This window comes from Streptococcus pseudopneumoniae (genome assembly GCF_001074975.1).
Classification (GTDB): Bacteria; Bacillota; Bacilli; order Lactobacillales; family Streptococcaceae; genus Streptococcus; species Streptococcus pseudopneumoniae_D.
This window is the reverse complement of sequence record NZ_JUUO01000115.1, coordinates 1-41,401: the sequence shown is the minus strand read 5'-3', so window position 1 is coordinate 41,401 and position 41,401 is coordinate 1. Positions and strand designations below refer to the sequence as shown.

Below are 41,401 nucleotides of genomic sequence, written 5' to 3'. Positions count from 1 at the left end.
AGGCTGTACTTGAGTACGGCAAGGCGACGCTGACGTGGTTTGAATTTGATTTTCGAAGAGTATTATTTTGCCAATCCTTCAGCAATTTTATCAAGGTTGTATTTCATCATGTTGTAGTAGCTGTCGCCTTCTTTACCTTGTTCTGCGATAGAGTCAGTAAAGATTTGTGCGTAGATTGGGATATTTGTATCTTGTGAGACAGTCTTCATTGGACGGTCATCTACACTTGATTCTACAAAGAGTGATGGAACTTTTGTTTGGCGAAGTTTTTCAACCAAGGTCTTGATTTGTTCAGGTGTTCCTTCTTCTTCAGTATTGATTTCCCAGATGTAGGCACTTGGGACACCATAGGCTTTAGAGAAGTATTTGAATGCTCCTTCGCTGGTTACAATGAGTTTCTTTTCAGCAGGGATGTTATTAAATTTATCCTTACTTTCTTTATCAAGTTTGTCTAACTTATCAGTATATTCTTTGAGATTTTTTTCATAGAATTCCTTGTTGTTAGGATCTTTAGCGCTCAATTGTTTGGCGATATTTTTAGCAAAGATAATTCCATTTTCAAGGTTAAGCCAAGCGTGTGGGTCTTCTTTACCTTTTTCATTTTTTCCTTCAAGGTAGATAACATCAACGCCTTCGCTGACTGCAAAGTAGTCTTTGTTTTCAGTTTTCTTAGCATTTTCTACCAATTTGCTAAACCAAGCATTGCCACCTGTTTCAAGGTTGATACCGTTATAGAAAATGAGGTCAGCCTCAGAAGTTTTCTTAACATCTTCAGGGAGTGGTTCGTATTCGTGTGGGTCTTGTCCAATCGGAACGATACTGTGAAGATCAATCTTGTCACCAGCAATATTTTTAGTAATATCAGCGATGATTGAGTTTGTAGCAACAACTTTTAGTTTTTGACCAGAAGCTGCATCTTTTTTTCCGCTAGCACATGCTACAAGAGCAATAACGGAAAGAAAGAGAACGAGTAATGTACCTAATTTTTTCATTAGATCCTCCAATTTATTGGGGTTTTGCCCCTTATTTTAACAAATGTTTATTTTTCAGTTTCAAATATCGTTGTTTAGGAGAGATAAAGAAACTGATTAAGAAGAAGCTAGCAGCTGTAAGTACGATGCTAGAACCAGCTGCTAAGTTTAAACTATAGCCAATAAAGAGTCCCAAAACTGAAGCTGTAGCTCCAAAGGTTGAGGAAAGGAAAATCATACTTTTCAGGCTATTAGCATACAGATAAGCAGTTGCAGCTGGGGTAATCAGCATGGCTACAATCAGGATAGTTCCAACACTTTGCATGGCTGTCACAGACACGAGAGTCAGGAGTATCATGAGGAGGTAGTGATAGAAATTGACAGGCATTCCCATGGCTTTAGCCAGAAGTTCATCAAAGGAAGTGATCAAGAGTTGCTTGAAGAAAATCCAGATTAACAAGAGAATGACCGCCCCTACGCCCATAGTGATAAACATATCCGTATCTTGGACGGCTAGAATATTACCAAAAAGGATATGGAAAAGGTCAGTTGAACTTTTAGCGACACTAATCAAGATGATACCGAGGGCTAAGAAAGAAGAAAAGGTAATGCCGATGGCGGTATCGCTTTTGATAATCGAGTTCCCCTTGATGTAGGTAATGATGATAGCAGCTAGCAATCCAAAGACAATGGCTCCGATAAAGAAGTCAACTCCCAAGATAAAGGAGAGGGCTACACCTGGTAAGACAGCATGTGAAATAGCATCTCCCATGAGTGACATCCCACGTAGAATGATGAAACATCCCACAGCTCCAGCTACGACCCCGACGACAATAGCTGTTATCAAGGCATTTTGTAGGAAATGGAATTTTTGCAATCCATCGATAAATTCTGCAATCATAGGTCACCTCCATTGAAAAAGAGTCGATTACCGTAAGCTTCTTTGAGATTGGCTTCGGTAAAGGTTTCTTTGGTTGGACCAAAGGCAATCACTTCTCGATTGACAAGTAAGACTTGATCGAAGTAGTGGGAAACCTTGCTGAGGTCGTGGTGAACGATGAGAACCGTCTTACCAGCTTTTTTCAAATCTCTCAGCGTATTCATGATGATTTCCTCACTGACAGAGTCAATCCCAACAAAGGGTTCATCCAAGAGGATATAATCGGCTTCCTGCACCAAACATCTGGCAATCAAGACCCGCTGGAATTGACCTCCAGACAGTTGACTGATTTGACGTTCAGCGTAGTCAGCTAGGCCGACGATTTCAAGGGCTTCCTCTACTTTTTTCCAATGTTTAGCATTTAAACTGCGAAAGAGAGGAATAGAAGGAAATAGTCCTAGCGAGACACATTCCTTGACCTTGATGGGAAAGTTGTAGTCGATATTGATTTTTTGTTCGACATAGGCGATTCGATGTAAGGATTTTTTCACTTCCTTGTCATCGAGAAATGCCTGACCTTGATGTGGGATAATTCCCAGCATACTTTTTAATAATGTTGATTTCCCAGCACCGTTTGGACCAATAATACCGGTAATTGTTGGTCCATGGAGCACTAGTGAAATATCCTTAAGTGCCAACGTTTCTTTGTAGGAGACACTGAGGTTTTCGATACGTATCATACAGTTGTATTCCTCCTGCCTCTTAATATACATTAAAAAAAAAATTAAGTCAAGTTAATTTTTGAAAAAATTAAAATAATAACTGAAAAATGATAGAAAAGGAAAGTTCATTTTTAATTGCATTCCCAAGAAATTTTTGTTAAGCTAGCAATAACTTAAAAAAATGAAAGCGAGAACAAGATGACACGTTATCAAGACGATTTTTATGATGCGATTAACGGAGAATGGCAGAAGACTGCTGAAATCCCAGCAGATAAGTCTCAAACGGGAGGATTTGTTGATTTAGACCAGGAAATTGAAGACCTGATGCTGGCAACAACAGACAAGTGGTTGGCAGGAGAAGAGGTGCCTGAGGATCCTATCTTGGCAAACTTTGTTAAATACCATCGCCTAGTTCGTGATTTTGACAAGAGAGAAGCTGACGGTATCACACCTGTCTTACCACTTCTTAAAGAATTCCAAGAATTGGAGACTTTTGAGGATTTTGCAGCTAAACTAGCAGAGTTTGAGCTTGCAGGAAAACCTAATTTCCTTCCTTTTGGTGTATCGCCAGACTTTATGGATGCTAGAATCAATGTTCTATGGGCTAGCGCTCCAAGCACCATCTTGCCAGATACGACCTACTATGCAGAAGACCATCCTCAACGCGAAGAGCTCTTGACTCTTTGGAAAGAAAGCAGCGCAAATCTCCTCAAGGCTTATGATTTCTCTGATGAAGAAATTGAAGACTTGCTAGAGAAAAGACTAGAACTGGACCGTCGAGTTGCGGCAGTGGTGCTCTCTAATGAAGAAAGTTCAGAGTATGCTAAACTCTACCATCCATATGCTTACGAAGATTTCAAGAAATTTGCGCCTGCCCTACCTTTGGATGACTTCTTCCAAGCTGTTCTTGGACAAGCACCAGACAAGGTTATCGTAGACGAGGAACGCTTCTGGCAAGCAGCAGACCAATTCTATAGTGAAGAGGCATGGCCTCTCCTCAAGGCAACCTTGATTTTGAGTGTTGTCAATCTCTCAACCACCTATTTAACAGAAGAAATTCGTGTCTTGTCAGGTGCCTATAGCCGTGCGCTTTCAGGAGTTCCAGAAGCCAAAGACAAGGTCAAGGCCGCCTACCAGCTAGCACAAGGGCCTTTCAAACAAGCCTTGGGTCTTTGGTATGCACATGAAAAATTCTCTCCAGAGGCCAAAGCAGACGTGGAGAGAAAAGTGGCAACTATGATCGATGTCTATAAGGAACGCTTGGCTAAAAATGACTGGCTAACTCCTGAAACTCGTGACAAGGCCATCGTCAAACTCAATGTTATCAAGCCTTATATCGGTTACCCAGAAGAATTGCCAGAGCGTTACAAGGACAAGGTAGTGGATGAGACCGCTAGTCTTTTTGACAATGCTCTAGCCTTTGCGCGTGTGGAAATCAAGCATAGTTGGAGCAAGTGGAACCAGCCTGTGGACTATAAGGAATGGGGCATGCCTGCTCATATGGTCAACGCCTACTACAATCCACAGAAGAACCTGATTGTTTTCCCGGCAGCTATTTTACAGGCACCTTTCTATGACTTGCATCAGTCATCTTCTGCTAACTACGGTGGTATTGGGGCAGTTATTGCCCATGAAATTTCTCACGCTTTTGATACCAACGGAGCTTCCTTCGATGAAAATGGTAGTCTCAAGGACTGGTGGACAGAGAGTGACTATACTGCCTTCAAGGAGAAAACACAAAAAGTTATTGACCAATTTGATGGACAGGATTCTTATGGTGCAACTATCAACGGCAAATTGACTGTATCAGAAAACGTGGCTGACTTGGGAGGAATCGCTGCAGCGCTTGAAGCAGCTAAGAGAGAAGCAGACTTCTCGGCAGAAGAATTCTTCTACAACTTCGGTCGCATCTGGCGCATGAAAGGTCGACCAGAATTTATGAAACTTTTGGCTAGCGTTGATGTGCACGCGCCAGCCAAACTCCGTGTCAATGTGCAAGTACCAAACTTCGATGATTTCTTTACAACCTATGATGTCAAAGAAGGAGACGGTATGTGGCGTTCGCCAGAAGAGCGCGTGATTATTTGGTAAGGCAAAGAAGCAAGTAAAACTCCTATAATTATACCTTCCCTATCTATGTACACCCTAAAAAGTTAGATAGAATAATCTAGCTTTTGGGGTGTAGTTCATAGGGATTATGAAATTGAAGTCTTTTCTTATTTTAAAATTCATAGTAAAATATCCCTCTGTATCAAGATAACAGGAGGATTTTTATGTCTCAAAAGACTATCAACATAGGCTACGCCCGTGTATCTACTCATAAGCAAGACCTAGGCTTGGAGGTGCAAATCGAAGCTCTCAAACATTGCGATAAACTTTTTATAGAAAAGGAATCTGGTGCAAATAACACTCGTCCTGAACTTACAAAAGCCTTAAAACTGGCTTCTGACTTTTCGAAAGATGGCAAGCAGGTTACTTTCACTATCTATAAGTTAGATAGACTGATTCGATCTATGTTTAAGCTGCTAGAACTTATTGAACTATTTAATGAATCTAATATTCATCTAGTCAGTTTGCATGAAAAACTAGAAACAGATTCTCTTATTGGCAGGTTACTTTGCATTATTTTAGGATTTGTGGCAGAAAATGAGCTGGAAAATCTGAGGTTTCGTACAAAAGAAGGACTTCGAAAAGCTAAGGAAAATGGTGTTAGATTAGGAGCAAAACGGATTTCAAAAGAAAAGGAGGAGCGGATACTTAACAAATATCTACATTCAAATATAAGCATACGTAATATTGCAAAAGCTGAACAAATTTCTACATCAACCCTATATAAAGTGTTAGAACGTAATAAAGTGGCGAACAATCGTCAAAAAAAAACGGAAAATCATTGCTAAAAACGGGGAAAAATGGTAGAATGAAGCCGTAAATTTGTTTCGATTAACGACCGTTAAACGATACACAAAAAATACCAGTCTAATACAGATTAAAAACACTGTTAAACTCGCATTTTTTAAAATATTCATATTGTTGTTTTGACTGTTTTATCAAACGGTCGTTACGCGATACAGTTAGTTCCCTATCTCTAAAGGAGATAGCTAGCTTTTGGTAACAAAAAACTTAAAAATCATTAAGATATGTAATAGTATGATAGCTGTATTGTTCAGTTAATGGATGAAGGTTCATTTAAGGCTTCTATCAAGAACATTAAATGTTTAGATAATGAGTTGGCTCAAAATTTTGCTTTTGTGGTCTTGAAAGGAAGTTGATTTTGTCATTTTATAAGCCTAAAAAGGCAATTTTATATTCCTGAGGAGGAAAAATTATGAATAAACTCACTAAACTAGGTATTGTTACCTTTTCTGCTGTCACTCTTAGTGCTGTAGTGCCAACTTTGGTGCATGCCGAGGAAAACGTTGCGCCGCAGCCAAATGCTGCTGCTAAACCTAATGTTGCTCAACCAACACCTGCAACAAAACCTAATGGTAGCTGGGTTGATTTCAGTATGCTCGACCCAATCGCTAAGCCAAAACCAGGAAAAGAAGTTTCGAAACCTGCTGAAAAGCCAGTAGAAGAGCCCGCGTCTGTCGAAAAACCTTCGACCGAGGGCAACATTCTTGCAAACGGAACGGATGAGGCTATCGCAGAAGATAAGAAAAATGCTGAGATCGAGAAAAAATACAACGTTGATCCAACTAATCAGCTACCTGAGCCAGGCCTACCAATCATAACGCCTGAACCAGAACAACCTATAACAGACTCTGAAGAAATAAAAAAGAAAGAGGCGGAAGATTTAGCATACAAAACTGGCGCAGTTTTATCTATGACTAAAGAAGAGAACGACAAGGTTTATCTTGAAGCAAATCGAAAACTTTACGCGCTTTCTGGGATAGATTTTGACAAATTTTTGGCCACACCAATTCCCGGAACAAATGGACAAGCTTTCCCTACTTTATCAGACTCGACTTATCGAACATACGAAATCCAAGCAGATTTCTTAGATGCTGATCGTGTCAAGAAGCATGGATACACCAATGAATCAAGGATTGATGTTCCAAAATATACAACAGTTGTCTCGTCAAGATTCGATACCGATAGAGATAGTGCAGATGGAATACTAACAGCAAAAAAATTCTCCGACTACACTTTTAGCCACGTCGTAAAATCAGCTGCAGACCATCCAGATATTGACCCAGATCCAAAAGTTGTCAGAGTTAGTTATGATGCAGCCTATGCTTTGCGTGGTTCTGGCTACAAAAATGGTAAAGGAGATAATCTTTTCCGCTACTATTTTATTTACACTAAAAATAAACCAGTAGAAGAAAAACCAACACCTAAAGATCCGCAACCAGCGGAAACAGAAAAACCTGCTGAAATTTCAAAACCAGTTGAAACAGTTAAGCCAACTGAGCAGCCGAAACCAGCTGAGAACAAGCCGGTTGAAACTCCAATTCCGAATCCAAAACCAGCAGAAAACCCTCAACCAGAGGTTAAACCTACAGAGCAACCACAGCCTACCAAGCCAGTAGAACCAGCTGAAAATGCTGGATTGCCAAAGATTCCTTATCGAAACGACCAGCCAAAACGTTGGTTTAATAACGGAACAGGTCGCCCTACTCTAACAACAAACGACCTTGCTGTTCCCCTTCCTGCTGAAAATGTAGAAAAAACATCTTATGGTTGGTGGACAGCTGAACCAGACTTACTTCATGCAGGCTCTCATATAAAAGTAAATACTTTTAATTCGAATTTCAATAATCCGATGTTCGAAAACGGTAAAGAGATAAAATTTAAAGGTAGCGGATTTGGAGATATGGACAGTAGGTTTAAACCTGCTCTTGTTCGAGTAAAAGTTCCAGAATTGGAAGGAATGAACTACGAAGCTTATACAATCTTTTATGAAGTTCCTAATAAAAATGGAAATCCAACTTACGGAACAAATCGAACTCTCCAAGGTGGTGGCATCTCTTTAACTTTCAAATCAAAAGAGAAGAAAGAAGATATCCAGGTTTATACATTAACTAAGGATAAAAAACTAGAAGAACTCTATTTTCTAGGATACCCAGGTGAAGAAACAAATCGCTATGATGAGAAAACTAAAACTCATTCATACAATCTATATGGTGAAACCTACGATACTTACGTTTTCTTATTTAAGAACCCTGCTGAAAAACCAGCCGAGCAAGTGAAACCTGAAGTTAAGCCAAGCGAGCAACCTAAGCCAGACAAGCAGCCAAGTGTTCCTACTGTTCCAGCTGATCAACCACAGCCTACTAAACCAGTGAAACCAGCAGAAAAGCCAATCGAGAAACCTGTAGTTCCTGACACACCAAAACCAGTTACACCAGCTGTTCCAGATCAACCACAACCTGCTAAGCCAGAGAAACCAACTGAACAACCTGTGAATCCAGTTGCTCCAATAACACCGACAACTCCCGTAACGCCTACGCTTAATCCAGCCATCCCAAACAATACTCGTGTTCTTTCGAACAAAGCTGGAAGCGTTCAAGTGCATGGTTCAGAAGCAACACTCAAAAATGTCAGCTATATCAAGGTAGAAGAAACCAAGCCGACTTCACTTGAATCAAAAGACTACAAGGCCTTTGACATTCATCTATATGACGCGAATGGTAAAGCTATCCAGCCAAACGGCATGGTTCTAGTAAGTCTTTCTGCCGATAAGCCAGTTGAAAATGTCTATTATGTTGCTCCAGACGGTACTTTACAAGCATTGAAGTTCAAACAAGATGCAGATAAGGTGACTTTTGAAACCAATCACTTTAGTATCTATGCTATGACTTTCAAAGTTGCCGCAAGTCGTGATAACGGAGGTACTACAATTCCTGTTCCAGTTGTAAATAGTAATAATACTCCAACAACCACAGAACAAAAAGGAAATGACGCAAGTAGTACAAAAACTCAAGCTGAGTCGTTAGCAACTAAGACTGAAACTATTTCGAAACAAGTAGCTAAGACTTTGCCAAATACTGGAGAAAATCACTCAATTCTCGCCACCCTATTTGGAATGTTAACTCTAACTGCTGGATTATTTAGCTTTCGTAAGGAGTCAGAATAACTCCAATTCATAGTTTATATATCAATTATTTTAGACTGTGAAAAAATCAATTTGAGGAGATAATTTAGAAAATCTTTTCATGATAAAACGCATAATATCAAATTTTTCTACATCTGATATTATGCGTTTTTATAATTTTAAAATAGTATAAATATAGTGAGATGAAATAAAGTCTGAACAAATCGATTGGAAAATTGAAAGTAATTTATAAAAATGAATTAGAAGTCATGTTGTACTATTTCAATTTCAAACTGCTATAGTTTACTTAAATTGCGATAGTCATTATCATCATCTTGCTAGAAAAAGGGATTGAAGGTCTTTTCATGAGCGATGGTTGTAGCTGGACCATGCCCTGGATAGACGTCGTAGTTTGGTAGAGTGAAGAGTTGGGTCTGGATACTATGGAGAAGTTGCTCCGTACTACCAGTTGGAAGATCTGTTCGTCCGATAGTTTCACGGAACAGGGCATCACCTGTCAAGACTAGGTGAGCATCAGAAAAGACGATAGAAACGCCACCGATAGAGTGACCTGGTGTTGGCAAGACAGTGAAACGGAACTCTTCAATCTGATATTCCTCATGAAAGACAAAGGTGTGCTCTGCAGGTTTTGCGACCACATCTGCCATATCATCGTGGCGAGGGAGACCAGAGAGATTGTCGACAGGAGTATAGAGCCAGCTAGCTTCGCTCTCTGCGATATAGACAGGAGGATTGCCAAAAGTCTCGCGCACCAAGTCCAGACTCATGATATGGTCATAATGGGCGTGGGTCAAGAGAATAGCACAGATCGGTTTGTTGATCTTCTCAATTGTCTGACGAATGGCTTCCCAATGGCTACCAGGATCGACAACGATGAGGTGCTTTTCGCCTTCTAGGTAATAGGTATTTTCATAGGCAACAGGATTCACAGTTTTATGGATTTTCATATTAGCTCCAATCTCAAAGAATGTACTAAGATAAGTATAGCACAGTTAGGGAGAATAGGTAAGGATTTAGAATGAACTTAAAAACCAGCATGACTGGATGAAGACAGGCTGGTTATCAATTTATCACTATTGGAGAGGTGTCAATTGCCCTTCATAGGTTGCATAAACTCCGTCATTAGCTTGTTTGATAGATGTGATGTTTAGAGTGCCACCGTAGTTGGCTTCTTGTTTATCATTATATTCACTATAAGTTATCCTATTGGGCAGGTTCTGGTCCTTAGCATAGTATTGAACGACTGTTTTTTTATAGCCTTGCTGGCTGAATAGGAACAGGCAGCTAACTCCTAACACTAGGAGAGCAAAGATAGAAATAGCAGTTTTTTTCATAGGTGTTCTCCTTATAAACTAAAGGATAAAAGAAAGTATCTTGAGGATTTTAATTCCAAAATCCAGTCAAGGTACCAGTGTATGTGCCACGAGTTCCATCGTTTATCTTTCGTATCTTCAATGGAATTGGGGAAGTCAGAAAGTCTTTCGGTTACAATATGGTTTCCGTTCTTCTATCTCTCCTTCTATCACCTAAGTTTAAAATCTAACTTCGTAATATATTATAGACTAATAATTCAGAATTGTCAATCAATTCTGAATTATTTTTTTCTTATTCTGTTCCAATCTAGTTTTCATATTCTTAAAAAAGTGATAAAATGGTAGGAAGAATTGGAGAGTAGAGATGCCAAAAGAAGTGAATTTAACAGGCGAAGAAGTTGTCGCTTTAACCAAAGAATATTTAACGGAAGAGGATGTCCATTTTGTCCATAAGGCCTTGGTCTATGCGGTGGAATGCCATAGTGGTCAATATCGCAAATCAGGTGAGCCTTATATCATTCACCCCATCCAAGTGGCAGGTATTTTAGCTAAGCTCAAGCTTGATGCTGTAACGGTAGCTTGTGGTTTCTTGCATGACGTGGTTGAGGATACAGAGGCGACCTTGGATGATTTGGAAAGAGAGTTTGGGCCTGATGTGCGCGTGATTGTCGACGGGGTTACCAAGCTTGGTAAGGTCGAGTACAAATCGATTGAGGAGCAGTTGGCTGAAAATCATCGCAAGATGCTCATGGCCATGTCTGAGGACATCCGCGTTATCTTGGTCAAACTGTCTGACCGCTTGCACAATATGCGAACCCTGAAACACCTTCGAAAAGACAAGCAGGAGCGAATTTCCAAAGAAACTATGGAAATCTATGCCCCGCTTGCCCACCGTCTGGGGATTTCCAGTGTCAAATGGGAATTGGAAGACCTATCTTTCCGTTATCTCAACCCAACGGAGTTTTACAAGATTACCCATATGATGAAGGAAAAGCGCAGAGAGCGTGAGGCCTTGGTGGATGAGGTAGTTACGAAACTAGAATACTATACGACAGATCATCACTTGAAAGGGAAAATTTACGGTCGTCCCAAGCATATTTACTCGATTTTCCGCAAAATGCAGGATAAGAGAAAACGGTTTGAGGAAATCTATGACCTGATTGCCATTCGTTGTATTTTGGATACCCAAAGTGATGTTTATGCCATGCTTGGTTATGTGCATGAGCTTTGGAAACCCATGCCTGGGCGCTTCAAAGACTATATCGCCAACCGCAAGGCCAATGGTTACCAGTCTATCCATACGACTGTTTATGGGCCAAAAGGCCCGATTGAATTCCAGATTCGAACCAAGGCCATGCACGAGGTGGCTGAGTACGGGGTTGCGGCTCACTGGGCTTATAAGAAAGGCGTTAAGGGGCAGGTTAACAGCAAGGAATCAGCTATTGGGATGAACTGGATCAAGGAGATGATGGAACTCCAAGACCAGGCTGATGATGCCAAGGAATTTGTCGATTCAGTTAAGGAAAACTATCTGGCTGAGGAGATTTACGTCTTTACTCCAGATGGGGCTGTCCGCTCTCTTCCAAAAGATTCAGGACCTATTGATTTTGCATACGAAATTCATACTAAAGTAGGGGAAAAAGCAACTGGTGCCAAGGTTAATGGTCGCATGGTTCCGCTGACAACTAAGCTCAAAACAGGGGATCAGGTTGAAATTGTCACTAACCCCAACTCCTTTGGGCCGAGCCGTGACTGGCTCAACATGGTCAAGACCAGCAAGGCCCGTAACAAGATTCGCCAATTCTTTAAAAATCAAGATAAGGAATTGTCTGTCAACAAGGGTCGTGAAATGCTGATGGCTCAGTTCCAAGAAAATGGTTATGTGGCTAATAAATTCATGGACAAGCGCCATATGGACCAAGTTCTTCAAAAGACCAGCTACAAGACAGAAGAATCCCTCTTTGCGGCCATTGGTTTTGGAGAAATCGGTGCGATTACCGTCTTTAACCGTCTGACTGAAAAGGAACGCCGTGAAGAAGAACGTGCCAAGGCCAAGGCGGAGGCAGAAGAACTTGTCAAAGGTGGCGAGGTCAAGGTTGAAAACAAAGAAACCCTCAAGGTTAAGCATGAGGGTGGTGTGGTCATTGAAGGAGCCTCAGGTCTCCTAGTGCGGATTGCTAAGTGTTGTAATCCTGTTCCTGGTGACGATATTGTTGGCTACATTACCAAGGGGCGTGGTGTGGCTATTCACCGTGTGGACTGTATGAATCTGCGTGCCCAAGAAAACTACGAGCAACGTCTCCTTGATGTGGAGTGGGAAGGCCAGTATTCAAACTCAAATAAGGAGTATATGGCCCATATCGATATCTATGGTCTCAATCGTACAGGACTGTTGAACGATGTACTGCAGGTTCTATCAAACACAACCAAGAATATCTCAACAGTCAACGCTCAACCAACCAAGGATATGAAATTTGCTAATATCCATGTATCCTTTGGCATTGCCAACCTCTCGACGCTGACTACGGTCGTGGACAAGATTAAGAGTGTGCCAGAAGTTTACTCTGTTAAACGTACCAATGGCTAATTGTCCTAGCTCTTACTAGAAAGGCTATTATGAAAATCATTATCCAACGGGTTAAAAAAGCCCAAGTCAGTATCGAAGGTCAGGTTCAGGGAAAAATCAATCAGGGACTCTTATTGCTGGTTGGTGTTGGACCAGAGGACCAAGAGGAAGATTTGGACTATGCTGTGAGAAAGCTTGTCAACATGCGGATTTTTTCAGACGCAGAAGGCAAGATGAACCTATCTGTCAAAGATATTGAAGGAGAAATCCTTTCTATTTCTCAGTTTACCCTCTTTGCGGATACCAAGAAAGGCAATCGTCCAGCCTTTACAGGGGCAGCCAAGCCTGATAGGGCATCAGACTTCTATGATGCTTTCAATCAAAAATTAGCGCAAGAAGTGCCCGTTCAGACAGGCATCTTTGGAGCTGATATGCAGGTTGAGCTGGTCAATGACGGACCTGTTACCATAATCCTTGATACTAAAAATAGATAAGAAAGACCAAGTCCAGCCGGCTTGGTTTTTCTTATCTATCATAACATACTCCAAAATGAAATCTGTTTCTGATAGGCCTTAGGAAAATCTCTTTTCAGGCTTTGGCTTATGCGATAGGAAGGGATGAGATGTCCTAGGATGAGGAGAGTTCCCTGAAGGAAAAGTGGCACACCACTCAAACATATCAAGGAGAGAATCATCAGGCTATCCCATAGGAGGATTTGTAAGGCAAAACGCCAGAATCGCGGTCTAATCTGGGAATAGAGTTGACTAAAGTGGTCACAAAGCTGATTAGACAGATAGGTCAATAGCACAGGATGAAAGAAAATGAGCCAACCGCTATAAATTAAAATCCAATCCCAAGTAAGCCCTTCTTTAAATGTCAAAAATGCCAGCATAATTCCATCAATGACAAGGAGTTGAATAGTTTTGATGAAGATGATTTTTTTCATGCTAAAACCTCCTTTTCCTTAGAGACACTCCTATAGAGTGATGTGTTTGTCGTAAAAGTCTGGATAGTTTTCTCTTAGGTAGTCAGTCGTCAGATAATATAAAGTATAATGACAAGCAGTGACGATTGGCATAAGAGTGGAAAATCGCTGAGAACTAGTGAAGGCTAAGAGGACAAATAATAGAAAGTCGCTGATGAGCACCCCTAAATAGTAGAAGCGAATCATTTTATTGATTTGAGGATAAATCTCAGCGAATTGATTTTTTAGTTGGACGACCAAGCGAAATAGCAGGAGTCCCTGAGCAAGGAGGAAAATAAAACCAGTGAGCAAGAGCCAGTCGAAAGCTGTCTCGGGTCTAGTGCTAAAAAATGCAAATAGTAGCAAATCGATGACTGCAATTGCTGTAAAATGGATTCTAAAGAGTTTTTTCATGACAAGACCTCCCTCTTTTATCTATCTTCATTCTACACCAAACCAATGGGAGTTACAACTAATACTCAATGAAAATCAAAAAACAAACTAGGAAGCTAGCCACAGACAGTACTTGAGTACGGCAAGGCGAAGCTGACGTGGTTTGAAGAGATTTTCGAAGAGTATAAAATGATACTAAATAGTAGAAGGGGGATTCTATTAAGTCGTCTTGCTTTCTTTATTTGAGTTTCTTTCTATTTATCTAGCTTCTTCATCATTCCAGACAAATAAAGCTCCAATTGCATTGAGGATATAAAAGATGTATTTACCGATATTGGCGAAGTTTCCTTGAATGCCAGCCTTTGTCAGCTGAACGAAATTGTAAATCAGCCAAAATCCCCACTGAGTTGTGAGTTTTAATGCGTTCAAAGCATTGGCAATGAGTGACAGTGCAAAGGCAATCGTTGTTACGTAGGCAAGGAGATTCATCTTACCCCCATAGCCGATATAGTTTGTCACAAAGGCAAAGAGGAAGGCGATGATTGAAATGATGATGGCCGCTAATTTTACCTGTTTTTGGCTCATTTGGTTGGGTCTGCCTTCTTGCGAAGCTTCCCATTTCTTTATGGCAAAGGTATAAATGAGGAAGGTGACAGGATAGGTGATAATGGCAGCCTTATTTCCAAGGATATAATCAATGCTACCAGACAAAATAGTATTGATGATACCAAAGTAATTACCCCATTTGCTTAATTTTCCTGTAAAACGAGTGGACAACATGGAAATCCCAACGTTGGTTACGGAAATCAATCCAAAGGGCACAAGAGCAGTCCATGGTCCCCAGTCTACAAATTTGTCGAGTCGTGAGTTGAGGTAACCAGATGCAATTGCAATTCCAACGACCAAAGCAACCCCGAAGAGGTCAAACCATTTGGAAGTCGCAAAAATTTTTAGTGATTTTTTCATAGATTAAACTATCTTTCTTGTTTTTTACAAACATTCTACAACTAAATGAGAGTAAAATCAAATAATAGAAATAAAACCCTGAAAATTAAACTTTCAGGGTTGGTAGGGGGAATTGAGAAATTAGTTGATTTTCTCGACATAGAGTTGTTTTGCAATGTCCATATTCACTTGTAAATCCTCATTTTTAGTGAGGATAGTGAAGGTATTGCTGAAGCCATCAAACTGCTTGACTTGGAGAGGATCACCGATGTGAAGCGAGTGCTTGTCCAGATAATGGAGAATGTCAAAGCTATCGTGCACCCGAGTCAGACGGTAGGATCCAGCTTCCTTGATATCCGCAAGGGGTAGATTATTGATTTCAACCAGGAGTTCTCCCTTGGCTGGAATGGTTCCTCCGTGGGGGCAGGTTTTGGGGAAACCTAGCAGTTTATCCAGTCTTTCTACGAATAGCTCAGAGACAGTATGTTCCAATACCTCAGCTTCCTCGTGAATCTGATCACTCGTATAGTCTAAATGATGGACTAGAAAAACTTCAATCAAGCGGTGTTTGCGGTAGAGTTCTGAGACCAGTTTAAGCCCTAGGTCCGTCAGTAGATAGCCACATTCCTTGTCCTTAAGGATGAGGTTTTCACTTTTCATCCGTTTAATCATTTCAGTTACGGCTGGGGGAGAGACTTGCATGCGGGCCGCAATTTCCTTGTTGGTGATTTTATGCAGGTCTATGCCAATTTCATAAATACATTTTAGATAATCTTCTTTATTCGGGGTCATTCGCTTCCTCTTGTCTAATATCTTTATCTAGTATATCAAAAAAAGCTAGATTTCTCTAGCTGTGACTTTTTATGTTATACTTATTGCAAGAGAAAAAACGAGGAGATAGATATGACAAAAATAGCTCTTCTTTCAGATATTCATGGAAATACCACTGCCTTGGAGGCTGTTTTGGCAGATGCTCGGAAGCTAGGAGTGGATGAATACTGGCTTTTGGGAGATATTCTCATGCCAGGGACAGGACGTAGAAGGATTTTGGACTTGTTAGCTGAACTACCGATTACGGCTAGAGTTTTAGGAAACTGGGAAGACAGTCTGTGGCATGGTGTCCGCAAGGAATTGGATAATACTCGTCCTAGTCAACGCTATCTCTTGCGCCAGTGTCAGTATGTTTTAGAGGAAATTTCCCTAGAAGAAATTGAATTGCTTCACAATCAACCTCTTCAGATCCATCGTCAGTTTGGGGATTTGACGGTGGGAATTAGCCATCATCTGCCTGATAAGAACTGGGGCCGAGAGTTGATTCATACTGGAGCGCAAGAGGATTTTGACCGCTTGGTGACCAATCCCTCTTGTGATATTGCTGTTTATGGCCATATTCACCAGCAGTTGCTTCGTTACGGAACTGGTGGGCAATTGATTGTTAATCCGGGTTCAATTGGGCAACCTTTCTTTTTGGATGCCCAGTTGCGGAAGGACCTGCGGGCCCAGTATATGATTTTGGAGTTTGATGACAAGGGCTTGGTAGATATGGACTTCCGGCGGGTGGACTACGATGTGGCAGCTGAATTGCAACTGGCTAAAGACCTCAAACTCCCTTATTTTGATGTTTATTATGAAAGTCTGGTCAATGGTATCCACCATACTCATAATCAGGAATTTCTGAGAGAATTGGCCCAGAAAGAGGGCTATGATAGGGAGTTAGATGCCTGGTTGAAAAGTGGTAACGATTGACATTACAACCAAAAAGGGTATAATAAAAGAAAAAGAGGAGTAGAGGCAGGGCAGCCTCGTAAAAAGGAGAAGAGCATGCAAATTCCAAGTAGATTTACCATTGCGACTCATATGCTGATTATCATTGCCCTCAAGGGGAAGAAAAGCAAGGTGACCAGTGACTTTCTGGCTGCTAGTGTTGGGGTTAACCCTGTCATTATCAGAAAAACCTTGTCCCAATTGAAGAAGGCAGAGCTGATTTCAGTAGCGCGTGGAACAGGGGGAACAGAGATTGTCAAGGATCTCAAAGACATTAGTCTTTTAGATGTTTATCAAGCGGTTGAGTGTCTTGGTAAGACAGGCCAACTCTTTAGTTTTCATGACAATCCAAATCCAAATTGTCCAGTCGGAGCTCATATTCATGAGGTTTTGGATCAAAAATTGGAGAGAATCCAGCGAGCTATGGAGGCGGAGCTTGGTCAGACCAGTCTAGAACAAGTAGTGGCCGATGCAGAGAGTCAGATGAAGGAGTGAGAGGGATAGATGCCCTCTTTTTCTGCTTTTTCTTTTTGGATAATTATGATAAAATCTACTTACAAAAGGAGGAAATGATGTATCTTTTTGCAGGAATTATTGTAGCCGCATTTATCTTTTCATTTTGGAAGGATAACAGAAGTCTTTGGAATCCAGCCTTATTTTTACTATCTCTCATCTCAATCTATTTATCTGTGGCCCATTTTTTTTATCAGAATGGATATGAAAAGGTTCACATATTCTTTTTGGTATTTACCTTTGTCTTCCTTCCTTTTTTGCTTTTTCTAAGTGGGCTCTTTTTAATCTATAATGGAGTCATCCTACTGAAACGAGAAGGACATTCAAAAGCTAATTATCTTTCTATGTTACTTGGTTTTGTTATCCTGATATTTTTTGGGATCATGTCATTTAGATTGTGGGATAGGAATGAGCTATTTTCTACAAATCACTTTCTGAATCTCCTATTTCTATTTACAACTTATTCTTATTTTCTTTTCGGTTTTGCTTTTGCAGGATTTATGCTTTATTCTATCCTGTACCTGTTTATTCCTAAAAAGAAAAGCTATGACTTTATTATTATTCATGGAGCTGGCTTGTTAGACGGAGAAAGAGTGACACCCTTACTCAAGCGTCGGATTGATAAGGCAATCGAGGCCTTCAGGGCTTCTTCTAATCCAAATGTTAAACTGATTGCAAGCGGAGGTCAAGGAGAAGATGAGAAGATTTCTGAAGCGCAGGCCATTTGTAATTATATCTTAGAAGAGACAGATGTCAGTATGGAATCCATTCTTCTTGAAGACAAATCCAGAACGACCTATGAGAATTTATTGTTTTCAAAAGAAGTGGGAGAACAATTGGTTGAAAATCCTTGTTTCCTCTTTGTTACTAATGACTATCATGTCTTTCGTACTAGTACCTATGCACGTAAGCTAAATATGAAGGGAGATGGACTCGGATGTAGGACGGCAGGTTACTACATACCATCTGCTTTTATTCGGGAGTACGTGGCCCTCTGTGTCAAAATGAAATGGCTTTTCCTTGCCTTTTATGTCCTGCTATTAGCCCTCATTTTGATAGCCTACAAAGGGATTCTTTGGTAGTCAGATTCTATTTAAAAAGACTTAGAATGCACATGAAAGTCTGTATTCTAGGTCTTTTGTTTTATATATATTTGATTTTTGAAATGTATTATCTATTCTTCCATGCTTGGTAACGGGTATCAATCAATAATTGGGTAAGGCGTCCCATGGTTTCCCTTTCTGCTGGAGTGAGGGATTGAGCTTGGACAAATAGATGATGAATGTGTTCAATAGCCTTGAAGGAAGACAGGTCATTAATGGAGCTAATCCCAGCATCTAGAATGGTGCCAAAGAAGAGGTCGAAGTAGAGCTGAAGTTCCTCGTCAGGGACTGTTGCTACCCACTCCTTGAAGGTTGTGTCTACTTGTTGACTATCACTGTTGGTCTTATCCAGTTGAACGAATTGCTTGTTCTCAATTTGCCAACTAAAGGTATCGTGCTGGGCGATGCCACCTAAGGCAGTGCTTTGAACGATGATTTGGTGGGCAGGAATTTCCAGCATCCTACCGATAATGGAATCTTGTGGAATGAAGACCTTGGTTCTATCCATTATCCTTTGATAACCTTCGGTCTGTGTCAATTCTGTGTGGAGACCAGGTGCATCAAATGTATAAACTGCTGTGATCGGATCTTGCAAGCTTTGATCAATTTGGCTAGCAGCATAGATGGCTAGATTTCCTCCCTTGGAATGCCCAGCTAGAATGACTTTTTTCCTAGGGTGGTGGACAAAAAAGTTCTCTAAATAGCGGAGGGCGTGCTTTTGAGCAGGAATTTCCTTCATATAGGTCAGGTGGAAATCTTCCTTCCAGCCAATGATACTGTCATCAGTCCCACGAAAGACAATCAGATAGGTATCGAGAGTGAGGCGGTAGGTCATAGCCGCAAATTGCTTTTGCAGTTCAGGGTCGATGTCGTTGATAAAATGGGAGAGTTTGCAATTTTTGAAGCGCTTGTGTTGAGCTAGCTCATCCAATAGCTGGAGGCGATTTTTACTGGTCAACATGTTAGATTCTCTTGGAACCTGAGGTGCCAAATCTAAAAGTCGCTGAGGACTTGCGGATACTAGATTATCAAAGGGGAGGTAGGTAGCTTCTGTTAAGGCTAGAATGTCTAATTCATTCAATGGAAAGTCGTAAAAGGAATCGTAAGCGACATCTTTCAGGTAGTCAAAAATATTGGCCATAAGAGCTCCTTTCTTTTTATTTATCTTATCAAATTTTCCTTAAATTAGCTAGTAGGACTGCATCACTTTGTTGGCTAAAAACAAGCTCTGTCAAATTCAGTTTCAGGCCTGCTAGCATGGAAAAATCTGTTATAATAATAGAAAAGGAGGAGCGCATGCACAAGATTTTATTAGTAGAAGATGATCAGGTTATTCGTCAACAGGTCGGGAAAATGCTCTCTGAATGGGGATTTGAAGTGGTCCTGGTAGAAGATTTTATGGAAGTTTTGAGTCTTTTTGTCCAGTCGGAACCTCATTTGGTTCTCATGGATATTGGCTTGCCCTTGTTTAACGGCTATCACTGGTGTCAGGAGATTCGCAAGATTTCCAAGGTGCCGATTATGTTTCTGTCTTCCAGAGATCAGGCTATGGATATCGTCATGGCAATCAATATGGGAGCAGATGACTTTGTGACCAAGCCTTTTGACCAGCAGGTGCTTTTAGCCAAGGTTCAGGGCTTACTGCGCCGTTCCTATGAGTTTGGTCGCGACGAAAGTTTACTGGAATATGCCGGTGTGATCCTCAATACCAAATCTATGGATTTACATTATCAAGGGCAAGTGTTGAATTTGACCAAGAACGAATTCCAGATTTTACGCGTTTTGTTTGAGCATGCAGGCAACATTGTAGCGCGTGATGACCTCATGCGGGAACTTTGGAACAGTGACTTTTTCATTGATGACAATACCCTCTCTGTCAATGTGGCTCGTTTGCGTAAAAAGTTGGAAGAGCAGGGCTTGGTAGGATTTATCGAGACCAAGAAAGGGATAGGGTACGGACTGAAGCATGCTTGATTGGAAACAATTTTTTCTAGCCTATCTGCGCTCCCGTAGTCGTCTGTTTGTCTATCTGCTTGCATTAGCATTTCTGGTTTTGCTCTTTCAGTTTTTATTTGTCAGTTTAGGAATTTACTTTCTCTACTTTTTCCTCTTGTGTTGCTTTATAACCATTTTATTTTTCACTTGGGACATATTGGTGGAAATGCAAGTCTATCGTCAGGAAATTCTCTACGGGGAAAGGGAAGCTAAATCTCCATTGGAAAGAGCTTTAGCAGAAAAATTAGAAGCGCGTGAGATGGAACTCTACCAGCAGAGGTCAGATTCAGAAAGAAAATTGACGGATTTGCTGGATTACTATACCTTGTGGGTTCATCAGATTAAGACCCCCATTGCAGCTAGTCAACTCTTAGTTGCAGAAGTAGCCGACCGCCAACTGAAGCAGCAATTAGAACAGGAAATTTTCAAAATCGATTCCTATACCAATCTAGTTTTACAGTACCTGCGTTTAGAAAGTTTTCATGATGATTTGGTCTTAAAGCAGGTTCAAATTGAGGATTTGGTCAAGGAAATAATTCGTAAATATGCTCTTTTCTTTATTCAAAAAGGCCTAAATGTCAATCTACATGACCTTGATAAAGAAATCGTGACGGATAAAAAGTGGCTACTAGTGGTCATTGAGCAAATCATCTCAAACAGTCTCAAGTATACCAAGGAAGGTGGTCTGGAGATTTATATGGAAGGGCAAGAACTCTGTATCAAGGATACGGGAATCGGGATAAAAAACAGTGATGTCCTCCGAGTCTTTGAACGTGGATTTTCAGGATATAATGGGCGCCTAACCCAGCAGTCATCTGGACTTGGACTTTACCTATCTAAGAAAATTTCTGAAGAACTGGGTCACCAGATTCGTATCGAGTCTGAGGTCGGGACAGGAACGATAGTGCGTATTCAGTTTGCTCAAGTGAACCTAGTCCTTAAGTGAGAAGAGTAGATAAGAGCCCAGGATAAAACAACTGGGCTTTTTTATCTTTAACTGTGCATCCTAGTAAATTATTTTATCTACTATAAACAAATTTTTGAGGGATATGAAGACCACGAACGAAAAGGTAGATCTAGATCAAAAGCAGATTAAGCAAACCATTAACAAGCAAATCTTAACAGTTTGCTTCCTTCCTGTAATTTTTGCATTTCTCCATTTGGCCTTTGCTTATCATATGCTTAGTTTGGTTCTAGAGGTTATTGAAGTAGTCGATGATACCATGAGGTTGACGATAATTTTCTCTATCTGTTCAATTGATAGATTTCGTCAGAGAAAGACTGTAACATTTTTGATATAATGTTAAGGATGGACTGACGGATACTTAAAGGATCATTTTCAAAAGAATAACAGGTGAGAAGAAAAATATGTAAGATTGGACAGAAGTCTCTCTACTATCATCCATGCAGAAACAAGATTATATGAAATAAAAGGAGTAACCAATGACTGGAAACTATTCAACACGTGAATATCGTGAGAAATTATATGATGATCTTCATGTTCGATTAAGAGATACAGTGATTTTGATGTGTGCGATTTTTATTGCCTCTATCGGCCTAAATATGAATTCAACAGCTGTCATTATTGGAGCCATGCTGATTTCCCCTCTTATGACACCGATTGTTGGACTCGGATTTGGTTTAGCTATTTTTGATACGCGTTTAATCAAGCAATCTCTAGAGGTTTTATTTACCCAAGTATTGGTCAGCTTGCTTGTCTCGGCTCTGTATTTCTGGATTTCTCCCTTATCCTATGAAAGTAGCGAATTGATTGCACGAACCTCTCCAACCATTTGGGATGTGCTCATTGCTATTGCTGGTGGGATAGCAGGTTTCATTGGTTCAAGGAAAAAAGAAGCAAACAATATCGTGCCAGGAGTAGCCATTGCAACAGCTCTGATGCCACCTATCTGCACTGCAGGATATGGTTTAGCTAATGGAAATGTACGATTTTTATTTGGGGCTTTTTATCTTTTCTTGATCAACTGTGTCTTTATCATGCTAATCAACATTGTTGGAACAAGAATTATGATGAGAAAATCTCCCTTAAGTTCATTTAAAGAGTTAAATATTAAAATGAGAATTGGCTTGATATCCTTGATTGTATTATTGATTCTTCCAGCTAGTTATTCAGCAGTTACTCTGACGATGGATCAAGCACGAAAAGAAGGGATTAAACAATTTGTAGGAAAAGAGTTCGCCAATCATACGGTCATTAATCAAGTCTACAAGTCAAGGAGCAATGAATTGGTCTTGACGGTTGTTGGAGATCCAATTTCAGAAGAAGAATTAGAAACGCTCCACCAAAAACAAGCCTCTTACGGTATTCAATCTATTCAATTGAAAGTCAATCAAGTTCATAATTCGACAAAATTAGATAGTGAGACGGCCAAGGAATTTTATGAAACCATTAACAAGTATATCGATCAAAAACTCTCTGAAAAGGATTCACAAAACGATCTCGTAAAAGAAAATGAAGCAGACAAGGATTGAGGATATTGACCTTATCTAACTCATGAAAGTAAATCTTGTGTGGTAGTTTGACCAATCACTACTAGCTCATATTAAATAAAATATAAAAAGCAACAGCTGAAATAGTTGTTGCTTTTTCTGGCTCTGAAAAATGTTTCTCAGACTGTGATTATTTTATTTCTCAACGCGTGATTTGTTGGCGATATCAGCAAGGATAGCTTGAACAAAGTCATCAACTGAGACAGTTTGTGTTTCTTTTTGTCCATAGCGGCGAACGTTGACTGTTCCGTCTTCCATTTCCTTGTCCCCAACGATCAATTGGTAAGGAATCTTGCTTGTTTGTGAAGCACGGATCTTGAACTGCATTTTTTCATTGCGCTCATCTACATCAGTACGGACACCACGGTCACGGAGCTTCTTAGCCACTTCCCAAGCGTAGTCCACATGTTTCTCGTTAGAAACTGGGATGAGGGTTACTTGGTGAGGTGCTAACCATGTTGGGAAGGCACCCTTGTAGTTCTCAATCAAAATAGCTGTGAAGCGTTCCATAGTTGAGATAACTCCACGGTGAATCATGACTGGACGGTGTTCTTCACCATCAGCTCCGATGTATTTGAGGTCGAAGCGTTCTGGAAGCAAGAAGTCAAGCTGGATAGTAGAAAGAGTTTCTTCTTTACCAAGGGCAGTTTTAACCTGGATATCCAATTTTGGTCCGTAGAAGGCTGCTTCACCTTCGGCTTCAAAGTAGTCCACACCCATTTCATCAAGAGCTGCACGAAGCATAGTTTGGGCATTTTCCCACATCTCATCGTTATCAAAGTACTTATGAGTATCTTGAGGGTCACGAAGAGAGAGGCGGAAGCGGTATTCATTCAAGTTGAAGTCTTCATAAACATCGATAATCAACTGAAGGGCGCGTTGGAACTCTTCTTGAATTTGTTCTGGAGTAACGAAAAGGTGACCGTCGTTGAGTGACATTTCACGTACACGTTGAAGACCAGTGAGGGAACCAGATTTTTCATAGCGGTGCATCATACCGATTTCAGCGATACGGATTGGTAACTCACGATATGAGTGAACATGGTGCTTGAAGACTTGGATGTGGTGCGGGCAGTTCATTGGACGAAGGACGAATTCTTCACCGTCTCCCATGTCCATAGTTGGGAACATGTCTTCTTGATAATGATCCCAGTGACCAGAAGTTTTGTAAAGCTCAACAGAAGCAAGTGGTGGAGTGTAAACGTGTTGGTAGCCAGAAGCTAACTCCTTGTCAACGATATAGCGTTCCAACTCACGACGAATAGTCGCACCATTTGGCAACCAGAATGGAAGCCCTTGACCAACCTCTTGAGAAATCATGAAGAGGTCAAGCTCTTTACCAAGTTTACGGTGGTCACGTTCCTTAGCTTCTTCACGCATTTGAAGGTAGTTTTTCAAGTCTTTCTTGTCAAACCAAGCTGTACCGTAGATACGTTGCATCATAGCGTTGTCGCTATTTCCGCGCCAGTAAGCACCTGCTACATGGAGAAGGTGGAAGATTTGGATACGGCCTGTTGATGGAACGTGAGGACCACGGCAGAGATCCACGTATTCACCTTGACGGTAGATAGTCAAGCCGCCTTCGTCTTCAGAGTGTTCTTCAATCAATTCCAACTTGTAAGGGTCGTTCTTGAAGATTTCACGTGCCTCGTCTTTAGTAACTTCTTCACGGATTGATGGGAAGTTTTCTTTGACAATTTTTTGCATTTCTTCTTCGATACGAGGAAGGTCTTCGTTAGAGATTTGTCCAGCTGTATTGTCAGTATCGTAGTAGAAACCGTCTTCGATAGCTGGACCAACTCCCAAGTGAATGTCTGGGAAAAGGCGACGAGCTGCTTGAGCGAACAAGTGAGCAGCTGAGTGACGCAAGATTGGAAGGGCATCTTCGTGATCAGGTGTCACAATTTCGATGCTTCCATCTTCAGTGATAGCACGAGTAGTGTCGATGAGTTTGCCGTTGAATTTACCAGCCAAGGCCTTTTTAGCTAGAGAATTGCTGATAGATTGGGCAATTTCAAAAGTTGTAACGCCAGATTCGAATTCACGAACAGCGCCATCTGGGAAAGTAATGTTAATCATGATGTTCTCCTTAAATATTTATTCTATTTTTGTTGGACAATTTTAAGAGCCGAGCAACCTCTTCCGCAGTTTGCTTCTCTGATTGACTACCATCTGTTATGAGGCTAGGATAGCCTAATCTCACCGCTTCCTTACGAACCATTTGAGCAAAAAGAATGTCTCGTTGCATCCAGTTTTTAAAAGCTTGTTCAGGGTTGGTTGTACCCTCTAAGACATAAGGAACCCATTCCCTCTGTATGTAATGCTTTTTTGAAAATCAGCTGTCGGAGTCAAGCATAGATAAGAGGGTACTGGCCATTCAAGCTCCTTTATCAAGTGAGGCAAAAGTCCTGCCCCCTCCACCAAGAGAGGTCTATCTTGATTTTTTATCAAGTAAGATTTTACATAAGGAAAAATCTCTTCATAAAAGCGCCATTCTTCAACTGCCATCTCTTCTGGATTTCTCATCCAGATTTGCTCTGGATTTCTATCCTGCCTAAGAAGGCAAATTGGCTGTGAGTCTGCACTTGCTTGATTCATCATCTCTTCTATCAAATCATCCAGTTTGATATGAAGTAGTTGATACCGTCTAACAAGAAGTGAGGCAATTGTTGATTTTCCACTACAAGGCGATCCGCCAATCATATAAAGCATCATTCTTCCTCCTTCTGACAAAATAAAAGCGACATCCAAAAAGGACGTCGCAACGTGGTTCCACCTTCATTTATGTACCTCGAAAGAGAGGGACACCTCTGATTGGCTCTAACGTGGCCACCGTTTTATGTTTTCATAAAAAACTCAAGAGTAGTATCAATTTAGGCTTCCTATGCGTTTCCAGCAACCACGCACTCTCTAGTAGAAAGGGACTAAGTGACTTGTCTCTATGGATTATTATAGCATGATTGTGAAAATTTTCAAGATATTTGTAGATTTTTTTGAATTTCCTTGTTGGAAAGGTGTTGGCAATCAGATATGGTAATCTTTATAAGAAATTGACAATCTTAATTATGTTAGTGAAGTAAAGAGAAAGAAAGTAAATCTGTTGACAAAGATGATTCTTCTTTTCACCATAATAACAGTTAGTTTTACTTTTTATACTCTTCTAAAATCTCTTCAACCACGTCAGCTTCGCCTTGCCGTAGATAGCTGTAGATTTTATTCCAGATGGTGAAAAAACAGGAAACTACATTCTAGCAGGAGAAATTTTTACTACTAATGGAAAAGGAATAAGCTAAATTAGTTATGTAGATTATGCTATTGGATTGGTAGATGAACTTGAAAAAGGTCACCATATAAAAGAACGTATATCTTTACTTGAAAAATAGTATTTATGAGAGTATTAATGTTTGACAGGAAATTCAAATCTTGGTAGAATAAGGATTGTCGTAAAGACAAATAACTTCTTCTTGGTTACAGGCATGCCAACCTGTCACTCGGATGAAGCCAAATAAAAAGGAGAAACATCATGGCAATCTCAAAAGAGAAAAAAAATGAAATCATCGCACAATATGCACGTCACGAAGGTGATACAGGTTCAGTAGAGGTTCAAGTTGCTGTCCTTACTTGGGAAATCAACCACCTTAACGAACACATCAAACAACACAAAAAAGACCACGCTACTTACCGTGGATTGATGAAAAAAATCGGTCGCCGTCGTAACTTGCTTGCATACTTGCGTAAAAACGACGTTAACCGTTACCGTGAGTTGATCAACTCTCTAGGACTTCGTCGCTAATTCAAGATACAAAGGCCGTCAAAAGCACAAAGCAAAAATAGGAAAATTGACGAAGAAACTTCAGTTTCTAGGAGGTTCTATCTTTTTTGCCAAGTGCTTAGGCCGTGTTCAATTGAGCATATCTTGATAATGAAGCTACTCTAAATTGGGTAGCTTTTTTGTATGGATTTTAGACAGAGCTCAAGTCAGCTCTCTGATTTTCAGAGGGCTTTTTTATTGAGGTTTTATCGGTCACAATTTTGGAGACTACAAAAACTCAAATGGTATCAGCTGTTTGCAAGACCCCTCGGAGAGCCCACACTTTACGAAGTAAAGTATAGTGTGTTATACTTTACATGGAAGTAATCACCGAATTCCAGTGAGAAATTACTTTGTAACTACATTTTGAGGAGGAGTAAAATGCTTTCCTACGTTCGACATTACCCACTAGCGATAGCTAAATTAATGTGTCTGTGCTCTCCTAAAATCTGCTGATTTATTACTGACTAATACAGGAGGTTTTTATGGGACAGACAATCATATCTGCTATTGGTGTTTATATTTCCACCAGTATCGATTATTTAATTATTTTAATTATTTTATTTGCACAGCTATCACAGAATAAACAAAAATGGCATATTTATGCGGGGCAATATCTAGGCACAGGCTTACTTGTAGGGGCGAGTTTAGTTGCTGCTTATGTCGTTAATTTCGTGCCTGAAGAATGGATGGTTGGATTGCTTGGTTTAATCCCTATCTATTTAGGGATTCGCTTTGCAATTATTGGAGAAGGTGAGGAAGAAGAGGAAGAAGAGGAAGAAATTATTGAAAGATTAGAACAAAGCAAGGCAAATCAACTGTTTTGGACAGTTACATTGCTGACAATTGCGTCTGGCGGAGATAATTTAGGTATCTATATACCTTATTTTGCTTCATTAGATTGGTCACAGACCCTCGTGGCCTTGCTTGTGTTTGTAATCGGCATAATTATCTTATGCGAGATTAGTCGGGTGTTATCCTCTATTCCCTTAATATTCGAGACAATTGAAAAATACGAGCGAATCATTGTGCCCTTAGTATTCATTCTACTTGGACTATACATCATGTATGAAAATGGCACGATAGAGACTTTTCTGACCGTGTAGATTTTTTTGTTTCACTAGGATTTTATCCCGAGCTCAAATTGGCTCTCTGATTTTCAGAGGGCTTTTTATGTTGTCACCTTATCTCGATATACTCAAGTATAATCTTCGGTTACGATTATTAGCACTGTAAGACCAACTATATTTATTTTTCTCATCTTGTTCCATTGTTGAAAATATGGTATACTTTTCATGAGAATTTTCTAAATTTTTAAGATTCTATCAAAGGAGGTTTGCATGCTTTCCAAATTTTCTGGAAGCCGACAAGACCAGCAATTTGTGTTACTTTTAGTTGTTTTGCTAGGTATTTTAGGGATTTCTCTCTTTCTAGCAGTTTCAATGGGATCTGTTGCAATTGATCTAGGAGATACCTATCGGATTATTTTGAGCAGGTTGGGATTTCCTCTTGAGATAGGAGAGGTTTCCAAGTCTACTCTTGCCATTGTATGGAACATGAGATTCCCTCGAGTATTGTTAGGTCTGATAGTAGGAGCAGGCCTTTCTATGTGTGGTAGCGTGATGCAGTCTACAGTGAACAATCCTATCGCAGAACCTTATGTCTTAGGAATCTCTGCGGGTGCAACTTTAGGGGCAACCTTGAGCATCATTCTTGGTTTAAAAGTGATGATTAGCCTTGGAGCTTTTCTTGGAGCTATCTTGGCAACAATTGCTGTTCTCATCATTGCCTCTATGCAGGGAAGGATGACGACTTCTAGTCTGATCTTATCAGGAACGGTGGTCAACGCTCTCTTTCTGGCTTTTTCAAACTTTATTATCTCAGTTGGCGCTAATGCGGACAGTGTGATGACCATTAAGTTTTGGACCATGGGTTCGCTTGCTGGGACTTCCTGGGCAGACTTGGTTCTGCCAACTATAGTAGTAGGAATAGCCTTTCTATTTTTCGCTACTCAGTATCGTGTTTTCAATGCGATGATGATGGGAGATGAGGCTGCTTTAACTTTGGGGATTCCCTTACGCTTTTATTGGTATCTTTATGTGACCATGGTGGCTGTGCTGACAGCAGTCTTAGTGGCAACCTGTGGGATTATTGGATTTGTCGGTCTGATTACTCCACATTTAGCTCGAGGGTTAGTAGGAACGAATTACAGGAGACTTTTTCCTGTTGCAACCTTGCTGGGTGCCCTCTTTGTCATCTGGGCAGACGTACTCTCTCGTATCATCATTCCAAATGCTGAGTTGCCTATTGGTATTTTCACAGCCTTAGTAGGTGCTCCCTTCTTTATCTACATTGTTGGAGGTAGGAGAAGGGAGGTGAGGGTCTGATATGGACTTGATTTGTCAGGATATCCATTTTGGACTAGGAGAGAAAAAAATCCTCAAAGGAGTCTCTCTTAAGGTTGAAGGGAATCAATTTCACACGATATTAGGACCAAATGGAAGCGGGAAAACCAGTCTACTTAAACTCCTCTATCGTCAGGAAAAGGCGGACAAAGGATTGATAAGCCTAGATGGAAAGCCTCTGGAACAATGGACGCTCAAAGAAACAGCCAAGCAAATGGCAGTTGTGACCCAGTTTAACCAGCTGCAGTTTGATTGTACAGTTGAAGAAATCGTCTTGCTGGGAAGAACTCCCCACCTCTCTTTTTTACAGAAGGAAAAGGAAAGGGATTTTACACTCGTTCAAGATGCCCTCGTTAAGGTGGATATGCTTGAGAAGAAAACTCGTCTCTATTCGTCTCTGTCAGGGGGAGAGAAACAGCGAGTCTTACTAGCTCGCGCCTTGGTGCAAGAACCGACTCTCTTGCTCCTTGACGAACCAACCAATCACCTGGATATCAAGTATCAGCTAGACTTGTTGGCCATTGTGAAGAATCTCAAGGTCAATGTTCTAGCTGTCCTACATGATATTCAACTTGCTTGTCGCTATTCGGATTATCTCTATCTGATGAAAGAGGGGGAAATCCTTTACCAAGGGACTCCAAAGGAGACCATCACCCCTGAGTCATTGCAAACTGTATACGGAGTGCAAAGTCAGGTGACTTGGACCGAGGATCAGCAAGCTATGATTCACTATTTATAAGAATGAAAAGGAAAATAAGATGAAAAAAACACTAAGCATTTTACTGGTAACAGTAGCTACCTTAACTTTGGCAGCTTGTGGTAACACTACTACAGAAAAAACTACCACACAGTCTAGCACAGAAACAAGTCAAAAGGCAAGCGCAGAGACGACTTATCCGCTAACGGTCAAAACTTATGATGCTAAGGGAAATGAAGTCGAACAAGTCTTTGACAAGGCACCTGAAAAAGTTATCACCAACAATCTTTCAACCACGGAAATCTTATTGGAGTTGGGGTTGAAGGATAAAATTGCTGGCATGCTCAATCCAGACAATGCTGTGACGGACAAATACAAGGACGCGATTGCGACTATTCCTCAAATTGGGGATAAAAAAACAGTCTCACAAGAGACAGTCCTTTCTTATGAGCCAGACGCTGTGATGGGTCGAAACATGATGTTTTCTGAAAAATCCTTGGGGACAGTTAGCACTTGGAATGAAAACAAAATCCCAGTTTATACGCAAAAAGCTTCTCTCTCAACGATTCAGCAAGATTTGGGGAATATCGTAGAAGATGTTAAAAATCTTGGAATGATTTTTAATGTTCAGGATAAGGCTAATGAATACGCAGCTCAATTACAAACTAAAATTGACGCTGTTAAGAAAGCAAATCCAGTAAGCCAAGGTGAAAAGAAAAAGGCTTTGATTATGGTTGCATATAATGATCAAACCTTCGGTGCCTACAAGTCTGCTTTGCAAGAAAGTTTGCTGAACCAACTTGGTTATACAAACGTTGCCACGGGGACATCAGGCTTGACCTTGGAAAATCTTGTGTCAATGGATCCTGAATTGATTATCTATGTAACTAGCGACCGCAATAAAAAATTGGATGAAAAAGCAGTAGAGTTGATGAAGGCAAATGCTGTTTTGGAAAGCGTTCCTGCTATTAAGAATCAAAAAATCATGACCATCTCTTACGATGAATTGATGGACTATGGTCCAGCAGTGATTGATTCCCTTGAAAAAATCAATGATTTTATCAATAAATAATGAGTTTGATTGGGAAGAAATTCAAGTCAAAATCAGCCTTCCTTCTAACTATGATCCCAATCAAACCTATCCGGCTATTTTATTGAATGATGGAAACTTGGATTTTCTATCTTCCCTTTCCGAATCTGTGATTTTAGTGGGCTTGACCTCTAAAAATCGCCTAGACGACTACACGCCCTGGAAGGCAGCTGCTCTGAGAGATGAATTTCCAGATTTTGGCGGTCAGGCAACAGCCTATCATGATCATTTATTTGGAGGTCTTTTAGACAAGTTGCAGTCGCTTTATCGCCTGGACAAAAATCGCCTTGCCTATGGAGGTTACTCACTAGGTGGTTTGGCGACAGTCTACAGTCTTTTCAGCTTTGACAAGGTCTCCTGTGTCTTTTCAATCTGCGGTTCCTTTTGGTATCCTGATTTTGTGACTTACTGCAAGGCAGAGACAGTGAAAAATCTAGACTGTTTGCTGTATTTACAGAATGGTCAAACAGAAGGAGCCCATCATACCAATCGCTTGGCTCAAGCACCAGCCTATGCTGAGCAGATCCATACCAGTCTTCAGAAATGCTATCCGAACGGCCAGTTTGTCTTTGATCCTTATGGACACCATGAACAAGTAGCTGAGCGATTTCTAGCTTTTTCCAGCTGGTTGGCCCAAAAATGGAAAATCGAATAAAAGATTTATCCCTTGGCACATGCCAAGGGATTGTTGTATTTATTTAATACTCTTCGAAAATCAAATTCAAACCACGTCAGCGTAGCCTTACCGTACTCAAGTACAGCTTGCGGCTAGCTTCCTAGTTTGCTTTTTGATTTTCATTGAGTATAACAAAGAGCCTCTCTCTTCTTATCTGGATTCCATACGAAGCTTGCGATAAAGCTAAAGATGATAGTTAGGATAGCGAGGATAATGGCAATGATGAGAGCAGGGATGCGGATAAACCACCAGAGTGGGTTTGGTTTTTTATCATTATGCCATTGTTTCGTTTCTTGGTCCAAACGTTGAAATTCTGCATGGATACGATTGGCGACTGTTTCAATGCCTTCATCATTCATTTTCTTGATATCTGAGATATCGATTGGATTTCCAAAGTTCATATCGACACGCTCGCGGCTAACCAAGCCTTTCAAGGTCATAGGACCCGTATAGGTAACAGGCATGATACGGACCTTGGCCATTTTGGCAATCAGGGCAACTCCACCCTTGACATCGTTTGAGTGACGGCTCCCACTTGGAAACATGATGAGAGAGCGGTCACTTTTTTTGAGAACATTGATAGGGTATTTGATGGCTGAGGAGCTTGGATTTTCACGGTCGATAGGAAAGGCACCACACATACGAATCCACCAGCCAAAGATACGGTTGGTAAAGAGTTCTTTTTTGGCCATAAAGATAAATTGTTTTGGCTTGGTCGCAAAGGCCATATAAACAGGATCCCACCAGGTGCGGTGAGGCGCCACCAGGATATAATTTTCATCTTGATTAGGAATTTTATCAGTATTATGATAGTGGGCATTGCCATTGATGGACCATAGGAGCAATACAACCAATCCACGTAAATAAGTATAAAACATGCGATCTCCTTCGATTGTTTTCTTGTTATTATTATACCTTATCAAAGGAGGGCTGGCAAACTTTTTTCCGTGACTAGGTGCATATTTGAGATGAGATTAGAATTCTTTTAGAAAAAATGATATGATAGGATTCATGGATAAAAATAAGATTGTGGGATTAACCCAAAGAGAAATCAAGGAAAGACAGGCTAAGGGCTTGGTTAATGATTTTACTGCTTCTGCCAGTACCAGCACTTGGCAAATCGTTAAACGAAATGTCTTTACTCTTTTTAATGCTTTGAACTTTGCCATTGCTTTGGCGTTAGCTTTTGTGCAGGCTTGGAGCAATCTGGTCTTCTTTGCCGTTATTTGCTTTAACGCCTTTTCTGGTATTGTGACTGAGCTGCGGGCTAAACACATGGTGGACAAGCTCAATCTTATGACCAAGGAAAAGGTTAAAACCATTCGTGATGGCCAAGAAGTGGCTCTCAATCCTGAAGAATTGGTTTTAGGAGACGTCATTCGTTTGTCTGCTGGGGAGCAGATTCCTAGTGATGCCTTGGTTTTGGAAGGCTTTGCGGAAGTCAATGAAGCCATGTTGACGGGGGAAAGTGATTTGGTGCAAAAGGAAGTTGACGCCTTGCTTTTGTCTGGAAGTTTCTTAGCCAGTGGGTCAGTTTTGGCTCAAGTCCACCATGTCGGTGCTGACAACTATGCTGCCAAACTCATGCTGGAAGCCAAGACCGTTAAACCGATCAACTCCCGTATCATGAAATCGCTGGACAGGCTAGCTGGTTTTACTGGGAAGATTATCATTCCCTTTGGTCTAGCTCTCTTGCTAGAAGCCTTGATGTTGAAAGGCTTGCCTCTCAAGTCATCCGTTGTAAATTCATCGACAGCTCTTTTGGGAATGTTGCCTAAGGGAATCGCCCTTTTGACCATCACTTCGCTCCTGACTGCGGTGATTAAGCTAGGATTGAAAAAGGTCTTGGTGCAGGAGATGTACTCTGTTGAGACCTTGGCGCGCGTGGATATGCTCTGTCTGGACAAGACGGGGACCATCACCCAAGGAAAGATGCAGGTGGAGGCGGTTCTTCCGCTGACTCAAGCCTACGGTAAAGAGACTATTGCCAGTATCCTGACCAGCTATATGGCCCATAGTGAGGATAAGAATCCAACAGCTCAAGCTATTCGCCAGCGTTTCCAAGGTCAGGTAGCCTATCCTATGCTTTCGAATCTTCCCTTCTCTAGCGACCGCAAGTGGGGTGCTATGGAATTGGAAGGTCTGGGGACGGTTTTCTTAGGTGCGCCTGAGATGTTGTTGGACTCTGAAGTTCCAGAAGCCAGAGAGGCCTTGGAGAGAGGGTCACGTGTCTTGGTCTTAGCCCTCAGTCAGGAAAAACTAGATCATCATAAACCACAGAAACCATCTGATATTCAGGCTCTGACCTTGCTGGAGATCTTGGACCCCATTCGAGAAGGAGCAGCTGAGACGCTGGACTATCTCCGTTCTCAGGAAGTGGGACTCAAGATTATATCTGGTGACAATCCAGTTACGGTGTCCAGCATTGCCCAAAAGGCTGGTTTTGCAGACTATCACAGCTATGTAGATTGCTCAAAAATCACTGATGAGAAATTGATTGATATGGCTGAGGAGACAGCTATTTTTGGACGTGTTTCCCCTCATCAAAAGAAACTCATCATCCAAACGCTGAAAAAAGCAGGGCATACAACAGCTATGACTGGGGATGGAGTTAATGATATCCTGGCTCTTCGTGAGGCGGATTGTTCTATCGTGATGGCTGAAGGAGACCCTGCGACTCGTCAGATTGCCAATCTGGTTCTCTTGAACTCTGACTTCAATGATGTTCCTGAGATTCTCTTTGAAGGTCGTCGTGTGGTCAATAACATTGCCCATATCGCACCGATTTTCTTGATTAAAACTATCTATTCCTTCCTGTTGGCAGTTATCTGTATCGCCAGTGCCCTTCTAGGACGGCCAGAGTGGATCTTGATTTTCCCCTTCATTCCGATCCAGATTACCATGATTGACCAATTTGTGGAAGGTTTCCCACCATTCGTTCTGACTTTTGAGCGAAATATCAAACCTGTTGAACCAAACTTCCTCAGAAGATCCATGCTTCGTGCCCTACCAAGTGCCCTTATGGTTGTGTTCAGCGTTCTCTTTGTGAAACTATTTGGAAGTAGCCAAGGTTGGTCTGAGTTAGAAATCTCAACTCTACTCTATTATCTCTTGGGGTCAATTGGTTTCTTATCCGTATTTAGAGCCTGCATGCCATTTACACTCTGGCGTGTCCTCTTGATTGTTTGGTCAGTAGGGGGCTTCCTAACTACAGCTCTCTTCCCAAGAATTCAAAAACTGCTTGAAATTTCGACCTTGACAGGACAAACATTGCCTGTTTATGGAGCCATGATGTTGGTCTTTACCGTGATTTTCATCCTGACTAGTCGCTATCAAGCTAGAAAATGAAGAAAGACTGCAATCTGTGGATTGCGGTTTTTTTATACGGCGAGTCTATCGTAGATCTGATGTGCAAGATCTACGTGTCTATTATATCTATAGGTGAACCTAAGAGCGACTTTTATACTCATCCATAGCAGATTGAAATAAGATATGAACAAATCAATTAGGAAAGGAAAAATAATTTCTAGAAATAGTTTAGCAGTTACAGTGTACTGTTCTAGATTCGACCTACTATGCTTTTTGAAAACAGATGAGTATAAAAAAGAACTAGATAGATCCACTTAGTGTGGTACTCTAGTTCTTTTCCACTTATTCAACACCCAAGATTTCTTTAATATCATCAACGCTCAGATTGCTTCTGCTTTCTTGTCCTTCAAGGACGGTGTTGAAGAGTTCTTTTTTACTTTCTTGGAGTTCTTGGATTTTTTCCTCTATGGTGCCAAGGGTGATGAGGCGATAGACATCGACTTGTTTGGTCTGGCCAAGGCGGTGGCTTTGGCCGATGGCTTGCATCTCAACTGCTGGATTCCACCAGAGGTCACAGAGGATGACGGTATCAGCTCCTGTTAGATTAAGTCCTGTTCCACCTGCTTTTAGTGAAATGAGGAAGCAGTCTTTTTCCCCTTGATTGAAAAGATTGACCATTTCTTGACGTTTATCTGAAGGTGTTTGTCCTGTTATTTTAAAGTGAGACAATCCCTTTTTCTCTAGTTCTTGCTCAATGAGATCAAGCATAGAGGTGAATTGTGAAAAGATAAGTGGTCGTGATTCTTTTTTACGAATGGTGTCCAGAAGCTCGAATAAGCTGTCCATTTTTCCGCTATCCCCTGTGTAGTCTTCTAAAAAGAGAGCTGGGGTATTACAGATTTGTCTAAGTCGGGTCAGTCCTGCTAAAATTTCAATTTTATGATGTTTAATCTCATCAGCGCTGGCTCCTGCAAGCATTTCTTGCATACGTCGAAGTTGAGCTAGATAGAGCGTTTTTTGTGAACTGGTGAGTTCATTGCTGTAGAGGTGCTCGCTCAGTTCAGGCAATTCTGTCAGAACTTCGTCTTTTTTCCTACGCAGAACAAAAGGTTGGATCAGTTTAGCAACGAGTTGAGGTGACAATTTTGAAAATTCCTTTTTACTTGGTAGGAGTCCTGGTAACACTATCTGGAAAATAGACCAAATCTCTTCAAGACGGTTTTCGATAGGAGTTCCAGATAGGGCATAGCAGGTTTTGACATCAAATTCTCTTAAAGCCTGTGCTATTTTTGTCTGACTATTTTTTATCATCTGTGCTTCATCTAAAATGAGGTAGTCATAAGACTGCTTTTGATAGTGTTCAAGGTCAGATCGAAAAGATGGGTAGCTTGTGATAGTGATAGTAGCAGATTTATCAATTTGTTTGATACGCTCAGTTTTTGTGCCATAGGCTACTTCAACCTGTTTGTGAGGTACAAATTTTTGGAATTCTTCCTTCCAATTGTAAAGAAGGCTGGCAGGAGCTAAGATAAGTACTTTCTGTTCTGGTTTAAGGTTGGCTTCCAGAAGAGTGATGGTTTGCAAGGTTTTCCCTAGTCACATATCGTCAGCCAGGATTCCCCCAAAATGATAATGATCTAACATACTCAACCATTTGACTCCTTCTTTCTGATAGGAGCGGAGTTTGGCCTTGACTTCATAAGGTTTGATATCAAATTCTTCAGGGTGGGTCAGATCATAAGCCATCTTTTTGAAATCACGAGAAAAATTGACATGTTCATTGTCTTTGAAGGTTTCAGAAAGGCTATAGGCACGAGATTTGTGCATCTTGATTTTTCCGTCTGAAAATTTAGCACGAAGATCTTGGAGACTTTGGGCAACCTTGAGACTTTCATCGTCAAAGACTAGAACCTTTCCTTGCTTGGTTTGGTAGTGGCTTTCTTGATTCCATAAAGCTTGGATAGCTTTTTCAACCTCATCTTCTGAAATCATAGAAAAATCAAACTGAATTGAAAGGAAATCTTCGTCGTCAAAAATGTCAATGACAGCAGGATCTTCTACTAAGAGTTTTTCAAGCGATTCATCTAGTTGAACTTGCCCCAGAGTACGAAAACGAGGTAGTTCTTTTAGGAAGAAATCAACGACTTTGATTTTGGAAAGACTATGAAAATCCTCTTTGAAACCAGCAGAAAGGAGTTGATGATAGATTTTTCTAGCTTTACTAGCTTGGTAAGTATAGGGGAGGGATAGGAGATCTTGTTTAGAGTGGGCTTGCTTTTCTCCAAACGACCACACCATGTTGACGGCAATTTCATTTCTAGTCTTGGAGAAGGCAAAGATGGGGATGAAGTCATGGATTTGTAATTCATCTGGGATACTGATAGGAACATAGTTTGAGATAATATTACATATTTGCATGAGTTCAGCCTTATTTTCCTTTGAAAAGATAAGAGGAGAACTTTCCTGATAATGGTAGATCCAAGTAGCTAATTTATCTAAAAAGTAACGGTGCTCTTTTTTGATGATGTGGAAGTGATTGTGCCGAATCCAAAGTTTGTTTTGAATAATGAAACCAAAATAAGCTGTATTGATGATTTCATAATGGTTATCAGATTGACAACTTTAAAAATTTCTTCTTCTGGGATAAAGGGATTATCATCTAAGAATATAAGAGGGTATTCGGCTTTTGAGGTTACATATTGAAACACGTCCAAAGCTTGAAAAAGTGGGACAAGGTCGTTTAAATAGCTAACAGGAGTCTCTAAATAGCGTCCACAATCTCTAGGGCTAATGCCATAACTGAAGTTGGAATAAGAATGTTCATTTCTATCGATGAAATATTTTTTGATATAGAGGATTAGATTTTGAGAAGCTTTATTAAACTGGTCTAATGATAAGTTGATTGTCCCGATTTTCTGTGAAACAAAGTAATCTTCCTGTTGGAAAATGAGAAAAATGAAGTGAGCTATATCCTTGATAACATAGGCACGAGGAGCCTGTTCCACCTTTAGTTTTAAGGTCCAGGATAGGCTATGATTTCGGATTTCGAATTGTCCATGAAGTGCAAGTGAAGGTGCCTCTGCTTTTTCTTCTAGCAGTTCGTTTTGGAGCTCTTCAGATGGCAAGGTAGGAATCAGTTGGCTGGCAAAACTTGGTTTATGACTAGATTTACGAATGCGTTTTTGAATAACTTGGGGGAGACTATGAAAGTAGTGATCCATTGCAACCCAGTGTTTACAGACTCCTTGATTTTGGAAGTCATTACATTCACAATGAAAATCAGTCAAATCGAAGTACTTCATACTGGTCAGAATGTTGGGCTCCAGATGCATGGAAATACCATTATATTTATTGGGGTGATTAAAATATTCCTTGTTTTCAGTATCAAAATAGCTTTTTATCTGTTGGAAAATAACTTGTCCATCCATTCTCATACGAGCAGGTAGTCTATCGGGAACCGTCATTGAAGCAACCTCTATTCTAATCATTCTTTTCTCTATATTATCAGATTTTATAGGAAAAGAATAGACTTATACTCAATGAAAATCAAAAAGCAAACTAGGAAGCTAGCCGCAGGCTGCTCAAAACACTGTTTTGAGGTTGTGGATAGAACTGACGAAGTCAGCTCAAAGCACTGCTTTGAGGTTATAGATAAGACTGACGAAGTCAGTTACATATATCTACGGCAAGGCGAAGCTGACGTGGTTTGAAGAGATTTTCGAAGAGTATTATCTTACATAAATTGCATCTTGATAGCAATGCTAAAATACAGAGTTTCTCTTGAGTGTCAATCTTTCAAGTGAATCCATCTATTGCGTTAGGACATTGAAATTTCTTTCGCCGGAGCTACTTATATTACTGGAAAGTTGAGGATTGAAATGTGGTATAATAAGAGGTAATAGAGTTTGGAAAGTGAGAGAAGATGATTTCAAAGAGATTAGAATTGCTGGCTTCCTTTGTGCCACAGGGTGCTATTTTACTAGATGTGGGGAGTGACCATGCTTATCTGCCTATCGACTTGGTCGAAAGAGGCCAAATTGCAGCTGCTATTGCAGGTGAGGTGGTGGAAGGTCCCTACCAATCTGCAGTTAGAAATGTTGAGGCTCACGGCCTAAAGGAGAAAATCCAAGTCCGTTTAGCCAATGGCTTGGCAGCTTGTGAAGAGAGTGACCAAGTGTCGGTCATCACCATTGCTGGCATGGGTGGTCGTTTGATTGCTAGAATTTTAGAAGAGGGCTTGGACAAGTTAGCTAATGTAGAGTGTTTAATCCTCCAGCCCAATAATCGTGAAGACGACTTGCGGATCTGGTTGCAAGACAACGGATTTCAGATTGTAGCAGAAAGCATCCTAGAGGAAGCAGGGAAATTCTACGAGATTTTGGTGGTGGAAGCAGGACAAATGAAGTTATCAGCCAGTGATGTTCGCTTTGGACCTTTTTTGTCCAAAGAAGTTAGTCCAGTATTTGTCCAAAAATGGCAAAAAGAAGCTGAGAAGCTAGAGTTCGCCCTCGGACAAATCCCAGAAAAAAATCAGGCAGAACGACAGATTTTAGTAGATAAAATAGATGCCATCAAGGAGGTTCTCCATGCTAGCAAGTGAAGTGATTAAACGCTATGAAGCTTTTTGTCCTCAGGAATTTTCCATGGAGGGAGATAGTCGTGGACTGCAAATCGGGACTCTGGACAAGGATATCCAAAGGGTCATGGTTGCCCTGGATATTCGTGAAGAGACGGTGGCTGAAGCCATTGAAAAGGGAGTGGACTTGATTATCGTCAAGCACGCGCCGATCTTTCGTCCGATCAAGGATTTGGTCGCTAGCCGTCCGCAAAATCAGATTTACATCGACCTCATCAAGCATGATATTGCAGTCTATGTCAGCCATACCAATATTGACATCGTTGAAAATGGCCTCAATGATTGGTTCTGTCAGATGCTAGGCATTGAGGAGACGACTTATCTACAGGAGACAGGTCCTGAACGTGGAATTGGTCGTATCGGGAATATTCAGCCTCAGACCTTTGGAGAATTGGCTCAACATGTCAAGCAAGTCTTTGGTCTAGATAGTCTTCGAATGGTGCATTATCAAGAGAATGACTTGCAGAAGTCTATTTCAAGAGTGGCCATCTGTGGTGGAAGCGGGCAGTCTTTCTATAAGGATGCTTTAGCAAAGGGGGCAGATGTCTACATTACTGGTGACATCTACTACCATACTGCCCAGGATATGCTGTCTGATGGCTTGTTGGCATTGGACCCAGGTCATTATATCGAAGTGCTTTTTGTAGAAAAAATTGCAGAGCTTCTTAATCAATGGAAAGAGGAAAAAAGTTGGACTATTGATATTGTAGCTAGTCAAGCATCGACCAATCCTTTCCATCATATCTAGTTATACTTTTCGAAAATTAAATTCAAACCACGTCAGCTTCCCCTTGCCGTAGATATATGTAACTGACTTCGTCAATCTTATCTACAACCTCAAAACAGTGTTTTGAGCAACCTGCGGCTAGTTTCCTAGTTTGTTCTTTGATTTTCATTGAGTATTAGAAAGTGAAAACAATGAAAAAAGTTGCCATTATCGGAGCAGGAATTGTAGGTGCAACAGCTGCCTACTACCTCTCGAAAGAAAGTGACATAGAGGTGACCGTCTTTGACCATGGACAGGGTCAGGCTACCAAGGCAGCGGCAGGAATTATCAGTCCTTGGTTTTCAAAACGCCGTAATAAAGCCTGGTACAAGATGGCGCGCTTGGGTGCTGACTTTTATGTGAATTTGTTGGCTGATTTAGAGAAATCAGGGCAAGAAATCGACTTTTACCAGCGTTCGGGAGTTTTTCTCTTGAAAAAGAATGAAAAAAAACTCGAAGAACTTTACCAACTGGCCCTCCAGCGTAGAGAAGAATCTCCCTTGATAGGAGAATTGGCCATTCTAGACCAAGCATCAGCAAATGAATTATTCCCTGGTTTGCAGGGATTTGACCACCTGCTCTATGCTTCTGGTGGAGCGAGAGTAGATGGTCAGCTCTTAGTGACTCGTTTGCTGGAAGCCAGTCACATCAAGCTGGTAAAAGAAAAAGTGGCTCTGACACTTTTAGCATCAGGTTACCAGATTGGCGAAGAGGTGTTTGATCAGGTTATTTTGGCGACGGGAGCTTGGTTGGGGGACTTGTTAGAACCCTTGGGTTATGAAGTGGATGTCCGTCCTCAGAAAGGACAACTCCGAGATTATCGGCTTGCCCAAGACATGGAAGCTTACCCTGTTGTCATGCCAGAAGGGGAGTGGGATTTGATTCCTTTTGCTGGTGGGAAATTATCCCTAGGCGCTACCCATGAAAATGACATGGGATTTGATTTGACGGTAGATGAAGCCTTGCTCCAGCAAATGGAGGAAGCAGCTTTGCCTCACTATACAGTTTTAGCTAGAGCGACTTCAAGAGCTGAGCGTGTGGGAATCCGTGCCTACACAAGTGATTTCTCTCCTTTCTTTGGGCAGGTGCCAGAATTGGCAGGTGTCTATGCGGCCAGCGGACTAGGTTCATCAGGCCTCACAACTGGTCCTATCATTGGTTATCATCTAGCTCAACTGATTCAAGACAAGGAGATGACCTTGGACCCTGAAAACTATCCAATTGAAAACTATGTTAAACGGGTAAAAAGCGAATAATACTCAATGAAAATCAAAGAACAAACTAGGAAACTAGCCGCAGGTTGCTCAAAACACTGT

General features: G+C 40.9%; 35 protein-coding genes and 6 pseudogenes. 24 read left to right on the top strand and 17 right to left on the bottom strand.

Translation table 11 applies throughout. The features are described 5' to 3' along the window. Positions 1-62: 62 nt before the first annotated feature. From psaA to ADI86_RS07060, 3 genes are read right to left on the bottom strand one after another with little or no spacing between them, the layout of a single operon-like run. The gene (gene psaA, locus ADI86_RS07070; protein WP_000733069.1) at positions 63-992 is read right to left on the bottom strand and encodes a metal ABC transporter substrate-binding lipoprotein/adhesin PsaA; all 930 of its coding nucleotides are present in this window, start codon (positions 990-992) and stop codon (positions 63-65) included. 31 nt (positions 993-1,023) lie between these two features. Then, entirely contained in the window at positions 1,024-1,872 is an 849-nt protein-coding gene (locus ADI86_RS07065; protein ID WP_000559791.1) for a metal ABC transporter permease, read from the bottom strand. Next, positions 1,869-2,591 (bottom strand): metal ABC transporter ATP-binding protein, encoded by a 723-nt coding sequence (locus ADI86_RS07060; RefSeq protein ID WP_049532350.1) that lies wholly within the window; start codon positions 2,589-2,591, stop codon positions 1,869-1,871. The genes ADI86_RS07065 and ADI86_RS07060 overlap by 4 nt, the downstream gene beginning before the upstream one ends. A gap of 180 nt (positions 2,592-2,771) precedes the next feature. Between ADI86_RS07060 and pepO the strand changes: the two genes are divergently transcribed. The 3 genes from pepO (at position 2,772) to ADI86_RS07045 (ending at position 8,649) form a co-directional block, all read left to right on the top strand. Beyond that, on the top strand, positions 2,772-4,664 hold the full coding sequence (pepO, locus tag ADI86_RS07055) for an endopeptidase PepO (RefSeq protein ID WP_049532348.1): 1,893 nt from the start codon (positions 2,772-2,774) through the stop codon (positions 4,662-4,664). A 182-nt stretch (positions 4,665-4,846) separates the two neighbouring features. Then, positions 4,847-5,470, top strand: a complete 624-nt coding sequence (locus ADI86_RS07050; protein WP_049532347.1) for a recombinase family protein — start codon at positions 4,847-4,849, stop codon at positions 5,468-5,470. Between the two features lie 428 nt (positions 5,471-5,898). Then, positions 5,899-8,649 carry an LPXTG cell wall anchor domain-containing protein gene (locus tag ADI86_RS07045; protein WP_049532346.1) on the top strand — a complete coding sequence of 917 codons (2,751 nt, stop codon included), beginning with the start codon at positions 5,899-5,901 and terminating at the stop codon, positions 8,647-8,649. A gap of 296 nt (positions 8,650-8,945) precedes the next feature. Here the strand turns inward: ADI86_RS07045 and ADI86_RS07040 are convergent, their stop codons facing one another. Together ADI86_RS07040 and ADI86_RS07035 are read right to left on the bottom strand one after the other, a co-directional pair. Beyond that, a complete protein-coding gene (locus ADI86_RS07040; protein WP_049532345.1) occupies positions 8,946-9,575 on the bottom strand; it encodes an MBL fold metallo-hydrolase in 630 nt (209 codons plus the stop codon). A gap of 126 nt (positions 9,576-9,701) precedes the next feature. After that, the gene (locus ADI86_RS07035; RefSeq protein WP_342666720.1) at positions 9,702-9,926 is read right to left on the bottom strand and encodes a hypothetical protein; all 225 of its coding nucleotides are present in this window, start codon (positions 9,924-9,926) and stop codon (positions 9,702-9,704) included. A 379-nt stretch (positions 9,927-10,305) separates the two neighbouring features. Between ADI86_RS07035 and ADI86_RS07025 the strand changes: the two genes are divergently transcribed. Next, a complete protein-coding gene (locus ADI86_RS07025) occupies positions 10,306-12,528 on the top strand; it encodes a RelA/SpoT family protein (protein ID WP_049532342.1) in 2,223 nt (740 codons plus the stop codon). A 29-nt stretch (positions 12,529-12,557) separates the two neighbouring features. Continuing rightward, entirely contained in the window at positions 12,558-13,001 is a 444-nt protein-coding gene (gene dtd / locus ADI86_RS07020; RefSeq protein WP_049532341.1) for a D-aminoacyl-tRNA deacylase, read from the top strand. 38 nt (positions 13,002-13,039) lie between these two features. Here dtd and ADI86_RS11260 read toward each other — a convergent pair whose 3' ends face one another. The 5 genes and pseudogenes from ADI86_RS11260 to ADI86_RS06990 form a co-directional block, all read right to left on the bottom strand. After that, on the bottom strand, positions 13,040-13,453 hold the full coding sequence (locus tag ADI86_RS11260) for a hypothetical protein (protein ID WP_080983203.1): 414 nt from the start codon (positions 13,451-13,453) through the stop codon (positions 13,040-13,042). A gap of 30 nt (positions 13,454-13,483) precedes the next feature. Next, positions 13,484-13,885 (bottom strand): hypothetical protein, encoded by a 402-nt coding sequence (locus ADI86_RS07005; RefSeq protein ID WP_049532340.1) that lies wholly within the window; start codon positions 13,883-13,885, stop codon positions 13,484-13,486. Positions 13,886-14,122: 237 nt separating this feature from the next. Next, positions 14,123-14,830, bottom strand: coding sequence for a nicotinamide mononucleotide transporter (locus tag ADI86_RS07000; protein ID WP_193390663.1), 708 nt, complete (start codon positions 14,828-14,830; stop codon positions 14,123-14,125). Further along, positions 14,787-14,970 (bottom strand): annotated as a pseudogene (locus tag ADI86_RS12520) (hypothetical protein). Before ADI86_RS12520 ends, ADI86_RS07000 begins: the two are co-directional and overlap by 44 nt. Next, positions 14,951-15,601 carry a metal-dependent transcriptional regulator gene (locus ADI86_RS06990; RefSeq protein WP_049532339.1) on the bottom strand — a complete coding sequence of 217 codons (651 nt, stop codon included), beginning with the start codon at positions 15,599-15,601 and terminating at the stop codon, positions 14,951-14,953. The pseudogene ADI86_RS12520 and the gene ADI86_RS06990 overlap by 20 nt, the downstream one beginning before the upstream one ends. Before the next feature lie 111 nt (positions 15,602-15,712). Here ADI86_RS06990 and ADI86_RS06985 point away from each other — a divergent pair, with 111 nt between their 5' ends. The 3 genes from ADI86_RS06985 (at position 15,713) to ADI86_RS06975 (ending at position 18,168) form a co-directional block, all read left to right on the top strand. Beyond that, on the top strand, positions 15,713-16,555 hold the full coding sequence (locus tag ADI86_RS06985) for a metallophosphoesterase family protein (RefSeq protein WP_049532338.1): 843 nt from the start codon (positions 15,713-15,715) through the stop codon (positions 16,553-16,555). A 75-nt stretch (positions 16,556-16,630) separates the two neighbouring features. Then, complete coding sequence (locus ADI86_RS06980; RefSeq protein WP_049532337.1) at positions 16,631-17,068, top strand: Rrf2 family transcriptional regulator; 438 nt, start codon at positions 16,631-16,633, stop codon at positions 17,066-17,068. Between the two features lie 77 nt (positions 17,069-17,145). Next, the gene (locus tag ADI86_RS06975; RefSeq protein ID WP_049532336.1) at positions 17,146-18,168 is read left to right on the top strand and encodes a YdcF family protein; all 1,023 of its coding nucleotides are present in this window, start codon (positions 17,146-17,148) and stop codon (positions 18,166-18,168) included. 88 nt (positions 18,169-18,256) lie between these two features. Here the strand turns inward: ADI86_RS06975 and ADI86_RS06970 are convergent, their stop codons facing one another. Beyond that, a complete protein-coding gene (locus tag ADI86_RS06970) occupies positions 18,257-19,330 on the bottom strand; it encodes a DUF2974 domain-containing protein (RefSeq protein WP_049532335.1) in 1,074 nt (357 codons plus the stop codon). A 155-nt stretch (positions 19,331-19,485) separates the two neighbouring features. On the opposite strand from ADI86_RS06970, the gene ADI86_RS06965 reads away from it, so the two are divergent. From ADI86_RS06965 to ADI86_RS06950, 4 genes and pseudogenes are all read left to right on the top strand, one after another. Beyond that, positions 19,486-20,163: a response regulator transcription factor gene (locus ADI86_RS06965; RefSeq protein WP_000548991.1), complete on the top strand. Its 678-nt coding sequence runs from the start codon at positions 19,486-19,488 to the stop codon at positions 20,161-20,163. Continuing rightward, on the top strand, positions 20,156-21,130 hold the full coding sequence (locus ADI86_RS06960; RefSeq protein WP_049532334.1) for a sensor histidine kinase: 975 nt from the start codon (positions 20,156-20,158) through the stop codon (positions 21,128-21,130). Before ADI86_RS06965 ends, ADI86_RS06960 begins: the two co-directional genes overlap by 8 nt. Positions 21,131-21,205: 75 nt before the next feature. Then, positions 21,206-21,443: pseudogene (locus tag ADI86_RS06955) on the top strand (hypothetical protein); the annotation flags it as partial. Positions 21,444-21,627: 184 nt separating this feature from the next. Then, the gene (locus tag ADI86_RS06950) at positions 21,628-22,677 is read left to right on the top strand and encodes a DUF389 domain-containing protein (RefSeq protein ID WP_049532333.1); all 1,050 of its coding nucleotides are present in this window, start codon (positions 21,628-21,630) and stop codon (positions 22,675-22,677) included. A gap of 153 nt (positions 22,678-22,830) precedes the next feature. Here the strand turns inward: ADI86_RS06950 and thrS are convergent, their stop codons facing one another. The 3 genes and pseudogenes from thrS to ADI86_RS12020 all read right to left on the bottom strand — a co-directional run bounded on the left by thrS (position 22,831) and on the right by ADI86_RS12020 (position 25,594). Further along, the gene (thrS, locus tag ADI86_RS06945; protein WP_049532332.1) at positions 22,831-24,774 is read right to left on the bottom strand and encodes a threonine--tRNA ligase; all 1,944 of its coding nucleotides are present in this window, start codon (positions 24,772-24,774) and stop codon (positions 22,831-22,833) included. A gap of 10 nt (positions 24,775-24,784) precedes the next feature. Next, positions 24,785-25,410 (bottom strand): annotated as a pseudogene (locus ADI86_RS06940) (AAA family ATPase). Beyond that, a pseudogene (locus tag ADI86_RS12020) lies at positions 25,407-25,594 on the bottom strand (hypothetical protein). The pseudogenes ADI86_RS06940 and ADI86_RS12020 overlap by 4 nt, the downstream one beginning before the upstream one ends. A gap of 304 nt (positions 25,595-25,898) precedes the next feature. Here ADI86_RS12020 and ADI86_RS12315 point away from each other — a divergent pair. The 7 genes and pseudogenes from ADI86_RS12315 to ADI86_RS06910 form a co-directional block, all read left to right on the top strand. Beyond that, positions 25,899-26,078, top strand: a pseudogene (locus ADI86_RS12315) (NAD(P)-dependent oxidoreductase); the annotation flags it as partial. A 140-nt stretch (positions 26,079-26,218) separates the two neighbouring features. Continuing rightward, complete coding sequence (gene rpsO, locus ADI86_RS06935) at positions 26,219-26,488, top strand: 30S ribosomal protein S15 (RefSeq protein ID WP_001018251.1); 270 nt, start codon at positions 26,219-26,221, stop codon at positions 26,486-26,488. A 503-nt stretch (positions 26,489-26,991) separates the two neighbouring features. Beyond that, positions 26,992-27,612, top strand: a complete 621-nt coding sequence (locus tag ADI86_RS06930; protein ID WP_049532331.1) for a CadD family cadmium resistance transporter — start codon at positions 26,992-26,994, stop codon at positions 27,610-27,612. Between the two features lie 234 nt (positions 27,613-27,846). Continuing rightward, positions 27,847-28,893 (top strand): FecCD family ABC transporter permease, encoded by a 1,047-nt coding sequence (locus ADI86_RS06925; RefSeq protein ID WP_049532330.1) that lies wholly within the window; start codon positions 27,847-27,849, stop codon positions 28,891-28,893. 1 nt (position 28,894) lies between these two features. Then, positions 28,895-29,650: an ABC transporter ATP-binding protein gene (locus tag ADI86_RS06920; protein WP_049532329.1), complete on the top strand. Its 756-nt coding sequence runs from the start codon at positions 28,895-28,897 to the stop codon at positions 29,648-29,650. A 19-nt stretch (positions 29,651-29,669) separates the two neighbouring features. Beyond that, the gene (locus ADI86_RS06915; protein WP_049532328.1) at positions 29,670-30,680 is read left to right on the top strand and encodes an ABC transporter substrate-binding protein; all 1,011 of its coding nucleotides are present in this window, start codon (positions 29,670-29,672) and stop codon (positions 30,678-30,680) included. After that, on the top strand, positions 30,661-31,353 hold the full coding sequence (locus ADI86_RS06910) for an alpha/beta hydrolase (RefSeq protein ID WP_049532326.1): 693 nt from the start codon (positions 30,661-30,663) through the stop codon (positions 31,351-31,353). Before ADI86_RS06915 ends, ADI86_RS06910 begins: the two co-directional genes overlap by 20 nt. A 140-nt stretch (positions 31,354-31,493) precedes the next feature. Here ADI86_RS06910 and ADI86_RS06905 read toward each other — a convergent pair whose 3' ends face one another. Further along, positions 31,494-32,252: a lysophospholipid acyltransferase family protein gene (locus ADI86_RS06905; RefSeq protein ID WP_049532325.1), complete on the bottom strand. Its 759-nt coding sequence runs from the start codon at positions 32,250-32,252 to the stop codon at positions 31,494-31,496. A gap of 133 nt (positions 32,253-32,385) precedes the next feature. Here ADI86_RS06905 and ADI86_RS06900 point away from each other — a divergent pair, with 133 nt between their 5' ends. Continuing rightward, entirely contained in the window at positions 32,386-34,722 is a 2,337-nt protein-coding gene (locus ADI86_RS06900) for a cation-translocating P-type ATPase (protein ID WP_049532351.1), read from the top strand. Between the two features lie 303 nt (positions 34,723-35,025). On the opposite strand, the pseudogene ADI86_RS12565 reads toward ADI86_RS06900, so the two are convergent. After that, a pseudogene (locus ADI86_RS12565) lies at positions 35,026-38,171 on the bottom strand (SNF2-related protein). A 51-nt stretch (positions 38,172-38,222) separates the two neighbouring features. Between ADI86_RS12565 and ADI86_RS12295 the strand changes: the two are divergent. From ADI86_RS12295 to ADI86_RS06880, 3 genes are all read left to right on the top strand, one after another. Next, positions 38,223-38,393, top strand: coding sequence for a hypothetical protein (locus ADI86_RS12295; protein ID WP_049532324.1), 171 nt, complete (start codon positions 38,223-38,225; stop codon positions 38,391-38,393). Between the two features lie 212 nt (positions 38,394-38,605). Further along, positions 38,606-39,283, top strand: coding sequence for a tRNA (adenine(22)-N(1))-methyltransferase (locus tag ADI86_RS06885; RefSeq protein ID WP_049532323.1), 678 nt, complete (start codon positions 38,606-38,608; stop codon positions 39,281-39,283). Then, positions 39,270-40,067, top strand: a complete 798-nt coding sequence (locus ADI86_RS06880; RefSeq protein ID WP_049532321.1) for a Nif3-like dinuclear metal center hexameric protein — start codon at positions 39,270-39,272, stop codon at positions 40,065-40,067. The genes ADI86_RS06885 and ADI86_RS06880 overlap by 14 nt, the downstream gene beginning before the upstream one ends. 22 nt (positions 40,068-40,089) lie before the next feature. Here ADI86_RS06880 and ADI86_RS12455 read toward each other — a convergent pair whose 3' ends face one another. Beyond that, positions 40,090-40,215, bottom strand: a complete 126-nt coding sequence (locus ADI86_RS12455) for a hypothetical protein (protein WP_275043691.1) — start codon at positions 40,213-40,215, stop codon at positions 40,090-40,092. Between the two features lie 22 nt (positions 40,216-40,237). Between ADI86_RS12455 and ADI86_RS06875 the strand changes: the two genes are divergently transcribed. After that, entirely contained in the window at positions 40,238-41,341 is a 1,104-nt protein-coding gene (locus ADI86_RS06875; protein ID WP_049532320.1) for an NAD(P)/FAD-dependent oxidoreductase, read from the top strand. The last annotated feature ends 60 nt before the right edge of the window (positions 41,342-41,401 follow it).

Coding starts and splice junctions, on each gene's coding strand:
- ADI86_RS06980 (WP_049532337.1), top strand. CDS start 16,631: ATGCAAATTCCAAGTAGATTTACCATTGCGACTCATATGCTGATTATC.
- pepO (WP_049532348.1), top strand. CDS start 2,772: ATGACACGTTATCAAGACGATTTTTATGATGCGATTAACGGAGAATGG.
- ADI86_RS06900 (WP_049532351.1), top strand. CDS start 32,386: ATGGATAAAAATAAGATTGTGGGATTAACCCAAAGAGAAATCAAGGAA.
- ADI86_RS07005 (WP_049532340.1), bottom strand. CDS start 13,885: ATGAAAAAACTCTTTAGAATCCATTTTACAGCAATTGCAGTCATCGAT.
- ADI86_RS06950 (WP_049532333.1), top strand. CDS start 21,628: ATGACTGGAAACTATTCAACACGTGAATATCGTGAGAAATTATATGAT.
- ADI86_RS07025 (WP_049532342.1), top strand. CDS start 10,306: ATGCCAAAAGAAGTGAATTTAACAGGCGAAGAAGTTGTCGCTTTAACC.
- ADI86_RS06915 (WP_049532328.1), top strand. CDS start 29,670: ATGAAAAAAACACTAAGCATTTTACTGGTAACAGTAGCTACCTTAACT.
- ADI86_RS07045 (WP_049532346.1), top strand. CDS start 5,899: ATGAATAAACTCACTAAACTAGGTATTGTTACCTTTTCTGCTGTCACT.
- rpsO (WP_001018251.1), top strand. CDS start 26,219: ATGGCAATCTCAAAAGAGAAAAAAAATGAAATCATCGCACAATATGCA.
- ADI86_RS07040 (WP_049532345.1), bottom strand. CDS start 9,575: ATGAAAATCCATAAAACTGTGAATCCTGTTGCCTATGAAAATACCTAT.
- ADI86_RS06970 (WP_049532335.1), bottom strand. CDS start 19,330: ATGGCCAATATTTTTGACTACCTGAAAGATGTCGCTTACGATTCCTTT.
- ADI86_RS06910 (WP_049532326.1), top strand. CDS start 30,661: ATGATTTTATCAATAAATAATGAGTTTGATTGGGAAGAAATTCAAGTC.
- ADI86_RS07060 (WP_049532350.1), bottom strand. CDS start 2,591: ATGATACGTATCGAAAACCTCAGTGTCTCCTACAAAGAAACGTTGGCA.
- ADI86_RS12295 (WP_049532324.1), top strand. CDS start 38,223: ATGAAAATCAAAAAGCAAACTAGGAAGCTAGCCGCAGGCTGCTCAAAA.
- ADI86_RS07050 (WP_049532347.1), top strand. CDS start 4,847: ATGTCTCAAAAGACTATCAACATAGGCTACGCCCGTGTATCTACTCAT.
- ADI86_RS06880 (WP_049532321.1), top strand. CDS start 39,270: ATGCTAGCAAGTGAAGTGATTAAACGCTATGAAGCTTTTTGTCCTCAG.
- ADI86_RS06905 (WP_049532325.1), bottom strand. CDS start 32,252: ATGTTTTATACTTATTTACGTGGATTGGTTGTATTGCTCCTATGGTCC.
- ADI86_RS06985 (WP_049532338.1), top strand. CDS start 15,713: ATGACAAAAATAGCTCTTCTTTCAGATATTCATGGAAATACCACTGCC.
- ADI86_RS06885 (WP_049532323.1), top strand. CDS start 38,606: ATGATTTCAAAGAGATTAGAATTGCTGGCTTCCTTTGTGCCACAGGGT.
- ADI86_RS06920 (WP_049532329.1), top strand. CDS start 28,895: ATGGACTTGATTTGTCAGGATATCCATTTTGGACTAGGAGAGAAAAAA.
- ADI86_RS11260 (WP_080983203.1), bottom strand. CDS start 13,453: ATGAAAAAAATCATCTTCATCAAAACTATTCAACTCCTTGTCATTGAT.
- ADI86_RS06875 (WP_049532320.1), top strand. CDS start 40,238: ATGAAAAAAGTTGCCATTATCGGAGCAGGAATTGTAGGTGCAACAGCT.
- ADI86_RS12455 (WP_275043691.1), bottom strand. CDS start 40,215: ATGAAAATCAAAGAACAAACTAGGAAACTAGCCGCAGGTTGCTCAAAA.
- ADI86_RS06930 (WP_049532331.1), top strand. CDS start 26,992: ATGGGACAGACAATCATATCTGCTATTGGTGTTTATATTTCCACCAGT.
- ADI86_RS06925 (WP_049532330.1), top strand. CDS start 27,847: ATGCTTTCCAAATTTTCTGGAAGCCGACAAGACCAGCAATTTGTGTTA.
- thrS (WP_049532332.1), bottom strand. CDS start 24,774: ATGATTAACATTACTTTCCCAGATGGCGCTGTTCGTGAATTCGAATCT.
- ADI86_RS06965 (WP_000548991.1), top strand. CDS start 19,486: ATGCACAAGATTTTATTAGTAGAAGATGATCAGGTTATTCGTCAACAG.
- ADI86_RS07000 (WP_193390663.1), bottom strand. CDS start 14,830: ATGAAAAAATCACTAAAAATTTTTGCGACTTCCAAATGGTTTGACCTC.
- psaA (WP_000733069.1), bottom strand. CDS start 992: ATGAAAAAATTAGGTACATTACTCGTTCTCTTTCTTTCCGTTATTGCT.
- ADI86_RS06975 (WP_049532336.1), top strand. CDS start 17,146: ATGTATCTTTTTGCAGGAATTATTGTAGCCGCATTTATCTTTTCATTT.
- ADI86_RS06960 (WP_049532334.1), top strand. CDS start 20,156: ATGCTTGATTGGAAACAATTTTTTCTAGCCTATCTGCGCTCCCGTAGT.
- dtd (WP_049532341.1), top strand. CDS start 12,558: ATGAAAATCATTATCCAACGGGTTAAAAAAGCCCAAGTCAGTATCGAA.
- ADI86_RS06990 (WP_049532339.1), bottom strand. CDS start 15,601: ATGACCCCGAATAAAGAAGATTATCTAAAATGTATTTATGAAATTGGC.
- ADI86_RS07065 (WP_000559791.1), bottom strand. CDS start 1,872: ATGATTGCAGAATTTATCGATGGATTGCAAAAATTCCATTTCCTACAA.